The sequence below is a fragment of the Pseudothioclava arenosa genome (assembly GCF_002358085.1).
In the GTDB taxonomy this organism is placed as follows: Bacteria; Pseudomonadota; Alphaproteobacteria; order Rhodobacterales; family Rhodobacteraceae; genus Pseudothioclava; species Pseudothioclava arenosa.
Genome location: NZ_NTJD01000002.1, coordinates 222,365 through 279,637, shown reverse-complemented (window position 1 = coordinate 279,637; position 57,273 = coordinate 222,365). Strand labels below are relative to the sequence as shown.

Sequence of the window (57,273 nt, the reverse complement as noted above, 5' to 3'; positions counted from 1 at the left end):
TAGCGCGGGCTAGGGCAGCGGCCTCGGCCAGCACGCCCGCATCAAGCCCGGTGTCATATCCAAGTTCGGACAGCCGCCCGGCCACCGCCTCGGTCGCGACATTGCCCGCCGCGCCCGGCGCGTAGGGACAGCCGCCAAGGCCGCCCACCGCCGCATCGAACGCCCGCAGCCCCAGCGCTAGGCTCGCCTCGATATTTGCCAGCGCCCGGCCCGCCGTGTCGTGGTAATGGCCCGCCAGCCGCTCGGGCGGCAGCTCGTTCAGCACCGCCTCCAGCATCGCCGAGATCGTCTCGGGGCGGCCCTGCCCGATCGTGTCGCCGAGGCTGACCTCGTAGCAGCCCATGTCGCGCAGCGCCGCCGCCACGCGCGCCACATTGGCGGGCGGCGTCGGTCCGTCGAACGGGCAATCCGTCACCACCGAGACATAACCGCGAACCTTCAGATTATCGGCCCGCGCGGCCTCCATGATCGGGGCGAACCGCTCAAGACTTTCCGAAATCGAACAATTGAGATTCGCCCGCGAGAACCCCTCGGAGGCCGAGGCAAAGATCGCGACCTCGTCGGCGCGCGCGGCGCGGGCGGCCTCGTAGCCCTTCAGGTTGGGCGTGAGCGCGGCATAGGAGACGCCCGGCACGCGCGTGATACCCGCGAAAACCTCGGCCGAATCCGCCATCTGCGGCACCCATTTCGGGCTGACGAACGACCCCACCTCGATCCGGCGAAAGCCCGCGCGGCTCAGGCAGTCGACCAGAGCAATCTTGGCGGCGGTCGGGATCTGGCGCTTTTCGTTCTGCAGCCCGTCGCGGGGCGCCATCTCAAAGATTTCAACGCGCTCAGACATCGGGCACCTCGTAGAAGTCCTTGGCATAGATTGCGTCGCCGCCTGCGCGGGCCAGCGCGCGCTGATAGGCGGGGCGCGCCTGCGCACGCGCGCGATAGGCCATGATCGCAGGGAAGCCTTCGGCGCGGACAAAGCGGAACATCGCATCGAGGTTGAAGCCCAGCATGCAATCGGCCGCCGAGAACTCGGACAAAAGCCACTCGCGCCCCGCCAGATGCCGCTCCAGCGCCTTCATCGTCACCGCGAGCCGCTTGGTATCGAGCTGCATCAAGGGCACCGAGCGCGCGGTTTCGGGGCGCAGGAAGATGTGATGGATATTCAGCGCCTGCAGGATATTCGCCTGGGTTTCCGCGAAATGGACCCAGGACAGGAAGGCCGCGCGCTCGGGCGTGCGCGGCGCGGGCGCAAACTGGCCGGTTAACTCGGTCAGGTATTCGACGATCGCCCCCGATTCAAAGATGACCTCGCCCTCAATCTCCAGCGCGGGGATGCGCCCCGCGGGGCTGAGCGCGAGGAATTCGGGCGTGCGCAGGCTGCCGTCGGTCAGGCTGTAGCTGTGGATCTGGCACTCAAGGCCCATCTCCTCGATCAGCCACAGGATCCGCAGCGAGCGCGAGCCGGGCGTGTGATGCAGGCGGATCATGCGGCTTCCTCCTCTTCGAGCCGGATCAGCGCGGCGCCGGCCTCGACCTGCCCCCCTGCCTCCACCAGCACTTCGGCGACGCGGCCCGCGCGCGCGGCCAGCATCGTGTGTTCCATCTTCATCGCCTCGAGAATGGCAAGCCGCGCGCCGGCCTCGACCATATCGCCAGGGCGCACGAAGACCGCCTTCACCTGCCCCGGCATCGGCGCCAGCGTGAGGTCCGACGCCTCCTGATGCGCCGCGCGGTCGAGCGGGTCGGGAATGTCAAAGCGATGCGCGCCGCACATGAATACGGTCACCACGCCACCCGCCTTGTGGAAGCGCGCGCCTGTCTTTGCACCGTCAACCCACCAGCCATCGGGACGCAGGATACACTCATGCGCGCCGCCGCCCACCTCGACCGACACATGGCCGGGGCCAAGCACGCGGATCGCCGCCTCTTCGGTAAAGGCCACCGGGCGGCGCAAGGGCGCCCAGAGCGCAAACCCCGCCCCTGCCCCGTCTTCCAGCCCCGCCGCCGCGATCACCGCCAGCGCGCGCGCGGCCAGAGGCGGCGCGGCTTGCGCGGTCAGCGCGTCAAGGTCGCGCGCGATCAGCCCGGTATCGACATCACCCGCCGCAAAGCCCTTGTGACGCGCGAGCGCCGCGAGGAAGGCGAGGTTCGTCACCGTGCCCGCAACCTGCGTGTCATCGAGCGCGCGCGCCAGCTGCGCCAGCGCCGCCGCCCGGGTCGGCCCGTGCACGATCACCTTGGCGATCATCGGGTCATACCAGGGGCTGATCGTGTCGCCCGGGCGCACGCCGGTATCGGCGCGGCAGCTCTCGGAAAAGACCAGATGTTCCAGCCGCCCGGTCGCAGGCAGGAAACCCGCCGGCACGTCCTCGGCGTAAAGGCGCGCTTCAAAGGAATGGCCGCGGATCGTCAGGTCATCTTGCTGCGCGGGCAAAGCCTCGCCCGAGGCCACGCGCAACTGCCATTCGACCAGATCGACTCCGGTGATCGCCTCGGTCACCGGGTGTTCGACCTGCAGGCGGGTGTTCATCTCCATGAACCAGAAGCGGTCGGGGCGCAGCCCGTCGGAGCCATCGACGATGAACTCGACCGTGCCCGCGCCCTTGTAGCCGATGGCCTCGGCCGCGCGCACCGCAGCCATGCCCATCGCCTCGCGCATCTCGGGGGTCATCCCGGGCGCAGGGGCCTCTTCGATCACCTTCTGGTGGCGGCGCTGGAGCGAGCAGTCACGCTCGAACAGATGCACCGCATGAGTGCCGTCGCCAAAGACCTGCACCTCGATATGGCGCGGTTTTTCGACATATTTCTCGATCAGCACGGCGGGATTGCCGAAGGCGGTCTGCGCCTCGCCCTGCGCCGAAGCCAGCGCGGCGGTGAAATCGCCCGCGCGCTCGACCAGCCGCATGCCCTTGCCGCCGCCGCCCGCGACCGCCTTGATCAGCACCGGATAGCCGATCTGCTCGGCCGCGCCCGCCAGATGCTCCGGGTCCTGATTGGCGCCGTGATAACCCGGCACGACCGGCACGCCCGCCTTGTCCATCAGCGCCTTCGCCGCATCCTTCAGCCCCATCGCGCGGATCGCATCCGCCGAAGGACCGATGAAAACCAGCCCGGCCGCCTCGACCGCATCGACGAACCCGGGGTTTTCCGAGAGGAACCCGTAGCCCGGATGGATCGCCTCGGCGCCCGTGGCCAGCGCCGCCGCGATGATCGCATCGCCGCGCAGGTAACTGTCTTTCGGCGCGGGGCCGCCGATTGCAACCGCCTCATCGGCGAGCGCGACATGGCGCGCACCGGCATCTGCCTCCGAGTAAACGGCCACCGTGGCCACGCCGAGGCGGCGGGCGCTGTCGATGACGCGGCAGGCGATCTCGCCCCGGTTGGCGATCAGGATCTTGCGGAACATCTCGGTCTCCCTTTGATTGCGGCGGGGGCTCTGCCCCCGTGCCCCCGGAGTATATTTCGGCTCAGTGAAAGGGCTTTCAACGAGCCTTAAATACTCCCGCCGGAGGCAAGCTATTACATCCGGAACACGCCGAAGCGCGTCGGTTCGATCGGTGCGCAGAGGCTGGCGGACAGGCTCAGCGCGAGGGTTTCGCGGGTCTTGCGCGGGTCGATGATGCCATCGTCCCAGAGCCGCGCCGAGGCATAGAGCGGGTGGCTCTGGCGCTCGAACATCTCGATCGTGGGGCGCTTGAACTCGGCCTCTTCCTCGGGTGACCAGCTGCCGCCCTTGCGTTCGATCCCGTCGCGGCGCACCGTGGCGAGCACGCCCGCCGCCTGTTCGCCGCCCATCACCGAAATCCGCGAGTTCGGCCAGGTCCAGAGGAAATTCGGGCTGTAGGCGCGCCCGGCCATGCCGTAGTTGCCCGCGCCGAACGAGCCGCCCACCAGCATGGTGATTTTCGGCACATTGGTGGTGGCCACCGCCGTCACCATCTTGGCGCCATGGCGCGCGATGCCTTCGTTCTCGTATTTGCGCCCGACCATGAAGCCGGTGATGTTTTGCAGGAACACCAGCGGGATCCCGCGCTGCGAGCACAATTCGATGAAATGCGCGGCTTTTTGCGCGGCCTCGGAGAACAGCACGCCGTTGTTGGCGACGATCCCGACCGGGCAACCCATGACATGGGCGAAGCCGGTGACGATGGTTTCGCCGAAGCGCGGCTTGAACTCGTCGAAGCGCGAGCCGTCGACGGTGCGGGCGATCACCTCGCGGATGTCGTAGGGTGTGCGCAGGTCGGCGGGCACGACGCCGAACAGCTCATCGGGATCATAGGCCGGGTCTTCGGGCGTCTGCCATTGCACCGTCGCGGGCTTGGCGCGGTTCAGGTGGCTGACGGCGCGGCGCGCAAGGGCCAGCGCATGGGCGTCATCTTCGGCCAGATAATCGGCCACGCCCGAAAGCCGCGTATGCACGTCGCCTCCGCCGAGGTCTTCGGCCGAGACGACCTCGCCGGTCGCGGCCTTCACCAGCGGCGGGCCGGCCAGAAAGATCGTGCCCTGTTCCTTCACGATGATCGTCACATCCGACATCGCCGGCACATAGGCGCCGCCCGCCGTGCAGGACCCCATCACCACCGCGATCTGCGGGATGCCTTTGGCCGACATCCGCGCCTGATTGTAGAAGATGCGGCCGAAATGGTCGCGGTCGGGGAAAACCTCGTCCTGGTTCGGCAGGTTGGCGCCGCCGCTATCGACCAGATAGACGCAGGGCAGATGGCATTCCTCGGCGATTTCCTGCGCGCGGAGGTGCTTTTTCACCGTCATCGGGTAATAGGTGCCGCCTTTCACGGTGGCGTCGTTGCAGACCACCATGACCTCTTGCCCGTGCACGCGGCCGATCCCGGCCACGACACCGGCGCAGGGCGCGGCATTGTCATACATGTCATGCGCCGCCGTCGCGCCGATTTCGAGGAAGGGCGAGCCCGGGTCCAGGAGCCCGGCGACACGTTCGCGCGGGGCCATCTTGCCGCGCGACAGGTGACGTTCGAGCGCCGCGGCCCCGCCGCCTGCCGCCGCCATATCGGCCGCTGCGCGCACGGTCTCAAGCATCGCCAGATGCGCGGCGCGGTTGGCCCGGAAACCCTCGGACGAGGGCAGAGCTGAAGATGTGAGTTTCATGATCCGTCCTTCTTGTCACGCAGCTCGATCGCCCGCGCGGCAGTCATTTCCAACAGGCAACTGGCGCCGGAGATCTGGCTGATCGAGCCATCGCCCCAACGGGCATAGTCGAATGCGCAGTCGGCATCGCGAAAGGCGATCCAGGCGCGCTGCGCCTCAAGCAGCTTGTCGTTAAGCGCTTCGCTCCGCACGCTCATCTGCACGCCAAGCGCCTTGTATTCGGCATTCATCAGGTCTTCCCAGACGGCCCTCTCGACGCCGAGACATTGGGTGATGCCGATGGTCGTCATCCCCTCGGGCATCTCGAAGCAGGCCTTGGCGCCCGCCCCGATACAGTCATGCGCAACCTCGCCCGGGCCGACCTCGGCAAAGCAGGACCGCACCGTGGTCTCGATCCCCGCGAGGACCCCGGCCGGCAGATCCTGCGCCGTGGCGGCCACAGGTCCGAGCAGGACCAAGGCGGCCAGCAGCGCGCGCATCAGGCCTTGTCCATGATTTCGCGGCCGATCAGCATGCGGCGGATTTCCGAGGTGCCGGCGCCGATCTCCATCAGCTTGGCATCGCGGAACAGCCGCGAGACGACCGAGTCGCTCAGGAAGCCCGCGCCACCCAGCGCCTGCACCGCCTGATGCGCCTGCACCATCGCCTGCTCGGAGGCGTAAAGCACGGTCGCGGCCGCATCCTGCCGCGTCACCTGCCCGCGATCGCAGGCCTTGGCGACCTCGTAGGTATAGGCGCGCGCGGTGTTGGTCGCGACATACATGTCGGCGATCTTGGCCTGCATCAGCTGGAAATTCCCGATCGGCTGGCCGAACTGGTGGCGTTCCTTGGAATAGGGCACGACTTCGTCCAGACAGGCCATCATGATGCCGGTGCCGATGCCCGAGAGCACCACGCGTTCGTAATCGAGCCCCGACATCAGCACGCGCACGCCCTTGCCTTCGGTGCCCAGCACGTTCTCCTCGGGCACTTCGCAATTGTCGAAGAACAGTTGCGCCGTGTTCGAGCCGCGCATGCCGAGCTTGTCGAAATGCTGCGAGGTCGAGAAGCCCTTGAAGCCTTTTTCGATGATGAAGGCGGTGATGCCTTTCGAGCCCGCCTCGGGGTCGGTTTTCGCGTAAACCACCAGCGTGTCGGCGTCGGGGCCGTTGGTGATCCAGTATTTATGGCCGTTCAGGACATAGTAGCCGTCTTTCTTCTCGGCGCGCAGCTTCATGCCGACCACATCCGAGCCCGCGCCCGATTCCGACATCGCCAGCGCGCCGATTTTCGCGCCCGACACGAGGTCCGGCAGGTATTTGCGCTTCTGCGCCTCGTTCGCGTTGATCTTGAGCTGGTTCACGCAGAGGTTCGAATGCGCCCCGTAAGAGAGCGCGATCGAGGCCGAGGCCCGCGCGATCTCTTCGGTCGCGACCACATGCGCCAGATACCCCATGGCCGAGCCGCCGTATTCCTCGGCGACGGTGATGCCCAGAAGGCCCAGCTCGCCCATCTCGGCCCAAAGCTCGTTGGGGAATTCATTGTCGAGATCGGTTTTCGCGGCGATCGGGGCAATGCGGTCGCGCGCCCAGCCTTGCACCATCTCGCGCAGCGCATTCACATCCTCGCCGAGGTCGTAATTCATCGAACCGCTGAACATCTTTCCTCCTTCGCCCGCCTCCGTCCCGCGGGCTTTATTGAACGCTTGTTCATTTCTTGCCGGGAAAAGCGAGTCGCGTCAAGCGTCACGTAACGTCTTGGCGCGCGCCCGCCGCATCCCCATCTTGGGGCCAGTCCCCTCAGGAGGTTCCAATGACCCGTATTCTTCCCCTCGCCCTCTCCCTCGCGGTGCTGGCCGGTGCGGCCCAGGCCGAGCCTGTCGGCAAGGTCGGCGTCGACTGGGTCGGCAATGACATCCTGATCGAGGCGATCGAAGACCCGAAGGTCGAGGGCGTCACCTGCCACATCGCCTATTTCGACCGCTCGCTGTTCGACCGGCTCACGCAGGGCAACTGGTTCGAAGACCCGTCCAACGCCTCGATCGCCTGCCGCCAGACTGGCCCGATCACCATCGGCGATATTGAGCGCGGAGCCAAAGGCGAAAACGTGTTTTCCGAAAGCCGCTCGCTGGTGTTCAAAAAGCTCAAGGTCACGCGGATCTGGGACGAGGCGCATCAGAGCCTGATCTACCTAACACACGCGACGGAGGTGACCGAGGGCTCGGCCAAGATGTCGATCTCGACGGTGCCGCTTTACGGCTCCGGGGCCAAGGGCCAGTAACCTAGCCCAGAAGCCGCACGGCCAGACCCGGCAGATCGGCGTAACGGTCCAGCAGCGCCTCGGGCGCGAGCCGCTCGATCGCGCGGCCTTCAGGGCCGAAGGTCACCAGAACCGAGGGCACGCCGACGGCGGCGGCGGTCTTGCGGTCGGTCTCGGTGTCACCGATCAGGCACGACGCCGCGACCTGCCCCGCCACCGCCGCAACCGCGGCGCGATAGGGGGCGGGGTCGGGCTTGCGCGTGGGCAAGGTATCCGCCCCGATCAGCGCGCCGAACAGATCCGCAATGCCCAGCCGCGCCACCAGATCGCGCGCGAGACCCTCGGGCTTGTTGGTGCAGATCGCGGTGGCGATACCCGCCCCGCGCAGCGCCTCGACCGCCTCGGCGGCACCCGGATAGAGCACCGTTTCCACACAGATATTCTCGGCGTAATGGGTCAGAAGGCGCGGGTAATCCGCCTCGATCATTGCCTCGGCCTGCGGGTCGGCCAGACGCTCGTACCCAGCCTTCAGCATCGCGCGCCCGCCATGAAACGCGATCAGCGCATCCGCGACCGGGTCCAGCGGCGCCCCCAGCCCCCGCGCGGCAAAACAGGCATTCGCCGCAGCAATCAGGTCGGCCGAAGTATCGGCCAGCGTGCCGTCCAGATCGAAAACCACCGTGCGCATTGCCACCCTGCCCCTTTTGCAGCCCTATGTTACGGGCACGAAAGACAGCGTGAACGCAGCGCCCTTGCGGCCAGATATGGTATGGGTAAAACGGGAGCGAGCAGAAGAAAAGGCACCCTCATGGCGATTGCGCTGATTGTTTTGGCGGCGGGGCAAGGCACCCGCATGAATTCCGACCTGCCGAAAGTGCTGCACCGCCTGGGCGGCGCGCCGCTGTTTGCGCATGCGCTGGCGGCGGGGCGCGGGCTGGAGCCCGAGCGCGTGATCGTGGTCGCGGGCCATGGCGCCGAAGCGGTGACGAAGGCCGTCGCCAAGGCCGATCCCGAGGCGCAGATCGTGCTGCAAACCGAACAGCTCGGCACCGGCCATGCGGTGGCGCAGGCGCTGCCCGCGCTCGCCGGGTTCGAAGGCCGCGTGCTGGTGCTTTACGGCGACACGCCCTTCATCCGCCCCGAGACGCTCGAGGCGCTGGCGGCATCCTCTGCCGATGTCACGGTGCTGGGCTTCGAGGCCACCGATCCGGGCCGCTACGGGCGCCTGATCGCCGAGGGCGAGGCGCTGGAGCGGATCGTCGAATTCAAGGATGCAACGGATCAAGAACGCGCGATAACCCTCTGCAATTCCGGCGTTATTGCCTGCGACGCAGGCCTTCTGTCCGAGCTTGTCGCGGGGCTCGGCAATGACAATGCGGCGGGCGAATATTACCTGACCGACATCGTGGCCGCCGCACGCGCGCGGGGCCTTTCGGCCGAGGTCGCCACCTGCCCCGAGGCCGAGACGCTCGGCATCAACACCCGCGCCGAGCTGGCCCGCGCCGAGGCGCTGTTCCAGGCCCGGATGCGCGATGAGGCGCTGGAAAACGGCGTGACGATGGTCGATCCGGGCACGGTCTGGTTCGCGCTCGACACCTATCTGGGGCGCGACGTGGTGCTGGGCCCGCATGTGGTCTTTGGCCCCGGCGTGACGGTGGAAAGCGGCGCGCAGATCGAGGCCTTCTGCCATCTTGAGGGCTGCCATATCTCGCGCGGGGCAACGGTGGGCCCGTTTGCCCGGCTGCGCCCCGGCGCGGAACTGGCCGAAGAGGTCCATATCGGCAATTTCGTCGAGGTGAAGAATGCGATCCTCGGCGAAGGCGTGAAGGTCGGCCACCTGACCTATCTGGGCGATGCCGAGGTCGGCGAAGGCACGAATATCGGCGCGGGCACGATCACCTGCAATTATGACGGCGTGTTCAAGCATCGCACCACGATTGGCGCGAATGCCTTCATCGGGTCCGACACGATGCTGGTGGCGCCGGTCACGGTGGGCGCGGGCGCGATGACGGGCTCGGGCTCGACCATCACCGAAGACGTGCCGCCCGGCGCCGTGGCCCTTGGCCGCGCCAAGCAGGTGACCAAGCCGGGCTTGGCCACGAAACTCTTCGAGATGCTGCGCGCCCGCAAGGCCGCCCTTAAGAAAGGCTCGTAAATGTGTGGGATCATTGGCGTTCTTGGCAGCCATGAAGTCGCGCCGCTGCTCGTTGAAAGCCTGAAGCGGCTGGAATATCGCGGCTATGACTCGGCGGGCATCGCCACGGTGAACGACGGGCGGCTGGATCGTCGCCGCGCGGTTGGCAAGCTGGTGAACCTCTCGGACCTGTTGGTGCATGAACCGCTTCTGGGCAAGTCGGGCATCGGTCACACCCGCTGGGCGACCCATGGTGCGGCGACGACGCATAACGCGCATCCGCATCGCTCGGGGCCGGTCGCGGTGGTCCATAACGGCATCATCGAGAACTTCCGCGAGCTGCGCGCCGAGCTGGCCGAGGCGGGCATTCACCCCGAGACCGACACCGATACCGAGACCGTCGCGCTGCTGACGCGGCTTCACATGGATCGCGGCCTGCCGCCCCGCGAGGCGGCCGTCGCCGCGCTGCGCCAGCTCGAGGGCGCCTTTGCGCTGTTGTGGCTATTCGACGGCGAGCCCGATCTGATGGTCGCCGCGCGCCGTGGCAGCCCGCTTGCGATCGGCTATGGCGCGGGCGAGATGTATGTCGGCTCGGACGCGATCGCGCTGGCGCCGATGACCGACCAGATCACCTATCTCGACGAGGGCGACTATGCCTTCATCACCCGCGCGGGCGCCGAGATTTTCGACGCCGAGGGCCGCCGCGCCAATCGCGACCGCCAGCAGATCGACACCGGCGCGGTGACCGTCGAAAAGGCTGGCTACAAGCATTTCATGGCCAAGGAAATCGCCGAGCAGCCCGCCGTTCTGGGCGATGCGCTGCGCCATTACCTGCGCCCGGACGGCTCGCTCAACCTGCCTGAAGAGCTGGATTTCTCGGGGCTCGACCGGCTCACGCTGGTGGCCTGCGGCACCGCCTATTACGCCTGCGCGGTGGCGAAATACTGGTTCGAGAGCCTCGCACGGCTGCCTGTCGAGATCGACGTGGCCTCGGAGTTCCGCTACCGCGAGCCGCCCCTGCCCGCGAAAAGCTGGGCGCTCTTTGTCAGCCAGTCGGGCGAGACCGCCGACACGCTCGCCGCGCTGCGCTACTGCGCCGAGCGGGTCGAAAAGACCGTGGCCGTGATCAACGTGCCCAGCTCGACCATGGCGCGCGAGGCGGATCTGGCGCTGCCGATCCATGCGGGCGTCGAAGTGGGCGTGGCCTCGACCAAGGCTTTCACCTGCCAGCTGCTGACGCTGGCGGTGCTGGCGTTGAAGGCCGGGCGTGACCGGGGCGTTCTGTCCGAGGCCGATCTTGCCGCCCATGCCGATGCGCTGCGCGCCCTGCCCGGGCTGATGAACACGGCGCTGGGGCTCTCTGATGATATCGCGCGCCTCGCCGAAAGCCTCGCCGAGGCGCAGGATGTGCTGTTCCTCGGGCGCGGGCCGCTCTATCCGCTGGCGTTGGAAGGCGCGCTGAAGCTCAAGGAAATCAGCTACATCCACGCCGAAGGCTACGCCTCTGGCGAGCTCAAACACGGGCCCATCGCGCTGATCGAACGCTCGGTTCCGGTGATCGTCTTTGCACCGCACGACCGGCTCTTCGACAAGACCGTCTCGAACATGCAAGAGGTGATGGCGCGCCATGGCCAGGTGCTGCTGGTGTCGGATGCCAAGGGGCTGCAGGCCGCCGAACAGGGCACCTGGGCGCGGCTGAAACTGCCCGAGGTGGCCGAGCCCTTCGCGCCGATCCTCTACGCCCTGCCCGCGCAGCTGATCGCCTATCACACCGCCTGCGCCAAGGGCACCGATGTCGACCAGCCGCGCAATCTCGCGAAATCCGTGACGGTGGAGTGATGGCCCGGAAACGCGGCAAACGGCGCCCGGCCGGCCCGAAACCCTCGGATTTCGAGGCCTTGCCCCCCGAGGAAGAGGCGCGCCTCGCCGCCGAGGCCGTGGCCTATGCCGCCTCGGATGCGGAATATTCCAGCTATCACGAGTTCGAGGATGTGGCTGAAGACCTCGGGCCGCCGCCCACGCTCGAAGACGCGCTCTATGCGCTCGACAGCTGGGCCGATGCCGGGAAGGCCGCCGAGATGGCCACCTATCACAAGGCCGAGCGGCGCTATCTGGGCGTGCCGGTCCCGGCGATCGACGACATGGTGGGCATGTGGCGCGAGCGGCTCGATGTGCCGGGCCGCGTGGCGCTGGCGCGCGATCTGTGGGCAAGCGACATCCACGAGGCCCGCATCGCCGCTGCCAAGCTGCTGACGCAGGCGCGGCTGCGCCCCGATAGCGAGGCCTGGGAGCTGATCGTCAGCTGGGTGCCGCAATTCGACGCTTGGGCGATCGCCGATCACGTGGCCAAAGCCGGAGGCAAACGCCTGCAAGCCGATCCCGCGCGGCTCGAAACCGTCGCCGATTGGGCGCGTTCCGAGCATCTCTGGACGCGCCGCGCGGCCTTTGTCTTCACCCTGCCCTGGACGAAACTGACCCATCCGAAACCCGAAGACCTCGCGACCCGCGAGCAGGTGCTGGGATGGGCGGCCGATCTCGCCGAAGACCCCGAGTGGTTCATTCAGAAAGCCATCGGCTGGTGGCTGCGGGATCTCTCGAAACACGATCCGGCGCGGGTGCGCGACTGGCTCGACGCGCATGGCGCGCGGCTCAAGCCCTTCGCCCGCAAGGAAGCCGCCAAATACCTGAAATAGCCGCTTCTTCTTGGCAAAAATACGCAAAATCCGGGGGCATTGCCCCCGACGTCAGACTGTCTTGCGCGCCGCCCAGGCGCGCACCGCATCGCCAAAAGCCTCGAACAGCGGGCGCGAGACCGGGTCCTGATCGGCCTGCCATTCGGGATGCCATTGCACCGAAAGCGTAAAGCCCGGCGCATCCTGCACATAGATCGCCTCGGGCGTGCCATCCTCGGCGCGGCCCTCGATCACGATGCGCGGCCCCGGCTTGCAGATCCCCTGCCCGTGCAGCGAATTGGTCACCACCGCATCCCCGCCCAGAAGCCGGGCAAACTTGCCGCCCGGCTCCAGATGCACGATGTGGCGGTTGGTAAACGCCTCTTCCAGCGAGCCTTCGGGCGGCATCCGGTGGTTCATCCGGCCCGGCAGCTCGCGGATCTCGGGGTAGAGCGTGCCCCCCATCGCCACGTTCACCTCCTGAAAACCACGGCAGATGCCGAAAAACGGCTGCCCGCTTTCGACGCAGGCCCGCACCAGCGGCAGGGTGATCGCATCGCGCGCACGGTCAAACGTGCCGTGCTTGTCGGTCTCGGGCTCGCCATATTCCTCGGGATGCACATTCGGCCGCCCGCCGGTCAGCAGAAAGCCGTCGCAGGTCGCGCAAAGCTCCTCGACCGAGACCAGCTCGGGATCGGCGGGGATCAGCAGCGGGATGCAGTCCGCGACCTTCGAGATCGCCTCCGAGTTCATCTGCCCGCCCTCGTGGACGGGATAACGCTCGTTGATCAGGCCGCGATTGCCGATGATGCCGACGACAGGTCTTGTCATGAGGGGCTCCTTTCGCCCTCAAGCTAAGTCACTGTCGCCCGTAACGAAAGCCCCAGAAATGCGCAGACCCCTGTGCAGGAGGGCGCGGGAGGGCGGGACTCAGGCCTCGCCCGTCATCCCCGCCGCCGCGATCCCGGCCAGCGCGGCTTCGGCGTCATTGTCCGAAGTGTCGCCGGTCACGCCCACGGCGCCGATCACGCGCCCCGCGCCGTCACGCACCAGAACGCCGCCCGGCACCGGCAGGACCTGCCCGCCGAAAGCGCCGTTGACCGCGCCGATGAAATAGGGCTGCGCTTCGGCCCGCGCCATCTGCGCGCGCCCCGCCATACCCAGCATCACCGCGCCGTAAGCCTTGGCGCGGGCGATTTCAAAGCGGCCCGGGCTCGCGCCATCGGGGCGCGCGAAGGCGATCGGATGGCCGCCCGCATCCAGCACCACCACCGACAGCGGGTTCCAGCCCGCCGTGCGTCCATGCGCCTGCGCGACCGCGATGATTTCCTGCGCCTGTTCCAGCGAGATGCTCATGCCTGATGTTCCTTTTCCTGAAGACGGCGGTGATGCAGCACCGGCTCGGTATAGCCCGAGGGCTGCACCCGCCCCATGAAGACAAGATCGCAGGCCGCCTGGAAGGCCAGCCCGTCATAGCCCGGCGCCATCGGCTGATAGGCCGGGTCGCCCGCGTTCTGCCGGTCGACCACCTGCGCCATCTTGCGCAAGGCACCCATAACCTGCGCCTCGGAAACAACGCCGTGATGCAGCCAGTTCGACAGCGCCTGCGAGCTGATCCGGCAGGTCGCGCGGTCTTCCATCAGGCCGACATCATGAATGTCCGGCACTTTCGAGCAGCCCACGCCCTGATCGACCCAGCGCACGACATAGCCAAGGATGCCCTGCGCGTTGTTCTCGATCTCGGCGGTGATTTCCTCGGCCGAATAGTTGCGCCCGAGCGCGAGCGGAATGGTCAGCAGGTCATCAAGCCGCGCGGGCCGCGCCATCGCGGCGATCTCGGCCTGGCGGGCCTTGACGTCGACCTTGTGATAATGCGTCGCGTGCAGCACCGCCGCCGTCGGGCTCGGCACCCAGGCGCAATTCGCGCCCGCCATCGGATGACCGATCTTGGCGTCGAGCATCTCGGCCATGCGGTCGGGCATCGCCCACATCCCCTTGCCGATCTGCGCCTTGCCCGCCAGCCCGCAGCGCAGCCCGATATCGACGTTGCGATCTTCGTAGGCCGAGATCCACGGTTGGGTCTTCATCTCGCCCTTGGCGACCATCGGCCCCGCCTCCATCGAGGAGTGGATCTCATCGCCAGTGCGGTCGAGGAAGCCAGTGTTGATGAAGGCCACGCGGTTCTTGGCGGCGCGGATGCATTCCTTGAGGTTGGCCGAGGTACGGCGCTCCTCGTCCATGATGCCGAGCTTGACGGTGTAGCGCGGCAGGCCCAGCGCCGCCTCGACCTGATCGAAGATCTCGCTGGCGAAGGCGACCTCGTCGGGGCCGTGCATCTTCGGCTTCACCACATAGACCGAGCCGGTGACCGAGTTGCGCGCGCCATCCGACTTCTGCAGGTCATGGATCGCGCAAAGCGTGGTGATCATCGCATCCATCAGCCCCTCGAAGACCTCGTGGCCGTCGCGGTCAAGGATCGCGGGGTTGGTCATCAGGTGGCCGACATTGCGCACCAGCATCAGCGCGCGGCCCTTCAGCACATAGGGCGCGCCATCGGTGCCTGTGAAGGCCAGGTCGGGCGCGAGCGCGCGAGTGAACACCTTGCCGCCCTTCGAGACCTGTTCCGAAAGATCGCCCTTCATCAGCCCAAGCCAGTTCGAATAGGCCTGCACCTTGTCCGCCGCATCGACGCAGGCGACCGAATCCTCGCAATCCATGATCGAGGAAAGCGCCGCCTCAAGACGCAGATCGCAGATGCCCGCAGGGTCGGTCGCGCCGATCGGATGCGCCAGGCTGACCACGACAACCACATGCAACCCGTTGTTTTTCAGAACGATTTCCGAAGGCGCCTCGGACGCGCCAGCATAGGCCACGCATTGCGCGGGGTTCGCCAGCCCGGTCTCTTCCGAGGTCTCGGCAAACAGCCCGCCGTTATGAATGCGCAGCGCCCGCGCATCGGCCCAGGAGCCCGCGACCAGCGGGAAATGCGCGTCCAGAAACGCCTTGGCCCGCGCGATCACCCGCGCGCCGCGCTCGGCGTCATAGCCGCCGCCCGCCGGCAGGTCACCCAGCGCATCGGTGCCGTAAAGCGCGTCGTAAAAGCTGCCCCAACGCGCATTCGCCGCGTTCAGCGCATAGCGCGCATTGGTGATCGGCACCACCAGTTGCGGGCCGCATTGGGTGGCGAATTCCGGGTCGGTCGCGGTGGTCTCGATGGTGAAATCCGGGCCTTCCGGCACCAGATAGCCGATCTCTTCCAGAAAGGCGCGATAGGCCGGCATATTCTGCGCCTGGCCGCGATGATGCAGATGCCAGTCGTCCAGATGCGCCTGAATTTCCTCACGTTTTTCCAGAAGTGCGCGGTTCTTCGGCCCCTTCTCATGGATCAGCGCCGAAAGCCCTTTCCAGAACGCCCCCGCCTCAATCCCCGTCCCCGGCAGAGCCTGCGTCTCGACAAAAGCCGCCAGCTCGCTGGCCACTTGCAACCCTTCGCGTTCGACACGTTCACTCATTCGGACCTCCCTGATTTTGCGCCAGAATTGACGGCTCACCGGCGCAGAGTCCAGAAAAAATACGCCCAAAATTCTCATTTTGGTATACAAAAATTACCAATAATGGCAAAGTTGGGCGAATTTGCCGCATTCACGAGCAGGTTATGCCCCGGAACGTGGCCTTGAACCCCTTCGGGCCGCGCCCTAACGTCCGCTTTCCAATGACCGACAGGAGAGCATGATGGACGGCACGATCCGCCTCGCCGATTACCGCCCCTACCCGTTCGAGGTGACGCAGGTCGCGCTCCTGTTCCGGCTGGCGCCGGGGGCGACGCGGGTACGCGCGCGGCTCGATCTGGTGCCGCGCCAGCCCGGCGCGCCCCTGCGACTTGACGGCGAGGAGCTGCGGCTGATCTCGGCGGCGATCGACGGCGAGGCCTTGGGCGGCAATGACTATCTGCTGACCGAGACCGGGCTGACCATCCACGCCGCCGCCCTGCCCGAGGCGCCTTTCACGCTGGAAACCGAGGTCGAGATCGCGCCCGAGGCGAATACCGCGCTCGAAGGGCTTTATATGTCCAAGGGGATGTATTGCACGCAATGCGAGGCCGAGGGCTTCCGCAAGATCACCTTCTACCCCGACCGCCCCGACGTGATGGCACCCTTCCAGGTGCGGATCGAGGGCGATCTGCCGGTGCTCTTGTCAAACGGCAACCCGGTGGCGCAGGGCCCCGGCTGGGCCGAATGGCACGACCCCTGGCCCAAGCCCGCCTATCTCTTCGCGCTGGTCGCGGGCGATCTGGTGGCGCATCCGGGGTCGTTCACCACCGCCTCCGGGCGCGAGGTCACGCTCAATATCTGGGTGCGTCCGGGCGACGAGGACCGCTGCGGCTTCGCGATGGAGGCGCTGAAGCGCTCGATGCGCTGGGACGAGACCGCCTATGGCCGCGAATATGACCTCGATATCTTCAACATCGTCGCGGTCGACGATTTCAACATGGGCGCGATGGAGAACAAGGGGTTGAACATTTTCAACTCGAAATGGGTTCTGGCCTCGCCCGAAACTGCCACGGATTCCGATTTCGAGCGGATCGAGGCGATCATCGCGCATGAGTATTTTCACAACTGGACGGGCAACCGCATCACCTGCCGTGACTGGTTCCAGCTCTGCCTGAAAGAGGGGCTGACGGTGTTCCGCGACCAGAGCTTTACCGCCGAGATGCGGCTGGGCCCGGTCAAGCGGATCGAGGATGTGATCTTGCTGCGCGCGCGCCAGTTCCGCGAGGATCAAGGCCCGCTGGCCCATCCGCCGCGCCCCGACCATTACAAGGAAATCAACAACTTCTACACCGTGACCGTTTATGAGAAAGGCGCCGAGATCGTCGGCATGCTGAAACGGCTGGTGGGGGACGCGGGCTATCGCGCGGCGCTGGACCTCTATTTCGACCGCCATGACGGGCAGGCCTGCACGATCGAGGACTGGCTCAAGGTCTTCGAGGACGCCAGCGGGCGCGATCTTGCACAATTCAAACATTGGTATGTCGAGGCCGGCACCCCGCGCCTGCGCGTGAGCGAGGACTGGGCCGAGGAGCGGCTGACATTGACTTTCGAACAATCGACCCCGCCCAGCCCCGGCCAGATGGAGAAGGCCCCGCGCCATATCCCGATCGCGGTGGGGCTCCTGTCGCCCAATGGCGACGAGGTGGTGCCGACGACGGTGCTCGAGATGACCGAGGCTCGCCAGAGCTTCTGCTTCGAGGGGCTGGCCACGCGCCCCGTCGCCTCGATCCTGCGCGATTTCTCGGCCCCGGTGATCCTTGAACGCGCGCAAAACGGGGCCGAGCGGGCGTTTCTGTTGGCCCATGACACCGATCCGTTCAACCGCTGGGAGGCGGGCAATGCCCTTGCGCGCGCCTGCCTGATGGAGATGGCCGAGGGCGCGGGGCCGGATGGCGCCTATCTGGACGCACTCGGGCCGGTTCTGGCCGATGCGGCACTTGACCCGGCGTTCCGCGCGCTCTGCCTGCGCCTGCCGAGCGAAGACGAGTTGGCCCAGGCTCTGCATGCGGCTGGCAAGATCCCCGACCCCGATGCGATCCATGCCGCGCGCGCGGCCTTGATGCGGGCGATCGCGCAACGCCACGAGGCCGCCCTCTCCGAGATCTACGCGGCGATGGCGGTGCCCGGCCCCTATCAGCCCGACGCGGAGCCGGCGGGTCGGCGCGCGCTGCGACTGGCGGCGCTGGCGCTGCTGTCCAAGCTGGATGGCGGCGCGCGGGCGCGGGCGCTTTTCGCCGAGGCGCAGAACATGACCGAGTCTTTCGGCGCCCTTTCCGCGTTGATCGCGCTTGGCGCGGCCGAAGCCGAGACCGCCGCCTTCCGCACACGCTGGCAGGGCGACCGGCTGGTGATGGACAAGTGGTTCATGGCGCAATTGGCCTATTGCCCGCCCGGACTGGCGGCGGGTCTGGCGCGCGATCTGGCCGAAGACCCGCTCTTTGACTGGAAGAACCCGAACCGCTTCCGCGCACTGATGGGGGGCCTCTCGGCCAATCACGCGGGCTTCCACGATCGGTCGGGCGCGGGCTACCAGTTCTATGCGGACTGGCTGATCCGGCTCGATCCGGTGAACCCGCAGACCGCCGCGCGCATGTCCACCGCCTTCGAGACCTGGCGGCGCTTCGATCCGGGCCGGCAGGCGCTGGTGCGCGATGAACTGGACCGGATCGCGGCCACGACGGGCCTGTCGCGCGACCTTTCCGAGATGGTGCAGCGCCTGCGCGGGTGACGATTCGTCGCGGCGAATCACGCGTCCCCGCATCGGGACGCCAATATTGCCGCGAAATCTGACGTTCAGGTCACCTGCGCGGCGGCCCTTTCCCGGGCAACAATCGCCGCCGCTTCGCAAGATCGTTGCCGAAGGCCTGATCAATGGCCAATTCGTGCCATATTGCGGTCGAAACTCGTTAACGAGCCACGACCTATAGTCGTTGGCATGATGGTACAAACGTTCGAATATCGATTTCAGGCCCGTCGGCCACTCAACTACATGGCCTTCGGTCTTGGCGTTCTCACCGCGTGCATGCTGATCGCAACGCACGCCAAATCCTGGACCTGGGCACCTGTCCTGATCTACCTGGGTATCGTGTTCACACAACTCTGCCGCAACCATTCCCGCGGGTTGCGGCTCACGCTCTGGCATCTCGAATGGTATGTCGACGACACACTGCAAGAGACGATCCCCCTGCAGCAGATCCGCCGCGCGAAGGTGCGCACGGGGTTGTTCGCACCGAACGAGTGCACGCTGGAGCTGCTGGACGGACGGCGCTTCGTGCTGCCCTTCGACACGCCGCCCCGTGCCTATCGCCTGCGTGAGCAGCTGGCTGCGCGGGGGGTTCGCCTCGCCTGAGGCTTGCCCCCGCGCCGCCCCTGTCCTAGAAGCGTCGCAAGCCGTTTCAAACAGGATCAGGACATGCTCGACCATCTCGCATTTGAGCCCCCCAAACCCAAGGTCATCGCCGGCGCGAAAGCCGACTGGGAACTGGTGATCGGGCTTGAGGTGCATGCGCAGGTCAGCTCGAACGCCAAGCTGTTCTCGGGCGCCTCGACCACTTTCGGCGCGGAGCCGAACTCCAACGTGGCCTTCGTGGACGCGGCGATGCCGGGCATGCTGCCGGTGATCAACGAATATTGCGTGGCGCAGGCGGTGCGCACGGGCCTTGGCCTGAAGGCCGAGATCAACCTGCGCTCGGCTTTCGATCGCAAGAACTATTTCTACCCGGACCTGCCGCAGGGCTATCAGATTTCGCAACTCTACCACCCGATCGTGGGCGAGGGCGAGATTATCGTCGACATGGGCCCGGGCGTTGCGCGCCGCGTCCGCATCGAGCGCATCCACCTTGAACAGGACGCGGGCAAGTCGATCCACGACATGGACCCGCATATGTCCTTCGTCGACCTGAACCGCACCGGCGTCGCGCTGATGGAGATTGTCTCGCGCCCCGACATCCGTGGCCCCGAAGAGGCCGCCGCCTATGTCGGCAAGCTGCGCCAGATCCTGCGCTACCTCGGCACCTGCGACGGCAACATGCAAAACGGCAACCTGCGCGCCGATGTGAACGTCTCGATCTGCAAGCCCGGCGCCTATGAGAAATATCAGGAAACCGGTGATTTCAGCCACCTGGGCACGCGCTGCGAGATCAAGAACATGAACTCGATGCGCTTCATTCAGGCCGCGATCGAATACGAGGCGCGCCGCCAGATCGCCATCGTCGAGGATGGTGGCGAAGTGGTGCAGGAAACCCGCCTCTACGATCCCGACAAGAACGAGACGCGCTCGATGCGCTCGAAGGAAGAGGCGCATGATTACCGCTACTTCCCCTGCCCCGACCTCCTGCCGCTGGAGATCGAGCAGGCCTGGGTCGATGACATCGCGGCCACGATGCCAGAGCTGCCCGACGAGAAGAAGGCCCGCTTCGTCGGCGACTTCGGCCTGTCGGAATATGACGCCTCGGTGCTGACCGCCGAGGTCGAGAACGCCGATTACTTCGAAGGCGTGGTTGCGGTTTGCGCCGATGGCAAGGGCGCGGCGAACTGGGTCATCAACGAGCTCTTCGGCCGGCTCAAGAAAGAGGGCCACGAGATCGGTGAAAGCCCGGTCAGCCCCGAGCAGCTCGGCGGCATCGTCAAGCTGATCAAGTCGGGCGACATCTCGGGCAAGATCGCCAAGGACCTCTTCGAGATCGTCTATACCGAAGGCGGCGACCCGGCCGAGATCGTCGAGGCGCGCGGCATGAAACAGGTCACCGACACCGGCGCGATTGAAAAAGCCGTCGACGAGGTGATCGCGGGCAACCCCGCGCAGGTGGAAAAAGCCAAGCAGAACCCCAAGCTCGCGGGCTGGTTCGTCGGTCAGGTGATGAAAGCCACCGGCGGCAAGGCCAACCCCTCGGCCGTCGATGCGCTGGTCAAGGAAAAACTGGGCCTCTGAGGCACCCGAAGCTTACAAAAGGGCGCCCTGCGGCGCCCTTTTTCATTTGCGGGCGGGAAGTTGCCGCCTCACGGGGCTGTGGCTTGACCTGCCCTGACCATCGGGTAAACCCATGCGCAAAGCGGAGGCTCTGATGCGGTTTGAATACAAGGTCGTGGCTGCGCCGCAGCGCGCGGAAAAGGTGAAGGGGCTCAAGACCGGAGCCGATCGCTTCGCCCATACGCTGGCGGCGTTCCTGAATGATCTGGGCCGCGAGGGCTGGGAGTATCTGGGCACCGAAGTGCTGCCCGCCGAAGAGCGCACCGGGCTTGTCGGGCACAAGACGGTCGAACATCGCGTGATGCTGTTCCGCCGCCCGCTCGCCGAAGGCGCGGACGCCCCGGCCAGCGAGCCCGAGACCGAGCCCAAGCGCGCTCTGCGCCCCGAGGCCCCCGAAGGCACCGCCCCCAGCCTGCGCGCGAAACGCGACTGATCAGCCCTCGATCTCTAGCGCCAGCGCGTGGATGCGCCCGATCAGATCGGGGCCGATCGCCTCATGCACCGCGCGGTGACGCGCCAGCCGCGACAGGGGCGCCAGCCGCGCCGCCTTGATCCGCACACGGAAATGGCTCTCGCCCTCGGGGCGCGCACCTGCGTGCCCGGCATGGCGCGCGGAGTCGTCGATCACCTCCAGCACCTCCGGTTCAAATACTTGAAGTTTCTCGGCAATTTCCTGCGCAATCGGCATTTTTCCCCGCTTTCCCGCCGGGGCCCTTTCACCCGGCTCAATTTGGTCTAAACTGTGCGACCCGAGTCGGGAATGGTACGCGAACAGGCACCACAGGAAAGGCGAAGCATGAGCAGCTCCGATCCCTTTGGCTTCAACATTTCGGCCGCTGCCGACAAGAAGCGCCGCCAGAAAGGCCGGCGTGGCATGTCGGGCGCCTTCGAGACCTCGACGCGGGTCTGCGACCATCAGGGCTGCGAGGAGCCGGGCCAGTACCGCGCGCCAAAATCACCCAAGGTGCTCGACGACTATTACTGGTTCTGCAAGGACCACGTGCGCGAGTACAACCTGAACTGGAACTATTTCCAGGGCCAGTCCGAAGAGGAATTCCAGGCCTTCCTCGACAATGCCACCGTCTGGGAGCGGCCGACCCGCCCCTTCAACCGCGCCAATGACGAAAAACTTGGCTGGGCGCGCCACGGCATCACCGATCCGATGGAGCTTCTGGGCGAGAACGCCACGCGCAACCCCGGCCGCGTCGCCGTGGGCCGCAAGCTGCCGCCGACCGAGCGGCGCGCGCTCGAGATACTCGAGGCCAAGGAGCACATGACCAAGGCCGAGATCCGCAGCTGCTACAAGGCGCTGATCAAGGTGCTCCACCCCGACATGAACGGCGGCGACCGCAGCCAGGAAGAGATGCTGCAGGAAGTGGTCTGGGCCTGGGATCAGATCAAGGAAAGCCGCAACTTCAAATAAGGGGGCGCTGCCCCCCGCCCTCTGGGCTCGCCCCGGAGTATTTGGCCGGAGTATTTGGCGCTCGATGAAGGGCGCCTTTCATTTTGCCGGAAATATCCCGGGGGGGGACGAGGCGGATCAGCGGGGCTTCCGCCGGAAGCTCCGCCCGCCGAAGGTGGGGGCAGCGCCCCCTTCCGCCCTCCGGCTCAATGCGCGCCCTTGCCGCCGCGCAGAGCGGCCAGCACCGGGTCGATGACCTTCGCGACCACCGGGATCAGCACGAAGCCGAGCGCGAGGCCGAAGACCCCGTCGAAGAAAGCCGTCACGCTCCAGCTGACCACGCCTTCGAGGGCGGGCAGCGCGTGGGCGGCGGCCTCGGCCTGGTGGTGGATCCAGTCATAGGGCGCGTGCCAGCCCAGCGCGTCCAGCCCATGCAGGATGATCGACCCGCCGACCCAGATCATCGCGGCCGTCCCAACGATCATCAGCGCCTTCATGAACCCCGGCATCACCGCCACAATCCCGCGCCCCAGAGCGCGCGTCGGTCCGAATCGTCCCACGCGGGCGAGCCAGAGACCGACGTCATCAGCCTTCACGATCAAGGCGACACCGCCATAGACCGCGATCGTGATCCCCACCGCCACCAGCGCCAGCGCCAGCGCCTGCATCCAGACCGGCTGATCGGCAGGCAATGCGGAAAGCGCGATGGTCATGATCTCGGCGGAAAGGATGAAATCGGTCTTCACCGCGCCCGCGACCTTCTCGGCTTCGAGATGCGTAGGATCGGCTTCGGCCCCGCTATGGCCGTCGGCATAGGGCGCATGCGGCCGGAACACGTGATAGATCTTCTCGGCGCCCTCGAAGCACAGATAACTCCCGCCAAGCATCAGCAGAGGCATGATGACCCAGGGCGCGAAGGCCGAGAGCAACAGCGCGGCGGGCAACAGAAACAACAGCTTGTTGCGAATGGAGCCGAGCGCGATCTTGCCCACGATCGGCAATTCGCGCGCGGGGGCAAAGCCGTGCAGATATTTCGGCGTCACCGCCGCATCATCAATCACCGCGCCCGCGGCCTTGGCCCCGGCCTTGGCCGCCTGCCCGGCGATATCGTCCACGCTGGCCGCCGCCACCTTGGCGATACCGGCCACGTCGTCGAGAAGCGCCAACAAACCACTCATGATCCACTCCTGCTCGTTCCGCGCGACCCTAGCGGGCACGTGGCGCATTCACAACACCCGGCACCGGCGAATGCGGCCGATCACTTTCCCGTTTACTTCCCTTAACGCAGCGTTAACCATTTCTGCCGTTAGGGAAGCCAGCTTTCCTCGGCACCAGGGAGTGCCGAAAAGCTTGGACATTAGTCTGGAGAAAGACATGAGCAAATTTACGAAAATTGCCGGGATGACCGTCGCAGCGCTGCTGCTGGCCTCGGCGGCCTCGGCGCAGAACTTTGCCGGCGGCTATGGTGGCCTTGCCATCACCTCGACCAATGGCGACACCGAAGCGCCCTGGGGCTGGGACACCGACCTGACGGAAGGCGATGACAGCCACGACATCGACGGCAAGGGCTTCATGGGCATCCTGGGCTACAACTGGCAGGCGGGCTCGGTCGTCTACGGTATCGAAGGCGCGGTGGGCAACATGAACACCAAGGGCGACGACGCCTTCACCAGCGGCGCGCTGAACGGCACCAAGATCGGCACCAACGCCTATCTGGCCGGCCGCGTTGGCTTTGCCACCGGCAACATGCTGTTCTACGGCTCGCTCGGCGCCTCGGTCGCGCGCACCAAACTCCCGGAGTACCACGAAGTTGACGGCCCGCTGATCAACCAAGCCAACATCACCCACTCGGGCACGCGCGCCGCGCTCGGCATGGAATACGTGATGGGCCCGGGCATGCTGCGCGCCGAAGTCGCGCACACCCAGTACAACAAGAAAACCGTGAACTATGAATACTACATCCAGTCCAAGCCCGAGGTGACCACCGCGACCCTCGGCTACCTGGTCAAGTTCTGATCCGCGTAAGGCGATCGAACACTGTGCAAGGGCGCCCCTCGCGGGCGCCCTTTTGCATTGCAGCTGTCCCCCATACAATCCGCCCCCTTGCACCGCCCTCCCCCTTGCGCCACATATTCAGGGGAGTGAAGGAAAGGACGCGAGAATGCTCGATCAGAACGCCAAGCCCACCGAAGAGATCGATATCCGCGACGTGTTCGGGTTCGAGTGTGACATGAAGGTCAAAGGCTTTGCCGAAGCCTCCGACCGCGTCCCGGTGATCGACCCGACCTATAAATTCGACCCCGACACCACGATGGCGATCCTCGCGGGCTTTGCCTATAACCGCCGGGTGATGATCCAGGGCTATCACGGCACCGGCAAATCGACCCATATCGAGCAGGTCGCAGCCCGCCTCAACTGGCCCTGCGTGCGCGTCAATCTCGACAGCCATGTCAGCCGGATCGACCTGATCGGCAAGGACGCGATCAAGCTGCGCGACGGCAAGCAGGTCACCGAGTTCCACGAGGGCATCCTGCCCTGGGCGCTGCGCAACCCGACCGCGATCGTCTTCGACGAATACGATGCCGGCCGCGCGGACGTGATGTTCGTGATCCAGCGCGTGCTCGAAACCGACGGCAAGCTGACGCTGCTCGACCAGAACGAGATCATCACGCCGAACCCCTATTTCCGCCTGTTCGCGACCTCGAACACGGTCGGTCTGGGCGACACCACCGGGCTTTACCACGGCACGCAACAGATCAACCAGGCGCAGATGGACCGCTGGAACCTCGTGGCGACGCTGAACTACCTGTCGCATGATGCCGAGGCCGCGATCGTGCTGGCGAAATGCCCGCATTACAACACCGAGAAGGGCCGCAAGCAGATCAACCAGATGGTGACCGTGGCGGACCTCACCCGCACCGCCTTCATCAATGGCGACCTCTCGACGGTGATGAGCCCGCGCACGGTGATCAACTGGGCGCAGAACGCCGAGATCTTCCGCAACGTGGGCTATGCCTTCCGGCTCACCTTCCTCAACAAATGCGACGAGCTGGAACGTCAGGTCGTGGCCGAGTTCTACCAGCGCCTCTTCGACGAGGAGCTGCCCGAAAGCGCCGCTGCGCTGGCAGGCCAGTGATGGCGGGCCGGGTTTCGCTCCGCGTCGTGCTGATCGCTCTGGCCTGCGCCTCTGCCCTGCCCGCCCGGGCCGAGGAAGATGCCGCGCTGCGCCCGATCATGGGCTGTGTCGGCCTGCATGAAAGCGTGCATTTCGTGCGCAAGAAGCTTGAGGTCACACAAGACGAGGGCCATGACGCCCTGCGCGCGCATTGGCAGGACCATGTCGCCGCCCACAAGGGCGATGCCGACGATTACACCCTGACCGAGCTTTATTCCGCCGCGACGCGGGTCTATTGGCCGATGGTCCTCGAGGCCGAGGGTGACCGCAAGGCGGGCCGCTCGTCCGAGGCCGCGCCCAGCGAGGCCGACACCGCCTATCGCGCGGCGCTGGCCGATTGTGCCGCCCTCGACGCCCAGCTTTCGGAGGCCGCGCCCGCGCAATGATGAAGCCCAAGGACAACCCTGCAGACCCGTTCAAGAAGGCGCTGGCCGAGGCGACCAAGACGCTGGCCGACGCGCCCGAAATGAACGTGACCTACACGGTCGACCCTTCGGGCGTGTCGGGCGACGTGATGCGCCTGCCGCAGGTCAGCCGCCGGATGACCCGCGACGAGGTTCTTCTGGCGCGCGGCACGGGCGATGCGCTGGCGCTGCGCCACCGGTTCCACGACGATGCCACCTCGGCGCGCTACCTGCCGCAGGGCGAGATGGCCCGCGCGATCTATGACGCGATGGAGACCGCACGTTGCGAGGCGCTTGGCGCGCGCGACATGCCCGGCACGCTCTCGAATATCGACGCGAAGATCGCGCATGAGGCCGCACGCAAGGGCTATGGCCAGATCCGCAACCGCGAGGCCGCCCCGCTGGCCGCGGCTGCGGGCTATTTCCTGCGCGAGGCCGCGACCGGGCGCGCCCTGCCCGCCGACGCGGCCAATGTACTCGACCTCTGGCGCGGCTTCATCGAGCAATCCGCCGGTGGCGACATGGAGGATCTGCGCGCGGCGATTGCCGACCAAAGCGCCTTTGCGCGGCTCACCCGCAAGGTGATCGCGGATCTCGGCTTTGGCGACCAGCTTGGCGACGACCCCGATGCCGAGCTGAATGACGAAGCCGAGGAAAACGCCTCGGAACAGGACGAAGAGGCGGGCGACAATCAGGCGCGCGACGAGTCGCAGGAGGATGACCAGGAGGTCACCTCCGAGTCGACGCAGGAGCAGCAGCAGGATCAGACCGAGACCCGCGTGTCTTCGGCCGAGGCCTCGGAAGACGAGATGGGCGAAGAGGTCGAGCTGCCCGAGGCCGACGCCCCGCAAGAGCCGCCGCCGCCCGCCTTCTCGGATGCGGACCCGAATTACAAGGTCTTCACCACCGAGTTCGACGAGGAGATCGCCGCCGAAGAGCTAGCCGAACCGGCTGAACTGGAACGCCTGCGCGCCTATCTCGACCAGCAGCTCGAACCGCTGAAGGGCGCGGTGGCGCGGCTTGCGAACAAGCTGCAACGCCGCTTGCAGGCGCAGCAGAACCGGTCCTGGGAATTCGACCGCGAAGAGGGCACGCTCGATGCCGGGCGGCTTGCCCGCGTGGTCGCGAACCCGACCACGCCGCTGTCGTTCAAGGTCGAGAAAGACACCGAGTTTCGTGACACGGTGGTGACGCTTTTGCTCGACAACTCGGGCTCGATGCGGGGCCGGCCGATTTCCATCGCCGCGATCTGCGCCGATGTGCTGGCGCGCACGCTCGAACGCTGCTCGGTCAAGGTCGAGGTGCTGGGCTTTACCACACGCGCCTGGAAGGGCGGGCAATCGCGGGAGAAATGGCTGGCCGAGGGGCGCCCGCAGCAGCCGGGCCGCCTCAACGACCTGCGCCACATCATCTACAAGCGCGCCGACGCGCCGATGCGCCGCACGCGGGCCAATCTGGGCCTGATGATGAAAGAGGGGCTCCTGAAGGAGAACATCGACGGCGAGGCGCTGGAATGGGCCTATCGGCGCACGCTGGCGCGGCCCGAGGCGCGCAAGATCCTGATGGTGATCTCGGACGGGGCGCCGGTGGATGACTCGACGCTGTCGGTGAACCCGGCGATCTTCCTCGAAAAGCACCTACGCGACGTGATCGCGATGATCGAAAAGCGCCGCGGCGTCGAGCTGATCGCGATCGGCATCGGCCATGACGTGACGCGCTATTACCAGCACGCGGTGACGATCACCGATGCCGAGCAGCTTGCCGGCGCGATGACCGAGCAGCTTGCGGGGCTCTTCGATTCTGACCCGCGCGCCCGCGCACGGGTCCTCGGGATGAAAAAGGCACTTTGATGTTTCAGGATTTCGAACAGAAATCGTCCCCCGAGGCGGGCCCGCCCCGGCTGGCGGCGCTGCGCGCGGTGATGGCCAAGACGGGTCTGCAGGGTTTTTTCGTGCCCCGCGCCGATGCCCATCAGGGTGAATATGTCGCCGAGTGCGACGCACGGCTTGCATGGCTCACGGGTTTCACCGGCTCAGCCGGGTTCTGCATCGCGCTCGAGGGCTGCGCGGGCGTCTTCGTCGATGGCCGCTACCGGTTGCAGGTCCGCGCCGAAACCGACCCCGCCGCCTTCACCCCCGTCGACTGGCCCGAAGTGCAACCCGCCGACTGGCTGCGCGCGGCGCTGCCGCAGGGCGGGCGCCTGGGCTTCGACCCCTGGCTGCATACCCGCGACGAGATCGCGCGGATCGAGGCCGGGCTAACTGGGTCGGGGATCGAGCTTGTGCCTTCCGCAAACCTGGTCGACGCGATCTGGGCCGACCGCCCGGCCCCGCCCGTGGCCCCCGCGCGCATCCATCCGATCGCGATCGCAGGCGAAGACGGCGCCGCGAAACGCGCACGCATGGCCGAGGCGCTGCGCGGCGCAGGCCTGCGCGCCGCCGTGCTGACGCTGCCGGACTCGATCTGCTGGCTCACGAATATTCGCGGCGCCGACCTGCCCCGCAACCCTCTGGTGCAGGCCTTCGCGGTGCTTCATGACAACGCGCGCCTGACGATCTATTCCGATCCCGCCAAGTTCGGCCCCGCCCTGCGCAACCACCTCGGCGCCGAGGTCACGCTGCGCCCAGTCTCGGGGTTCGCGCCAGGGCTGCGCAGCCTGATCGGCCCGGTTCTGGTCGACCCGGCCACCGCGCCCCTGCAAGTCGCGCGCGAGCTGACAGAGGAAGGCGTCGAGATCCGCTGGGCGCCCGATCCCTGCCTCCTGCCAAAGGCGCGCAAAAACGCCGCCGAAGTGGCCGGCATGGTCGAGGCGCATCTGCGCGACGGCGCGGCCATGGCCGAGTTTCTGTGCTGGCTCGACGCCGAGGCGCCGAAAGGCGGGCTTGATGAAATCACGGTGGTCGAGCGGCTCGAGGCCTTCCGCGCCGCGACCGGCTGCCTGAGCGACATTTCCTTCGACACGATCTGTGGCGCCGGCCCGAATGGCGCGATCATCCATTACCGCGTCAGCCGCGCGAGCAATCGCAAGGTCCGCCCCGGAGAGCTGTTGCTGGTCGATTCCGGCGCACAATATCCCGATGGCACGACCGACATCACCCGCACGCTCGCGGTGGGCGAGGTGCCGACTGAGGCGCGCGCGCCCTTCACCCGCGTGCTGCAAGGGATGATCGCGATCTCGCGCATCCGCTGGCCGCGCGGGCTGGCCGGGCGCGACCTCGACCCGCTTGCACGCGCAGCACTTTGGCGCGCGGGGCTCGATTTCGACCACGGCACCGGCCACGGTGTCGGCGCGGCACTTTGTGTGCACGAAGGGCCTGCGCGCCTTTCACGCATCTCGGAAATCCCGCTGGAACCCGGCATGATCCTGTCGAACGAACCGGGCTATTACCGGGCGGGCGAATTCGGGATCCGGCTGGAGAACCTCGTGCTGGTGGAAGCGGCCGAAAAGATCGGCGACGGGCGCGATCAGCTGTGCTTCCGCACCCTCACCTTCGCCCCGATCGACCGCCGGCTGATCGACATTGGCTTGCTCAGCCCCGGCGAACGCGCCTGGCTCGACGCCTATCACGCCGAGGTTCTGGCCAAGATCGGCCCGCGCGTGAGCGCGCCGACCCGCGCCTGGCTGGAGGCCGCCTGCGCCCCGCTCTGAGCGCGCAGGTTTCTTGCCTCCGGCGGGCGTATTTTCACCAAGAAGAAACAGGCGCGCCCTGCCTTTCTTCTTGGCTAAAATACGCATTCCACGGGCGCCGCCCGCGCGCGATCAGGCAGTCAGGAGCGCCTGCGCCGCGAGTGCGATAACGATTTCCTCGTTGGTCGGGATGGTCAGCACCCGCACCGGGCCATGGGCGATCTCGCGCGCATTGGCGGCGTTCGCCTCGGCGTCAAGCGTGATGCCGATCCACTCCATCCCCTCGCAGACGCGGGCGCGCACGAGGGCCGAGTTCTCACCGATACCGCCGCAGAAGACGAGCGCGTCGATCCCGCCCATCGAGGCCGCGAGCCCCCCCAGTTCGCGCCGGATGCGGAAGGTGAAATAGTCGATTGCGTCCTTTGCATGCGGATCGTCCGAGCCTTCCAGCTCGCGCATGTCGTTGGAAATTCCCGACAGCCCCTTAAGCCCGCTGTCTTTGTACAGAAGGTCCGAGATCTGGGCGCTGGTCATGCCTTCCTGATCCATCAGGTAGAGCAGGACGCCGGGGTCGATCTGCCCCGAGCGCGTGCCCATCGGCAGCCCGTCGAGCGCCGAGAACCCCATCGTCGAGGCGACCGAGCGACCGCCTTGAATCGCGCACATCGAGGCGCCCGAGCCCAGATGCGCAACCACCACGCGGCCCGCATGCAGCGCGGGCTCGGTCCGCGCCAGCTCGCCCGTGATGTAGTCATAGCTCAGCCCGTGGAAGCCGTAGCGGCGGACGCCCTTGTCGTAATAGCTCCGCGGTAGCGCGAAGGTGTCGTTCACGAAGGGATGGTTGCGGTGAAAAGCGGTGTCGAAACAGGCGATCTGCGGCGCCTCGGCAAAGGCCTCGAGGGCGGCACGCACGCCGGCCAGGTTATGCGGCTGGTGGAGCGGCGCGAAGGGCGCGAGTGCTGCCAGTTCCTGCATCAGCGCCTCGGTGATCCGCTCGGGCGCGCCGTGGCGGGTGCCGCCATGGACGACGCGATGGCCCACCGCGACGATTTCGAGCGCGGGAAAATCAACCCGGAACACCTCGAGCGCCGTGGCCAGCGCCGCACCATGGCGGGCGAAGGCCTCGGGGCCGAGCGCGGGCACGGGCAGCGGCTGCCCCTGCCCGTCGAGCACCTTGAGCCGCCCCTCGCCGCCGATCCGGTCCACATGGCCCGTGCCGAGCGTCTCGAGCGCCTCGGAAAACAGCCCCAGTTTCAGCGAGGAGGACCCCGCGTTCAGCGTCAGGATCGCGCGCATGGGTTATTGCCCCTTCAGCCGGTTCGCGTGGATCGCCGCAACCGCTGCCGAAGCCAGCCGCGCCATCGCGCTGTCGGAACGCGAGTTCAGGATCACCGGCACCCGCGCGCCCAACACCAGCCCCGCGCCTTCGGCGTGGCTGATATAGGCGAGCTGCTTGGCGAGCATGTTGGCCGCGTCGATGCCGGGCGCCACCAGCACCTCGGCATGGCCCGCGACATCGCCGCGCAGCCCCTTGGTGCGCGCCGCCCCGATATCGACCGCGTTATCCATCGCCAGCGGCCCATCGACCACGCCCCCCTTGATCTGGCCGCGCTCGGCCATTTTCGACAAGAGCGCCGCATCCATCGACGAGGGGATCGCCGGGCTCACCGTTTCCACCGCCGAGAGCACGCCGACCTTGGGCAGCTCGATCCCGAGCGAGATCGCCACGTCGATCGCGTTCTGCACGATATGCATCTTGGTCTCGAGATCGGGGGCGATGTTGATCGCTGCGTCGGTCACGATCAGCGGATGCGGCACGCCTGGCACATCCATCACGAAGACATGGGTGAAGCGGCGCCCGATGCGCAGGCCGGTTTCCTTGTCGAGCATCGGCTTGAGCAGGTCATCGGTGTGCAGATGGCCCTTCATGATGCAATCGGCGCGGCCTTCATTCACCAGCTTCACGGCCATTCGCGCGGCATCGCGCTGGGTCATCGCGGGCAGGATCTCATAGCCCTTGAGGCTCTTGCCCAGTTCCTTCGCGGCGGCCTCGATCTTGGCCGGATCGCCGATCAGCAAGGGCGCAATCAGCCCGTGTTCGGCCGAGATCAGCGCGCCTTGCAGCGCATGGTCCTTCTCGGGGCAGACAACGGCGGTCGACAGCGCGGGCAGCTTTTCAGCCTTGGCCAACAGCGCCTCGAAATGGCGGTGGCGCTGCGTGATCAGCCCGGGCACCTCGAGCGCGTCGAAGCGCATGTGTTTCGTCGGCGCGATCACCTCGGCCTCGCCGACAACAATCGGCGTCTCATCCGAGCAGCGCACCACCTCGGTCTTGAGCCGCACGATGCCACCGGGCAGCTTCTCCAGCACCTCGACCCGGGCGCAAAGTTGCATCCCCGCCTCGGCGCGGCCCACGAAATCAAGCGTCTGGTTGCGATAGAGCGTGCCCGGCCCCGGCAGCATGTTGCCCAGCACCGCCGTAATCAGCGAAGCCACGAACATGCCCGGCGCCAGCGCCTCTTTCTTGCCGTCCCCGTCGCCATCCTCTCCTTCAAGATGGACCGGGTTATAATTGCCCGAAGCCGCCGCGAAGACATAGAAGTCATCCGCCGTGCACAGGCGTTTCAGCTCGGCCTTCATTCCCGGCTGCAGCTCCTCCCACATCCGGTTCTCGAGAATCATCACATACTCCTTGCTTGCCTGACGCCGGTTCCCGGCATTTTCTGCACCTGCAGTATTACCGAAACATGAAGGTGACCTTGATCCGCGACAAGAGGTTGCGGTTTTTCTCAGCCCCTTTCGCAACGTAACACAGAGGCGTAGGAAGGATGCGCAAGAAGGAGGCCGCCATGACCCATGAACAGGCATTTACCGAACTCGAAACGCTTCTGGGCCCGCGATTTTCCCGCGCCATGGCCGAGCGCGACCTGCATGGCCGCAACGAGACCTGGTTTCCCCTGACCCTGCCCGATGCGGTGGCCTTCCCGGAAACCACCGAAGAAGTCTCGGCGATCCTGCGGATCTGCCATGCCCATGACGTCCCGGTCACGCCCTGGGGCGCGGCCAGCTCGCTTGAGGGCCACGCGCTGGCGATCAAGGGCGGCGTGAGCCTCGACATGACGCGGATGGACCAGATCGTCGAGGTCCGCCCCGAGGACATGCTGGTGGTGGTGCAGCCCGGCGTCACCCGCGAGGCGCTCAATACCGATCTGCGCGCGACGGGGCTGTTCTTTCCGGTCGATCCGGGCGCGAACGCGAGCCTTGGCGGCATGGCGGCCACGCGCGCCTCGGGCACGACCACGGTGCGCTACGGCTCGATGCGCGACAACGTTCTGGCGCTCGAGGTGGTGCTGGCCGATGGCGCGGTGATCCGCACCGGCTCGCGCGCGGCGAAATCGGCGGCGGGCTATGACCTGACGGCGCTGATGCTCGGCTCCGAGGGCACGCTGGGCATCATCACCGAACTGACGCTGCGCCTGCACGGCCAGCCCGAGGCGATCTCGGCCGCGGTCTGCGCGTTTGACAGCCTCGAAGCGGCGGTGGAAGCGGTGCAGATGACGATCCAGATGGGCATCCCGATGGCGCGGATCGAATTTGTCGACGAACAGGTCGCGCGGGTGTTCAACGCCGCGAATGGCACCGAGCTGCCGGAGAAGCCGCATCTGATGGTCGAGTTTCACGGTTCTGATGCCTCTACCGCCGAGGATGCCGAGCGTTTCGGCGCGGTGGTCGAGGAGATGGGCGGCGCGGGCTTCGCCTGGGCCAAAACCCCGGAAGAGCGGAACCGCCTCTGGAAAATGCGTCACGGCGCCTACCCGGCCTGCCTTGCCTCGCGCCCGGGCTGCATGGGGCTGGTCACCGACATCTGCGTGCCGATCTCGCGCCTCGCCGAAGCGGTCGCGGAAACCCGCGCCGATATCGTCGCCGAAGGGCTCGTCGGCCCGATCCTCGGCCATGTCGGGGACGGCAATTTCCACGCGATCCTCGTGCTCGACCGCGACACCCCGCAAGAGCTCGACCGCGCGAAATGGGTGGCAAGCCGACTTGCCGAGCGCGCGCTGCGCATGGGCGGCACGGTGACCGGCGAGCATGGCGTGGGCATGGGCAAGCGCAAATACATGGAAGCCGAACACGGGCCCGGCTGGCAGGTGATGGGCGCGATCAAATCGGCACTCGACCCCAAAGGCATCCTTAACCCCGGCAAGCTCGTGCCCTGAACCAGCGCAAGGGGAGCGCCCCCCCCCCCGTCCTTCGGACTCCCCCCGGAGTATTTCTCGCTCGATGAAAGGGGCTTTCATTTTGCCGGAAATATCCCGGGGGTGAATGGCCGCAAGGCCAGAGGGGGCGGCGCCCCCTGCCCCGGTCAGCCCTTCAGCAGGTCTTCTGCGGCGGCGCGGGCGGCTTCGGTCACCTCGGCGCCAGAGATCATGCGGGCGATCTCGTCGCGCCGCTCGTTCGGCGCGAGCGCCACAACATCCGAGGTGGTCATCCCGTCCGAGACGGATTTCTGTACGCGGAAATGATGTGCGCCACGGGCCGCGACCTGCGGCGAATGGGTGACGACCAGAACCTGCGCGCCCTCAGCCAGACGCGCAAGGCGACGGCCAACGGCATCGGCGGTGGCGCCGCCCACGCCGCGGTCGATCTCGTCGAAGATCAGGACCAGCGCGTCGGCGCCGCGCGCCAGAACCACCTTGAGCGCCAGCAGAAAGCGCGACAGCTCGCCCCCGGAGGCGATCTTGTTCAGGGGGCCTGCCGGCGCGCCGGGGTTGGTCGCGACGGTGAAGGCCACGGCGTCCACACCCTCGGCACCAGCATCGCCCCGCGCCAGCCGGGTCTCGAACACCGCGCGCTCGAGCTTCAGGGGCGCCAGCTCATGCGCCATCGCGGCATCGAGCCGGGTGGCGGCCTCGGCGCGCGCAGTGGACAGCGCCTCGGCCGCGCGGGCAAAGGCGGTTTCGGCGTCGCGCAGCTCCAGCTGCAATTCCGCGATCCGGCCCTCGCCCGCATCGAGGGCCGCGAGGCGCGCGCGCAGGTCTTCTGCCAGGCGGCCCAGATCGTCGGGCAGCACGGCATGTTTGCGCGCAAGCCCGCGGATCGCGAAGAGCCGCTCTTCGCAGGCCTCAAGCGCGCGCGGGTCGAAAGCGAAAGCCTCAAGCGCCTCTTCGACGCCCTGCTGCGCCTCGCCCAACTCGATCAGCGCGCGATCAAGCGCCGTGAGCGCCGCATCGAGCCGCCCTTCGGCACGATCCGCAGCACCTTGCAGCCAGCGATCGGCGTCGCGCAACAGGCCCTCGGCCGCCTCGGGACCAAGCGCCTGCGCTGCGCGGGCGACATCGGCACGGATCTTTTCGCCAGCCTGCATCAGGCGGCGTTCGGCATCGAGCTTCGCCTCTTCGCCGGGTTCGGGCGCGAGCTTGTCCAGCTCTGCCACGGCGTGGCGCAGGAAATCCTCTTCGCCCTTGACCTCGGCCAGCTGCGCCTCGGCCTGCGACAGCGCCCGCGCGGCTTTGGCGCGCGCGGCCCAAGCGGCACGGGTCGCGGCCAAAAGATCGTCATGCCCCGCGAAGGCATCAAGCAGCGCGCGGTGGCCGCGTTCGTTCAGGAGCCCGCCATCGTCTTGCTGGCCATGCAGCTCGACCAGCGTGGCCGAGAGCGCGCGCAGCACCTCGCCCGAGGCGCGGCGGTCATTGATGAAGGCGGTCTTGCGGCCATCGGTCGCGTTCACCCGGCGCAGGATCAATTCAGGCCCGCCGGGCAGGCCCGCCTCGGCCAGAACCGCATGAGCGGGGTGGCCATCGGGCAGGTCGAAAACCGCGCTCACCTCGCCTTGCTGGGCACCTTTGCGCACCAGCTCGGCCCGGCCCCGCCAGCCCAGCACGAAGCCCAGGCAATCGAGCAGGATCGACTTGCCCGCGCCGGTCTCGCCGGTCAGCACGTTCAGCCCGGGGTGGAACTCCAACCCGAGCCGCTCGATCAGCAGCATATCGTGAATGTCGAGGGCGCGCAGCATCTGCGAGGGCCGATCAGATCAGAGCCAGTCGCCGCGCACCACCTGACGATAGATCTTGCGCAGCCACGACTCGCCCTTGGCCTCTTCGCTCAGGCCACGCTTGAGCAGCAGGTTGTGCGCATCTTCGTAGAAGGGCGAAGCCTGATAGTTGTGGCCCAGAATCGCCGCCGCCGTCTGCGCCTCGTCGGTGAGGCCAAGCGCGAGGTAAGCCTCGGTCAGGCGCAGCAGCGCCTCGGGCGTCTGCGTGGTGGTCTGGAAATCCTCGACCACGACGCGGAAGCGGTTGATCGCCGCCGTGTAATGGCCCTTTTTCAGGTAGTAGCGACCGATTTCCATCTCTTTCGCGGCGAGATGGTCGAAGGCGAGGTCGAATTTCAGCACCGAGGAGCGCGCATAGTCGCTGTCGGGATATTCCTCGATCACCGCGCGCAGCGCCTGCAGCGCCTGATAGGTCAGGCCTTGGTCGCGGCCAACCTCGTCGATCTGGTCGTAATAGCTGAGCGCGAGCAGGTATTTCGCATAGGCCGCGTCTTCATCGCCCGGATAGGTGTCGATGAAACGCTGCGCCGAGGCGCGGGCCTCTTCGTACTTGCGGGCGCGATGCTCGGCGAAGGCCTGCATGATCAGCGCGCGCTTGGCCCATTCGGAATAGGGATAAAGACGCTCGACCTCGGAGAAATAGCGCATCGCGGTGTCGGGGCGGCGTGGGTTGCCGACCTCAAGCTCGTACTCGCCGCGCTTGTAGATTTCCTCGGCCGTGAAATTGTCGAGCGGCACCTGCTTTTCGCTGGCGCCGGCACAGCCCATCAGCACCGACACAATGAGAAGGCTTCCCAGCCGAGTCGTCAGAGATCTGCCGCGCGTCATGCCTGCCCTATCCCGTTTCTTTTACCGGGCCAGAACACTCCCGGCCCTCCCTCAAGCCGCGTTATTCACGCGGCGCACGGCTTCGTCCTAGCACAGAAAAATCCGACAGGCAAAACGCCTTTCGCCGGGAATCCGTGTTTGGAAAGCAAGTTCCGGCTCAGCAGGCCGCGACGTTCGCCGGGCGGCAAACACCGGCCCCCGGAAGGCTGTAGGCAGCGGCTGCCGAGCAGGTCTCCCAGGTCCAGGCCTCGGGGTCGGCAAAGAGCGCGCGCAGCAGCTTGTTGGTCATCGCGTGACCGGCGCGGTTACCGGTGTAGCGGCCCAGAATCGGCGCGCCCGCCAGCGCCAGATCGCCAAGCGCATCAAGCATCTTGTGGCGCACCGGCTCGTCGGCATGACGCAGACCGCCGGGCGAAAGCACGCGGTCGCCATCGAAGACGACAGCGTTTTCATAAGTGCCACCCAGCGCAAGCCCATTGGCGCGCATCGCATCGACATCGGCCTGACGGCAGAAGGTGCGGCTGTCCATCAGCTCGCGCACGAAGGCGCCATTGGCCATGTTCAGGCGTTTTTCCTGACGGCCGATCGCGGCATCGGCAAAGTCGATCTTGAAGTCGATCACCAGCGCCGCACCCGGTTCGAGCCGCGCCGATGCCTCGCCCTCGGTCACTTCCACCGGCTTGAGCACGCGGATCGCGCGCAGCGGGGCGGGCAGCTCGCGCTGACCGGCCGCGACGAGCGCCGCGACGAATTCCGCCGAGGACCCGTCAAGGATCGGCACTTCCGGCCCGTCGATCTCGATCAGCGCGTTATGCACGCCACAGCCCGCCAGCGCGGCCATGATATGTTCGATCGTCGAGACCGAGACGCCATCGTCGTTGCGGATCAGGGTGCAGAGCTTCGAGGGGATCACGTGATCCCAGTTCGCCGGGATGCGGCCATTGCCCACGACGGCGTCGGTGCGCTGGAAGACGATGCCATGATTGGCGGACGCGGGCTTCACAACCATGCGCACGGGCGCGCCCGAATGCAGGCCGACCCCTTCAAAAACCACCGGATGAGCAACGCAAGTCTGCACAGGTAACCGCCTCGGGCTGTTGTTCTTTTGCGCTCCTTACGCGCAGGTCAACACCTGTGCCGGAGCTCGCATCTTCACTTAGGCAGAGCGCACCTGCAGCACAATTCACCTTTTGTAACGGATTGAAACAATCGAAAGGTTAACAAGCGGAACCCTGCGCGGATCGCATGAACCCTTTGCTTTCAAATACAAAAAGGCCGGCTTGCGCCGGCCTCTCTGGTTAATTTCGTGATGGCTTAATTTGCCTGGCGACGCAGGAAAGCCGGGATTTCGATGCGGTCATCGGTGGCCTCGGCCTCGTCATCGTAAACGCCATGCTGCGACACCGGCGGCTGCTGGCGCGGCGCGGCGGCGGGCGCCTGCTCGGTGCCATGGCCGGTCATCCGGTTGATCAGCGAGTTGATGCCGAAGCGCGGACGCTCACCCTGCGGGGCGGCGGGTTGCGGTGCGGGCGCGGCCGGGCGCTGCGGCGCCATCGGGCGTTGCGCGGCGGGCGACGGAACCTTGTTCACCGCGGCCTGCAGGCGCGCCAGCGCTTCAGGCGAGGGCGTCCCCGGGGCACGCGGACGCGGCGCCACATAGGCCGAGGGGTCGTCATCGACATGCAGGTCGGCCGGCTCGTGGCGCGGCTGATAGGCCGGCGGCGGCAGGTCTTCCGCCTGCGGCTGATAGGCCGCCGGGCGCGGCGCGGGCTGCGGGGCAACCGCCTGCGGGGCGGGTTGCGGCGCAGGCTGCGGAGCCGGTTGCGGCGCGGGGGCCTCGGCGACCGGGGTATCGAACAGCGCGGCCTGCTGCGGCACCGGCGCGGCCTGGGCAGCGGCGGGTTGCGCCATCGGCTGCGGTGCCGGTTGCGGCGCGGGCGCGGCCTCGGCGGCGGGTTTCAGCGGCTCGGCCAGCGAGCGGCGCGGCACCGGGATCTCGCCCACCGAGAGCGAGGCGTCGATGCCGGTCGCCACGACCGAAACGCGCATCATGTTTTCCATCTCGGGGTCGAGGGTCGAGCCGACGATGATATTCGCATCCGGGTCGACCTCTTCGCGGATCCGGTTCGCGGCTTCGTCCAGCTCGAACAGGGTCAGATCGTAGCCGCCGGTGATGTTGATCAGCACGCCCTTGGCGCCTTTCAGGCTGATCTCGTCCAGAAGCGGGTTGGCGATCGCCTTCTCGGCAGCCTGCACGGCGCGCTCGTCGCCCGAGGCCTCGCCCGTGCCCATCATCGCCTTGCCCATCTCGTCCATCACCGCGCGGACGTCGGCGAAGTCGAGGTTGATCAGGCCCGGACGGACCATCAGGTCGGTCACGCCCTTCACGCCCTGATAGAGCACGTCATCGGCCATCGCGAAGGCTTCGGTGAAGGTGGTCTTTTCGTTGGCAAGACGGAACAGGTTCTGGTTCGGGATGATGATCAGCGTGTCGACGACCTTTTGCAGCGCCTCGATGCCCTCTTCGGCCTGACGCATCCGCTTGGAGCCTTCGAACTGGAACGGCTTGGTCACGACGCCGACAGTCAGCACGCCCAGCTCACGCGCGGCCTGCGCGATGATCGGCGCAGCGCCGGTGCCGGTGCCGCCGCCCATGCCGGCGGTGATGAAGCACATATGCGCGCCCGCGAGGTGATCGACGATCTGCTCAATCGACTCTTCGGCGGCAGCGGCGCCAACGGCCGGACGCGCACCCGCGCCGAGCCCTTCGGTCACCTGCACGCCCATTTGAACGCGCGCCTGCGATTTCGACTGTTGCAGCGCCTGCGCGTCAGTATTGGCCACCACGAATTCGACGCCTTCCAGCGCCTTCTCGATCATGTTGTTTACGGCATTGCCGCCCGCACCGCCCACGCCAAACACGGTAATCCGCGGCTTGAGGTCGTGCTGCTCCGACATCATCAGATTCAAAGTCATAGGGTCCGCCTGTCGTTTGTTGTGTAATCGGCCCGTCCCCGGCCGAAATCCCCGATAAATTAGACCGATTTTAGCAGATTCATCTTTCGCGTCACTCAAAAAACGCGAAAGCCCCACAAAATATGGCGCTACAATCTGTTCCTGTAAGCGGTATTTCGCGCAGACCACCAGAGTTAGCGCGATGTGCGCTTTGACCCGGCAGAGCTAGCACCGAACCTCTTACCAGTTATCCCGGAACCAGCGGATCGCGCGCTTGAACGAACGCCCCCCAAGCCGGTCCTGCGGCACCTCGAAATCCCACCATTCGTCTTGCGGCTGCGCGGCAAACAGCGCGAGACCGACGACGCTGGCAAAGCCCGCACCGGTCGCGGCCTGCGGCAGGCCTTGCACCCGCAGCGGCCGACCAAGGCGCACGTTCTGGCCCAGCACCCGCGCCGCCAGCCCGTCGAGGCCGGGGATCTGGCTCGCGCCACCGGTCAGCACGATCTGCTGGCTCGGCAGATGTTCGAACCCGGCCGCGTCCAGCAGCGCGCGCACGTCTTCGAGGATCTCTTCGACGCGCGGGCGCATGATGCCGATCAGCTCGGTGCGGCTGACCTGGCGACGGTCCTTTTCCCAATCGCCCGAGTTGCCCGAAAGCTCGATCATCTCGCGGTCGTCCATGCCGGTGGCGTGCACGCCGCCGTGGAAGGTCTTGATCCGCTCGGCCACGGCCATCGGCACCTGCAGCCCCGCCGCGATGTCGCGGGTAACATGGTCGCCCCCGAGCCGCACCGCATCGGCGAAAATCATGTGTTTCTTCATGAAGATCGACACGCCCGTCGCACCGCCGCCCATGTCGATACAGGCCGAGCCCAGCTCCTGCTCATCCTCGACAAGGCTGGAAATCCCCGAGACATAGGCCGCCGAGGCGATGCCCGCGAGTTCAAGATCGCAGCGCCGGATGCAATAGGCGAGGTTGTGGATCGCCGCCGCATCGACGGTCAGCATATGCATGTCGGTCGCCAGCCGCCGCCCGCTATGGCCGCGCGGGTCCGACAGGCCGGTGCGGTGATCGAGCGCGAAATTCACCGGCTGCGCGTGGAGCACCTCGCGGCCCTGCCCGATGTCGGGCATGTCGCAGGCGGCCAGCACCCGGCCGACGTCCAGTTCGGTGACCTGCTCGCCACCGATCTCGACCTCGCCCGCCAGCCCGTAAGAGCGCGGCTGCGCCCCCGAGAAACAGGCGATCACGTGGTCGACGCGGGTCTGCGCCATCTTTTGTGCGGCCTGCACCGCGGTGCGAATGGCGCGCTCGGTCTCGGCCATGGCGTCGATTTCGCCGAAACGTACCCCGCGCGAGCGGGTCGTCGCGGCACCGATCACCCGCACCGCCGCCTGCCCGGCCAGCGGGCCGCCGCTTTCGGGTTCGCCGATATCCTGCGGCGCGTCAAAGCGCAGCACGAGGCAGGCAATCTTGGAGCTGCCGACATCGAGCAGCGCGATCACGCCCCGCTGCATCGCCGCCTTGCGCATGTTCCGCATCGCTCGCTGGGTCTCGTAAAGGTCGCTCATGGCTTGGTCTCACTGGCTGCCGAAGAGATCAGGCGGAACTGCGCAAGCGCATGTTCGGAAAGCCGGATCGTCGGTCGGTCTGTGTTGCGCAGGTCAAGATGGGTGAAGTCGCGCGCCAAGAGGTCTTCGGCGGCGTCCAGCGCGAGCACGCGGTCAAGCGCGCGCACGGCATCGGTTTCGGGCAGCATCAGGCGCTGCTCGCGATCGAGCACGATATCCCAGCGCCGCTCGCCCATGCGCTGCAGCCCGCGGATGCGCGGCAGCAAGGGCCCCGCCGCCTTGAGCAGCGACAGCGCCTCGGGGACGGCGCGATCCGCGCCCTCGCCCGCGATCAGCGGCAGATCCGCGCGCACATCGCGCGACACCACCGAGGCGACACGATGCCCGGTTGCGTCCAGCATCTCGATCCCGGCGTGCGTGCGCCACAAGATCACCGGCTCGCGTTCGGTCACGGCGATTTCCAGCGTGCCGCCCGAACGGATCACCAGGCGTGCATCGGCCACCGCGTCGAGGCGGGTGATCTGATGGCGATAGGCGGCAAGGTCGATGTCAAAGGACGAGGCCGGCAGGTCGACGGGCGCCAGCGCGCGGATCGCGGCATCGACCTCGGGGCTCGCGCCCTCGATCTTGAGCAGCGAAACCATGAAGGCAGGCTGATGCTCGATCCGCTCGCGGATCTGGTCGTATTTGCCGACGATGGCGGCGCGGCGATCGGCGTCACCGAGCCAGGCGCCAAGCCCGAGCACCACCAGGAACACCGGCACGCCGATGCGGGTGGTGACGCGCACGGCCGGACGCAGCCAGAGGCGGTTGAGCTTGTAGGCAAGGCGCGAAGGTGCCGGGTCACGGCGCGGCACCGCCACATGACGGGGCGCCGGGTCGGCATGCAGCGGCATCTGCCGGCGCGCAGACAGGCGCGGTGCGGCAGGTTCGGGCTGCGGGCGCGGATGGGCCTGTGCCTCGAGCTGGTCGTGCAGATGCAGGTGCGGATGCGCCTCGGCCCCGGCCTCGGCTCCCGCATGCGGGGCGAGCGGCGCGAAGGGCTGCGGGCGATGACCCTGCGGATGATCGGTCGAGCGGTGGATCACCGGTTCGGCCAGGGGGCGGTTCTTGGTCTGCGGATGCGCCGGGTGACCATGGGCAAAGCGCAGCTTCTGCCCCTCAAGGCGTGGCTCGGCGGCGTCACGAACCGGGTCACGGCCCGGCGGCACATAGGGCGGGTTCACCTGTTGCATGAGGCGTCCTCCACCATCCAGGCGACCAGTTCCGGGAAGGAAATCCCGACATGCGCGGCCTGTTCGGGCGCAAGCGAGGTCGGCGTCATGCCGGGCTGGGTGTTGGTTTCCAGCAGCACGAGCCCCTCAAGCCCGCGCGCCTCGTTCCAGCGGAAATCGGTGCGGCTCATGCCCCGGCAGCCAAGCGCCTCATGGGCGCGCAGCGCGTAGTCAAGGCAAGCCTCGGTGACTGCGGGCGGCAGCTCGGCGGGCAGCACGTGGCGCGAGCCGCCCTCTTTGTATTTCGCGTCGTAATCATACCAGCCCGTCGTGATGATCTCGGTCACGCAAAGCGCGCGATCGCCCATCACGGCGACGGTCATCTCGCGGCCGGGCACATAGGCTTCCACCATCACCATCTCGGGCATCTCGTCAGAGAGGCGCGGCGGGCTGTTGGCGCCCTCCATCACCAGATAGACGCCGACGGAAGACCCTTCGTTATTCGGCTTCACGACATAGGGCGCGGGCATCACATGACGCGCCATCGCCTCGGCTTTCGGGACGATCACGCTCTCGACGATGGGCAGACCGGCGACGCGGTAGGCCTCTTTGGCGCGCGCCTTGTCCATCGCCAGCGCCGAGGCCAGAACGCCCGAATGGGTATAGGGAATGCGCAGCCACTCCAGAAGCCCCTGGACGCAGCCATCCTCGCCCCAGCGGCCATGCAAGGCATTGAAAACACAATCAGGCTTAAGATCGGCAAGCACATTGGCAAGGTCGGGGCCCGCATCGACCTCGATCACCTGATACCCTGCCACCCGCAGCGCCTTGGCGCATTCGCGCCCAGAGGACAAAGACACTTCGCGCTCAGCCGAAGGTCCGCCCAAAAGTACCGCCACACGGTGGGTTGCCCTGCTCGACATACCCGCCACTTTATCGCCTCTTGCGGGGTTATCCCCGTCAATCTTGTTGCTTGATACGCGCCGCGATCACCGCTTGTGGTCGCCGACCCGCATGATTTCCCACTCTAGCGAAATTCCCTGCGTCTGCAAAACCTTTTTGCGGACTTCCTCGCCCAGGGTTTCCAGATCTTCGGCCGTGGCCCCGCCCGCGTTGATCATGAAATTGGAATGCATTTCAGACATTTGCGCACCGCCCACGCGGGCACCGCGCATCCCGGCCTCGTCGATGACCTTCCAGGCCTTGAGGTCATGCACATCATCCGCCCGCCCGGTCGATGAATAGCCCGCCGGGTTGCGGAAGGTCGAGCCGGCCGAGCGTTCCTTGGTGGGCTGCGAGGCATCGCGCTTGGCAAGCTGATCCTCCATCCGCGCCTCAAGCTGCGCCGGATCGCCGGCCTTGGCGGCAAAGACGCCGCCGGTCAGCACCCAGCCTTCGGGCAGGGTCGAGGACCGATAGGCCAGATGCAGATCGGCCGCCGGGATCACCACCTTCTCACCCGCTCGGGTGATCGCATGCGCCTCGATCAGGTGATCGGCGACATAAGAGCCATAGCAACCCGCGTTCATCCGGATCGCGCCACCGATGGCGCCGGGAATGGTGCGCAAGAAGGTCAGGTCTCGGCCCTCGGCAGCGGCGCGGCGCGCGACATGAGCATCGAGCGCGGCGGCCCCCGCGATCACGCGTTCGCCCTGCACCTCGATGCCGTTAAAGCCCCGTCCGAGCCGGATCACCACCGCGCGGATACCGCCATCGCGCACGATCAGGTTCGAGCCGACACCCATCGGAAACACCGCGACCTCGGGCGGAAGCCCCGCCAGAAAGGCACAGAGATCCTCGGTATCGGCAGGCTGAAACAGCCAGTCCGCCGGCCCGCCCACGCGCAGCCAGGTCAGTTCGGCGAGCGAACGATCGGGCGTCAGCACGCCACGCGGAACATAGGAAGAAGGGCACTCGGTCATGGCGTTCTCGTAGCGGCGCGGGCCCTGCGAGGCAAGCCCGATCGCGGTTTAGCGGCGGCCCATTGCCATCGCGATCATCAGCCCCAAGGCGACCGGCGCGACCAGCAGCACCCCTGCCCCCGCGACCAGCATCGCGGCCAAATGGCGCGTCATCATCAGCGGCGCGACCATCGCCAGCGTTGCCGCCGTGCAGCCCAGCGTCACCCATTGCACCATGCGCCGATGACCCGCGCGCCACAGCTCACGTCCGCCCCAGATCGCCAGAAGCAGCGTCGGCCCGGCCAGGATCAGCGCCTGGATATATTCAACCTTCATGGTATCCCACCTTGTTCTTCCAATTGTGCTCCGGCTTACGCCCCACGCAGCCTGCGCCACAGATAGATCAGCGGCCAGCGCAAGACGCTCATGCCCCCGGCCATCACCAATAGCCCGACGAGCACGCCGTTTTCATAGGTGACCCAGCCAAGGAGCGGCACGCCCAGCCCTATCAGGCCCCAGGCCGCGCGCCAATGGAAACGCCGCGGCCCCAGCGCGATCAGCGTGGCAATCAGCGCCCAGAGGCAGGCAGCGATCAGCGACGGCGTCATCCGAGCATCCCCCAAACGGCAAATCCAAGCGCCACCGCCGAAGCGAGCGCGGCGAACAGCGGCACGATCATCGGCACGCGGAACGGTGCCTCGGGCACGCGGCGCTTGAGGAAAATCAGCGAAACATTGACCAGCACGAAGACGCTGAGCAGAACCATCGAGGTGGCCTCGGCCAGCGCCGAAACCGGCAGCGCCAGCGCCGCGACGAGCATCGCGCCCCCGGCCAGAAGCGTGGCCAGGATCGGCGTGCCAAGGCGCGGATGGGCGTTGTGAAACAGCGCCAACGCCGGAGCCCGTCCGCCCAGGCCAAACAGCACCCGCGCGGCCATCACCACCTGCGCCAGCACCCCGTTCAGCGCCGCCGCCACCGCGATCGCGGGCAGGACCAGAGGCGAGAGCCCCGAGGTCTCCCACACAAGCGCCAAGGGCCGCTCGGAGCCCGCCAAAGCCGCTTGCGGCACGGCGCGCACGGCGGCGGTCGAGACGGTCAGGTACAAAAGCGTCGTGATCGCCAGCGCGGCCAGGATCGCGCGCGGCATGGTCCGGGTCGGGTCGCGCACCTCCTCGGCCATGTTGACGATATCCTCAAAACCGATGAAGGCGAAGAACGCCAGCGCCGCCGCCGAGGCAATGCCCACCCAGGGCACTGCGAGCGGCGCGGTATAATCCGGCACCGGCGGCGCGGAAAACCCCGCCCAGATCACCAGAACAAGCCCGACCACCTCGATCAGCGTCAGGATCGCGGCAAAGCTGATGGATTCCAGCACCCCCACGCAGGCAATCACCACCAACGCCACGCCCAGCCCGAGGATCAGCCAGCGTTGCTCGATCGGGACCAGCGCGCCCAGATAGCCCGCGCCTCCGCGCAGCACCGCCGCCGCCGAAATCACCCCCGCCAGAACGATCGCAAGCCCGACCACCACCGCCAGACGGTGCAGCCCCAGCCCCTCTTCGACATAGGCGACCTCGCCCGCCGCTTCGGGCAGGCGCACGGACAGCTCGGCATAGGACAGGGCCGTGGGCGCGGCGATCAATCCGGCCGCGACAAAGGCCAGCGGCGCCCAGACGCCCGCATCCGCCACCATCGCGCCGACCAGCACATAGATGCCCGCACCGACCATGACGCCGACCCCGTAGGCGGTCAGCAGCGCGGGGCCGAGGCGTCTCTGGAGCCCGCCCCCCGCCATCTCAGTTCCCCAGCTTCGCTGGCAACCCGTTCGCCCAGACCGAGATCGTCCCCGCGCCGAGGCAGACCACCATATCGCCCGGGCGTGCCTGTTCGCGCACGAGGCGGCCCAAGTCTTCCTCGGTCAGCAAAGCGCGCGCCTGACGATGGCCATGGGCGATCAGCCCGGCGACCAGATCGTCGCGGGTCGCGCCCGGAATCGGCTCTTCGCCCGCGGCATAGACCTCGGCGATGGCGACGACATCGGCCTCGTTGAAACAGGTGCAGAAATCTTCGAACAGCGACTGCAGGCGCGAATAGCGATGCGGCTGGTGCACCGCGATCACGCGCGCGCCGGGGGTGCCGGCCACGGCCTGACGCGCGGCGCGCAGAACAGCCGCGATCTCAACCGGGTGATGGCCGTAATCGTCGATGATGGTGACCCCGCCCAGAACCTCGCCAACCTTGGTAAAGCGGCGGTTGACGCCGCCGAAAGCGGCCAGCGCCTCGCGGATTTCCTCGCGCTTCATGCCGAGATGACGCGCCACCGCAATCGCAGCCAAGGCGTTGGAAACGTTATGGTCTCCGGGCATCGGAAGCGTGCAGCCCTCGATCACCGAGGGCTCGGCCTCGCCTTGCAGGGCAACGTCGAAATGGGCGATCCCCGCCTCGTAGCGCAGGTTGATCGCGCGCACGTCCGCCTGCGCGTTGAAGCCGAAGGTCACCACGCGGCGGTCGGTGATCCGGGCGACAAGCGACTGCACCTCGGGGTGGTCGGTGCAGCACACCGCCAGCCCGTAGAACGGGATATTCGAGACGAAATTGTAGAAACCTTCGCGCAGCTTGTCGAAATCGCCCCAATGCTCCATGTGCTCGGGGTCGATATTGGTGACGATGGCGATGGTGGCGGGCAGGCGGTTGAACGAGCCGTCCGATTCATCGGCCTCGACCACCATCCATTCGCCCGCGCCAGCCCGCGCGTTCGAGCCATAGGCGTGGATGATACCGCCGTTGATCACGGTCGGGTCGAAATGGCCCTTATCCAGAAGCGTCGCCACCATCGTGGTGGTGGTGGTCTTGCCGTGCGTCCCGGCGATCGCGATGTTCGAGCGCAACCGCATCAGCTCGGCCAGCATCTCGGCGCGGCGCACGACGGGCAGGCCCCGCTTGCGCGCCTCTTCCAGCTCGGGATTGCCCTTTTTGATCGCCGAGGAAATCACGACGACGGCGGCATCTCCGATATTCTCGGCGCGCTGCCCCTCAAAGAAGGTCGCGCCCAGCGATTGCAGACGGTCGGTGATTTTCGAGGCCTTCGCATCCGAGCCCTGCACCGCAAAGCCCTGCGTCATCAGCACTTCCGCGATCCCCGACATGCCGATACCGCCGATACCGACGAAATGGATGGGTCCGAGTTCACCGGGAAGTTTCGTGGCGTTCATGCGTTCTGTCCTGCAAGATCTTCGACAAGGGCGACCAGCCGCTCGGTGGCATCGGGAAGCCCCGTCGCCAGCGCGGCCCGAGCCATTTGCGACGCCCCGGCGGGATTGTCCAGCACCCGGAGGATCTCACGGGCGAGGATCTGCGCATTGAGCCGGCTTTCGGGGATCACGGTTGCGGCACCGGCCTCGGAGAGCCCGCGCGCGTTGGCGGTCTGGTGGTCTCCCGCGGCGGCGGCATAGGGGATAAGGATCGAGGGCCGCCCGATCACGGAAATATCGGCCACCGACGAGGCGCCCGAGCGCGAGATCACCAGCTGGCATTCCGACAGCCGGCGCGGCACATCGGTAAAGAAGGGCTGCACATCGGCGGCAATCCCGATGCGGGCATAGGCCTCGGTCACGCGCTCCATGTCCTCGCCGCGCGCCTGATGGGCGACACGCAGGTTGGCAAGCGTCGCACCCGGCAGTTCGGCAATCGCGGCGGGCACCATGTCGGACAGAATTCGCGCGCCCTGCGAGCCGCCGATCACCAGCACCGACATTGGGTAATCGCCGGGCGGAATATAGGGGGCGGCGGCGCGGTCCAGCACGGCGCCCCGCACCGGGTTGCCGACATGATAGGCCTCGACGCCCTCGGGCACATCGGTCGGCCAGGTGCCGCAGGCCAGACGGTCGACGCGGCGCGCGAACACGCGGTTCACCCGCCCCATCACGCCGTTCTGTTCATGGATCGCGCGCGGAATGCGCAAGGCCCAGGCCGAAGCCATCGCCGGGATCGTCGGATAGCCGCCAAACCCCACGACCACCTGCGGGCGATCCATCGCGTTGCGCAGCAGCGCGCTGGCAACACCGCCCGCGATGCGGAACGGCACCAGGAGCTTGGCCAGAGGGCCGCCGCGCGCGAAGGTCGCCGAAGGAACCTGCTCGATCTTCACCTCTTGCGGGAAGGCGCCCGCATAGCGCGCGCCGCGCGCATCGGTCGAGAGCTTGACGCGCCAGCCGCGCGCCACCATCGCCTCGGCCAGTGCCTGCGCCGGAAACATATGGCCGCCGGTGCCTCCGGCGGCGATCAGGAGAAGGGGGGATTGGTGGGTCATCTCAACGCCCTCGCCGTGCCAGAAGATCCGAGATCTGCCCCTGCGGGCGAGTCCGCGTCAGCGCCAGGAGCATCCCCAGCGCGATCCCCGAGGCGATCACCGACGAACCGCCATAACTGACGAAAGGCAGCGTCATGCCTTTGGCCGGCAGGATGCGCACCGCCACGCCCATATTGATGAAGGCCTGAACCCCAAAGGCACAGGCCAGCCCCGTGCCCGCCAGCCGCGTGAACGGGTCGCGCTCTTGCGTCAGGCGCAGCAGCGACAGCACCACCACCGCCGCATAGAGCAGGATGATAAGCAACACGAGGATCAGCCCGTATTCCTCGGCCGCGACCGCGATGATGAAATCGGTATGCGCGTCAGGCAGCGACCATTTCACGCTGCCTTCGCCCACGCCCACACCGAAAAAGCCCCCCTCCTGGATCGCGTTCGTCGCATAGCCGATCTGCGTGCGCGGGTCGATTTCGGGCGAGAGGAAGCCATTGATCCGGCGGGCGAAATGCTCCGAGGTGTTATAGGCAAAGACGCCGCCCATCGCGGTCAGCCCGCCGATCACCATCAGCAGAATAATCGGCGCGCCGCCGACGAAATACATCACGCCCCAGCTGAACAGCACCAGCGCCGCCTGCCCGAAATCGGGTTGCAGCGCGAGCAAGAGCACGATGATCACAGTCAGGAAAAACGAATACAGCCGACCCGGCGGGCCAGCCACCTCATGCGCCGCCGCCATGAACCAGGCCGCGACGATCACGAAACCCGGCTTGAGGAACTCCGAGGGCTGCACCGAGGCAAAGCCGAAAGACAGCCAGCGCACCGCGCCCTTGCCGAAATCCGTGCCGATGAAGGGCAGCGCGAGGATCGCAAGGAACGCGCCCGCGAATCCGATCACCCCGAGCCTGCGCACATCGCGCGGCGACAGCATCGAGATCCCGAGCATCGCGATCAGCGCAACACCCCCGAAAAGCATCTGCCGCTTCACGTAATAAAAGGATTCAAGGCCGTTCTTTTCGGCCAGCGGCACCGAGGCCGCCAGCCCCAGCAACAGCCCGATGCCAAACAGCGCAAGCACCGCCGCCAGCGCCCAGCGATCAATCGTGCGCCACCACTTCGGAAGAACAGGTTCACCTGCCCGAACGGGCACGGTGCCGTAAGCCATTTCTGTCATTGGCTGATACCGCCGTTACTGCCTCAAATCGCCCGTTTTCCGGGTCTGATCGCAGGGTAGCGGAAAATCCTTGGGCTGCCTAGAGGGCGTGACGCGACGAACCACAAGCTCTTGCGCCATTTCCTTCATCGAGCCCGAAATACTCCGGGGGTGAGGGCGCAAGCCCGAGGGGGCAGCGCCCCCTCAGCCCGCGAGGGCCTCGACCAACTCGATGAAATGCGCGCCGCGCTTCTCGAAATTCGGATATTGGTCAAAGCTCGCCGCCGCCGGCGCCAGCAGCACGGTATCGCCCGCCTCGGCCTCGGCCGCGGCCAGTTCCACCGCGCGCTCCATCGTCTCGCAGATCTCATGCTCAACGCCCAGTTCCAGCGCGAAATCCCGCGCCGAATGGCCAATGAAATAGGCCTTGCGGACATGGGCGAGGTGCTCTTTCAGCGCACCGACACCGCCTTCCTTGCCTAGACCGCCCGCGATCCAGCGGATGTTGCGAAACGCGTCGAGCGCCTTGGCCGCGCTGTCGACATTGGTCGCCTTCGAGTCGTTCACATAGCGCACGCCGCCCTTCTCCGCGATCGTCTGCGAGCGGTGCGGCAGCCCCGCGAAGGACTGGAACGCCGCCTCGATCTGACGCGGCGCGAGCCCCAGCGCGCGCGTGGCCGCATAGGCCGCGCAGGCGTTCTGATGATTATGCGCGCCGGGCAGGCCGGTGACGTCGCGCAGGTCGATCGAGGCGACCTGACGCCCCTTGCGCCATTCAGAGAGGAACCCCTTGCGGGCAAAGACCGACCAGCCCCAGTCGCCCAGCTTGCGACTGACCGAGACGCGGATCAGCCGGTCGTCCTCGGGGGCGGTGGCGATCTGGTTGGCGAGGAAGGCACCCTCGGGCTCGTCGACGCCGATCACCGCGCGATCCGGGCCGCCCTCGGAAAACAGCCGCCGCTTGGCCGCGAAATAGCCGCCCAGGCCGCCGTGGCGGTCGAGATGGTCGGGCGAAAGATTGGTGAAGACCGCGATATCGGGGGTCAGCGCGCGCGCGAGTTCGGTCTGGTAGGAGGAAAGCTCCAGCACCACCACCTCGCCATCGCAGGCCGGGTCGATATCGAGCACGCCGCGCCCGATATTGCCCGCCATCTGCGTCGGCCGCCCGACCGATTGCAGGATGTGGTGGATCAGCGCCGTGGTCGTGGATTTCCCGTTCGAGCCGGTCACCGCGACCACCCGCGGCATGGTGTCGAAATCGTCCCACTCGGGGCTCGCCCATGACCGGAAAAACAGCCCGATGTCATTATCGACCGGTACACCCGCCGCCATCGCGGCTGCGATGGCCTTGTTGGGCGTGGGGTAAAGATGCGGAATGCCCGGCGAGGTAATCAGCGCGGCCACGCCCTCGAATGCGCCGGGCTTGGTCAGGTCATGGCAGGCAAAGCCCGCCTCTTCGGCGCGCGCGCGACCCTCGGGGCTGTCATCCCAGCACAAGGGCTCTGCACCGCCCGCCCGCAGCGCCGCCGCCGTCGCCAGCCCCGAACGCCCCAGCCCCAGAACGGCGACCTTCTGCCCTTCATAGCCCTGAACCGGAATCATGCCTGCCCCCTTGCTGCGCGGGGCGCGCGCCCGGCCCCTGCCCTTTGGGATATTTGAAGCGCGCGGAAAGGAAAAGCGAAAGAAGCGCTACCGCCGCCGACGCCAGAGCAGATGCGCGCCCAGCCCGACCAGCAGGACGATCCCCAACGCAATGCCCAGATGCTTATGCAGCTCCAGCTCACCCCAGAGCCGGTGAATTGCGCCGCTCGCGGCAAATCCAAGCGCCACGAACAGATGCGCCCACACCAGACAGGCCGGCGCATCCAGCACGGCAAACCTCGGCCATCGGATCGCGAGGTCGTGCCGATCAGCACCGCCCCCGTCGTCTTGAGCCCGTAGACAAAGCGAAACCCGAGGATCGCCAGCACGCCATGTCGCTCAAGCGCACGCGCTAACCTCTGCACCGGCCCATGCGCGAGCGCCTTCTGAGCCAGTCTGCTCTGTCCACCGAAGCGCCCGAGCACAAAAACAAGGTTGTCGGCGATGATCGCGCCGAGGGTGGCGGCCAACACCGCAAGCTCGAACGGAAAGAAATGGCGATGCGCCAGCACCCCGGCCAGAAACGCCATCGCCTCGCCCTCGATCAGCGTGCCGAGCACGACCCCCGGAAGGCCCGCGCTTTCGACAATCGCCTCGAGGGACATCAGGCCACCCTAGCGGATCTTCAGCGTAGCAAGCCCGATCAGCGCGAGGATCAGCGAGATGATCCAGAACCGGATCACGATCTGCGGCTCGGACCAGCCCTTCTTTTCGAAATGGTGATGGATCGGCGCCATCAGGAACACCCGCTTGCCGGTGAGCTTGAAATAGGCGACCTGAATGATCACCGAGAGCGCCTCGACGACGAAGAGCCCGCCGACGATCGCCAGCACGATTTCATGCTTGGTGCAGACCGCAATCGCGCCCAGCGCGCCGCCCAGCGCGAGGCTGCCGGTATCGCCCATGAACACCGCCGCGGGCGGGGCGTTATACCACAGAAAGCCAAGCCCGCCCCCGATCAGCGCGGCAGTCAGGATGAACAGCTCGCCCGTGCCGGGCACGTAATGCACGCCCAGATAATCGGTAAAGTCGACACGGCCCACGATATAGGCGATCGCGCCCAGCGTGCCTGCCGCGATCATCACCGGCATGATCGCCAGCCCGTCGAGCCCGTCGGTCAGGTTGACCGCATTGGCCGAGCCCACGATCACCACCATCGCGAAGGGCACGAAGAGGAACGAGAGGTTGATCAGCGTATCCTTGAACACCGGCAACGCGAGCTGGTTCGAGAGGCTGTCGGGATGCAGCCACGAGGCCGCCACCGCCGCCACCGCCGCGAGGATCAGCCCCAGCGACATGCGCACCCGTCCGCTCACGCCCTTGACGTTCTGCTTGGACACTTTGGCGTAATCGTCCCAGAAGCCGATCGCCGCATAGCCATAGGTCACGAAGAGCACGATCCAGACATAGCCGTTATCAAGCCGCGCCCAGAGCAGGGTCGAGAACAGCATCGCCGAAAGGATCAGCAAGCCCCCCATCGTCGGTGTGCCGGCCTTGGCCAGATGCGCCTCGGGGCCGTCGGAGCGGATCGGCTGGCCCTTGCCCTGTTTGCGGCGCAACACGTTGATCAGCGGGCGACCAAAGAGAAAGCCGAAGATCAGCGCGGTGAAGAACGCCGCCCCCGCCCGGAAGGTGATGTAGCGAAACAGGTTGAAGAAATCGCCCCCGTCCGAGAGCTCGGTCAGCCAATACAACATTACTCTTTCCCCTTGTGCGCCTCGGCGGCGCCCGCCTGTCCCAGTTTCTTCAGCGCCTCGACCACGAGGCTCACCTTCGAGCCCTTCGAGCCCTTGATCAAGACCACATCCCCCGCATCTGCCAGATGCGAGGCGCGCTCCACCAGCCCCTTGGCGCTGTCATGCCATTCGCCACGCTTGGCCTGCGGCAGCGCCTCGTAGAGCGCGCGCATCCGCGGCCCGGCCAGATGCACGAGGTCCACCGATGTCATCGCCGGCAGGCGTGCGATCGCGGCATGAAGCGCGGTCTCATCGGGGCCTAGCTCCAGCATGTCGCCCAGAATGGCGATGCGGCGCCCGCGCTTGACCCGACCGATGCCATCGCGCGGCTGGCTCGCGGCCAGCACCTCAAGCGCGGCTTCCATCGAGGCGGGATTGGCGTTGAACGCATCATCAAAAATGTCGAAGCTCTGCCGCTCGTCGACCATGTCCATATAGACCCGCTCGCGCGCACCGCGCCCGGCGGGCGGTTGCCAAAGCCCCATATCAAGCGCGACCACCGCCGGATCGCAGCCCACGGCCTCGGCCAGTGCCAGCACCCCCAGCGCGTTCTGCGCGAAATGTGCACCCGGCGTCATCACCTTGAACAGCAGCGGCTGCGCGCCGTGATGGGCCTGCACGACCGTCGCATCGCCCACCACGCGCGCGCGGTCCAGCCGGTAATCCGAGCCCTCATCGGGGCCGAAGGTGACGATCTTGCCGGCCAGCGCCGCGAAATCCATCAGGATCGGCGTGACCGGCAGGCCGGTCGGCACAACTGCCGTCCCGCCCGGCTCAAGGCCTTCGAAAATCGTGCCTTTTTCGCGCGCGATGCCCTCGATATTCTCGAAGGCCTCAAGATGCGCGGGGGCGACGGTGGTAATCATCGCGGCATGCGGGCGCGCCATGCGCGCGAGCGGCGCGATCTCGCCGGGGTGGTTCATGCCGATTTCGATCACCGCGAAATCGCAATCGCGCGGCATCCGCGCCAGCGTAATCGGCACGCCCCAGTGGTTGTTGAAGCTCGCCTCGGCGGCATGCACCTGACCCTGCGCCGAGAGCACCGCGCGCAGCATTTCCTTGGTCGAGGTCTTGCCGACCGAACCGGTCACCGCGATCACGCGGGCGCGGGTGCGCGCACGCCCCGCCCGGCCCAGATCCTCCAGCGCGGCCAGAACATCCGCGACCAGGAGGAGCGGATCGGCCTCGGAGCAGCCCTCGGGAATGCGGCTGACCAGCGCGGCAGCCGCCCCCTTGTCGAGCGCGTCGCGCACGAAATCATGACCGTCGCGCGCGGCCTTCAGCGCAACGAACAGGTCACCCGGCCGGATCGAGCGGGTGTCGATCGACAGCCCCGTCACCGCGAAGGCGCGCGTCGCGCGGCCCTCGGTGGCAGCGGCGGCATCGTCAGAGGTCCAGAGCACAGCCATCAGATCTTCCCGTCCAGAGCAGCCACCGCGACCGAGGCCTGCTCGGCATCGTCGAAGGGGTAAACATCGGTGCCGATGATCTGGCCGCTTTCATGGCCCTTGCCCGCCACCAGCAGCGCGTCGCCCGGCCCCAGCGCATCGACGCCGCGCAGGATCGCCTCGGCGCGGTCGCCCACTTCGGTGACCTTGGTCGGATCGACGGCGCGCGCGCCTTCCAGCACCGCGGCGCGGATCGTGGCGGGGTCTTCGGTGCGCGGATTGTCGTCGGTCACGATGACCACATCGGCATGTTCGGCGGCGGCGCGCCCCATCAGCGGGCGTTTCGTCGTGTCTCGGTCGCCGCCTGCGCCGACAATCGCCACCAGCCGCCCCATCACATGCGGGCGCATCGCGCGCAGCGCAGTCTCGACCGCGTCGGGCGTATGGGCGTAATCGACGAACACCGCCGCGCCGTTCTCGCGCGTGGCCGCCAGCTGCATCCGCCCGCGCACCGTTTCCAGACGCGGCAAGGAGGCAAAGACCTCGCCCGCCTCGGCGCCACAGGCAATCGCCAGCGCCGCCGCCGTCAGCACGTTCATCGCCTGGAACCCGCCGATCAGCTGCAGCCGCGTCAGATGCACCTGCCCGCCCCATTCAAAGCGCAGATCCTGCCCGGTCGCGTCGAACCGCTGGTTGAGAAGCCGCATGTCGGCCGCCGCGCCCTGCCCCAGCCCGATCACGCGCTGGCCGCGCGCCCGCGCAATCGCGGCCATCTCGGGGCCCTTCGCATCGTCGAGATTGATCACCGCCGTGCCCTCCTCGGGCAGCACGCGGGCAAACAGACCGGCCTTGGCGGAGAAATACTCGTCAAAGCTCGCGTGATAATCGAGGTGGTCCTGCGTGAAATTGGTGAACGCCGCCGCCTGCAGCCGCACCCCGTCGAGCCGACGCTGCGCGAGCCCATGCGAGCTCGCCTCCATCGCGGCATGGGTGACACCCGCCGCGGCCATGTCAGCCAACAGCCGGTGCAGGGTGATCGGCTCGGGCGTGGTATGCGACGAGGGCGCGGTAAAGGCCCCCTCGACCCCGGTCGTGCCAATATTCGCGGCCTCGAACCCCAGCTGCTGCCAGATCTGGCGGGTGAAGGTGGCAACGCTGGTCTTGCCATTGGTGCCGGTCACGGCCACGACATGCTCGGGCTGGCGGCCGAACCAGAGCGCGGCCGCATAGGCCAGCGCCTGACGCGGGTCTTCGGCGATCACCAGCGCGGCGTGCGAGCCCGCCAGCGCGTCCCGCGCGATCTCGGCGCCCTCGCGGTCGGTCAGGATCGCCGCGGCGCCCATGCGCAGTGCATATTGGATGAATTCAGCGCCATGGGCGCGGGTGCCGGGCAGCGCCGCGAACAGATGGCCGGGCTTGGTCAGTCGACTGTCGACCGAAAGCCCGGTCACGCGGGCCTCCGCGCCGTGCTGCGCCCGCAGGCCCAGCTCGCTCAAGGCTTTCTCCGCCGCAGCCATTTTTCTGCCCCCATTGAACCTGCGCCCGTTTATCTTGGGCCGCCCGTTGGCGTCAACGCGAATGCTGGTGGCCCGGCAACGCCCTGCCGGACCGGCTCAGTTGCGAACCAGCGTGATCCCTTCCAGCTCGGTCGGACCGGGTTCAGGGCGCAGGCCCAGAAGCGGCGCAACGCGGCGGATCACCTCGGCGGCGACCGGCACGGCGGTCCAGCCGGCGGTGCGGCGCGGCTCGCCGCCCGAGGTCTCGACCGGCTCGTCCAGCGACAGCACCAGCACATATTTCGGATCGGTCACCGGGAAGGCGGCGGCGAAGGTAGCGATCACCTTGTCGTCGTAATAGCCGCCGGTCGGCTTGGCCTTGTCGGCGGTGCCGGTCTTGCCCGCGACCTGATAGCCCGGCACTTCGCCAAAGCTTGCCGTGCCGCGCGTCACCACGGCGCGCATCATCGCCAGTGCCCGGCGCGCGGCGGCGGGGCTCATGACCTGCTGGCCGCCCTGTTTCGGGCCGCCATGGATCAGCGTCGGGATCACCCGCTTGCCGCCATTCGCGATCGTGGCATAAGCCGCGGCCAGATGCATGGGCGAGGCCGAAAGCCCGTGGCCGTAGCCGATGGTCATCGCCGAGATCTCGGACCATTTCTGCGGCAAGATCGGCTTGCCCGCCCCCGCCTCGACCAGTTCCAGCCCGGTCGGCTCAAGGAAGCCAAGCGTTTCAAGGAAGTCTTTCTGCCGCTCGGGGCCGATCATCTGAACGATCCGCGCAGTCCCCACGTTCGAGGATTTCACGATCACGTCTGTCAAAGACAACTGCTTGCCGTAATTATGAAAATCGCGAATGCGGTGCTTGCCGTAGCGCATCGGGGACGCCGAGTCGATCATCGTCTCGGGATTGGCAAGACCCAGTTCCATCGCCTGAATCGCGGCAAAAATCTTGAAGGTCGAGCCCAGTTCATAGACGCCCTGAACCGCGCGGTTGAACAGCGGGCTGTCGGACTGGTCGCCCTTGGTCAGCGGCGCGGGGCGGTCGTTGGGGTCGAAATCGGGCAGGCTGGCCATGGCCAGAACCTCGCCGGTCTCGACCTCAAGCAAGATCGCCGATGCGCCCTTGGCATTCATCAGCTTCATGCCGCCCGCCAGAACCTCTTCGACAGCCGATTGCAGCGTCAGATCCAGCGAAAGCTGTAGCGGCGCGCCCTGATTGGCGGGATCGGCAAGCCATTGGTCGCGCTGTTTCTCGATGCCCGCGACGCCGACGATCTCGGCCGAGCTGACACCTTCTTGCCCAAACCGCGCGCCGCCCAGAACATGCGCAGCCAGCGCGCCATTGGGATAAAGGCGCATCTCGCGCGGGCCGAACAACAGCCCCGGATCGCCGATGTCATGCACTGCCTGCATCTGCTCGGGGCTGATCTTTTTCTTGAGCCAGACGAACTTGCGCCCGCCCGAGAAGTCACGGATCAGCCGCTCGCGGTCGAGATCAGGGAAGATCTGCACGAGTTTCTCGGCGGTGGTGACCGGATCGACCATGATCGGCGGCTGCGCGTAAAGCGCGTGGGTCACGAGGTTGGTGGCCAGCACCCGACCCTTGCGATCGACGATATCGGCGCGCTGCGCGAGGATCTGCGTCTCGGCGCCATTCAGGCTCGGCTCGGCGGGTTCTGCCGCGGCCAGCATCGCCATGCGCACACCGACCGTGGAAAACGCGAGCCCGAAGGC

At 66.8% G+C, this 57,273-nt stretch carries 49 protein-coding genes (2 of these 49 only partly in view); 15 read left to right on the top strand and 34 right to left on the bottom strand.

What is annotated here, in order from left to right; translation table 11 throughout:
* The 6 genes from CLN94_RS03630 to CLN94_RS03605 all read right to left on the bottom strand — a co-directional run.
* Positions 1-841, bottom strand: partial view of a hydroxymethylglutaryl-CoA lyase gene (locus CLN94_RS03630; RefSeq protein ID WP_096431218.1) — the 5' portion only. 23 nt of this gene lie to the left of the window's left edge; only the first 841 of its 864 coding nucleotides appear in the window; its start codon is at positions 839-841; its stop codon lies off the left edge, out of view.
* Complete coding sequence (locus tag CLN94_RS03625; RefSeq protein ID WP_179300219.1) at positions 834-1,484, bottom strand: glutathione S-transferase family protein; 651 nt, start codon at positions 1,482-1,484, stop codon at positions 834-836. Before CLN94_RS03625 ends, CLN94_RS03630 begins: the two co-directional genes overlap by 8 nt.
* Positions 1,481-3,403, bottom strand: a complete 1,923-nt coding sequence (locus CLN94_RS03620) for an acetyl/propionyl/methylcrotonyl-CoA carboxylase subunit alpha (RefSeq protein ID WP_096431216.1) — start codon at positions 3,401-3,403, stop codon at positions 1,481-1,483. Before CLN94_RS03620 ends, CLN94_RS03625 begins: the two co-directional genes overlap by 4 nt.
* Before the next feature lie 113 nt (positions 3,404-3,516).
* Positions 3,517-5,121 (bottom strand): carboxyl transferase domain-containing protein, encoded by a 1,605-nt coding sequence (locus CLN94_RS03615; RefSeq protein WP_096431214.1) that lies wholly within the window; start codon positions 5,119-5,121, stop codon positions 3,517-3,519.
* Positions 5,118-5,600 (bottom strand): lysozyme inhibitor LprI family protein, encoded by a 483-nt coding sequence (locus CLN94_RS03610; protein ID WP_096431212.1) that lies wholly within the window; start codon positions 5,598-5,600, stop codon positions 5,118-5,120. The genes CLN94_RS03615 and CLN94_RS03610 overlap by 4 nt, the downstream gene beginning before the upstream one ends.
* Entirely contained in the window at positions 5,600-6,760 is a 1,161-nt protein-coding gene (locus tag CLN94_RS03605; RefSeq protein WP_096431210.1) for an acyl-CoA dehydrogenase family protein, read from the bottom strand. Before CLN94_RS03605 ends, CLN94_RS03610 begins: the two co-directional genes overlap by 1 nt.
* Positions 6,761-6,912: 152 nt before the next feature.
* On the opposite strand from CLN94_RS03605, the gene CLN94_RS03600 reads away from it, so the two are divergent.
* Positions 6,913-7,380 carry a CreA family protein gene (locus CLN94_RS03600; RefSeq protein ID WP_096431208.1) on the top strand — a complete coding sequence of 156 codons (468 nt, stop codon included), beginning with the start codon at positions 6,913-6,915 and terminating at the stop codon, positions 7,378-7,380.
* 1 nt (position 7,381) lies between these two features.
* Here the strand turns inward: CLN94_RS03600 and CLN94_RS03595 are convergent, their stop codons facing one another.
* On the bottom strand, positions 7,382-8,047 hold the full coding sequence (locus CLN94_RS03595; RefSeq protein ID WP_096431206.1) for an HAD family hydrolase: 666 nt from the start codon (positions 8,045-8,047) through the stop codon (positions 7,382-7,384).
* Between the two features lie 120 nt (positions 8,048-8,167).
* On the opposite strand from CLN94_RS03595, the gene glmU reads away from it, so the two are divergent.
* Genes glmU through CLN94_RS03580 form a run of 3 tightly spaced genes read left to right on the top strand, consistent with a single transcriptional unit; the run spans position 8,168 to position 12,186 of the window.
* Positions 8,168-9,514, top strand: a complete 1,347-nt coding sequence (glmU, locus tag CLN94_RS03590) for a bifunctional UDP-N-acetylglucosamine diphosphorylase/glucosamine-1-phosphate N-acetyltransferase GlmU (protein WP_096431204.1) — start codon at positions 8,168-8,170, stop codon at positions 9,512-9,514.
* Complete coding sequence (gene glmS / locus CLN94_RS03585; RefSeq protein ID WP_096431202.1) at positions 9,515-11,332, top strand: glutamine--fructose-6-phosphate transaminase (isomerizing); 1,818 nt, start codon at positions 9,515-9,517, stop codon at positions 11,330-11,332. It abuts the gene before it with no gap.
* Positions 11,332-12,186 carry a DNA alkylation repair protein gene (locus CLN94_RS03580; protein WP_096431200.1) on the top strand — a complete coding sequence of 285 codons (855 nt, stop codon included), beginning with the start codon at positions 11,332-11,334 and terminating at the stop codon, positions 12,184-12,186. Before glmS ends, CLN94_RS03580 begins: the two co-directional genes overlap by 1 nt.
* A gap of 51 nt (positions 12,187-12,237) precedes the next feature.
* On the opposite strand, the gene CLN94_RS03575 is transcribed toward CLN94_RS03580, so the two are convergent.
* The 3 genes from CLN94_RS03575 to CLN94_RS03565 form a co-directional block, all read right to left on the bottom strand.
* Positions 12,238-12,996 (bottom strand): gamma-glutamyl-gamma-aminobutyrate hydrolase family protein, encoded by a 759-nt coding sequence (locus CLN94_RS03575; RefSeq protein WP_096431198.1) that lies wholly within the window; start codon positions 12,994-12,996, stop codon positions 12,238-12,240.
* A 99-nt stretch (positions 12,997-13,095) separates the two neighbouring features.
* Positions 13,096-13,521, bottom strand: coding sequence for a GlcG/HbpS family heme-binding protein (locus CLN94_RS03570; protein ID WP_096431196.1), 426 nt, complete (start codon positions 13,519-13,521; stop codon positions 13,096-13,098).
* Positions 13,518-15,677: a malate synthase G gene (locus CLN94_RS03565; RefSeq protein ID WP_096431194.1), complete on the bottom strand. Its 2,160-nt coding sequence runs from the start codon at positions 15,675-15,677 to the stop codon at positions 13,518-13,520. The genes CLN94_RS03570 and CLN94_RS03565 overlap by 4 nt, the downstream gene beginning before the upstream one ends.
* Before the next feature lie 217 nt (positions 15,678-15,894).
* Here CLN94_RS03565 and pepN point away from each other — a divergent pair, with 217 nt between their 5' ends.
* From pepN to CLN94_RS03545, 4 genes are all read left to right on the top strand, one after another.
* Positions 15,895-18,444 (top strand): aminopeptidase N, encoded by a 2,550-nt coding sequence (gene pepN / locus CLN94_RS03560; protein WP_096431192.1) that lies wholly within the window; start codon positions 15,895-15,897, stop codon positions 18,442-18,444.
* Between the two features lie 207 nt (positions 18,445-18,651).
* A complete protein-coding gene (locus CLN94_RS03555; protein WP_143598873.1) occupies positions 18,652-19,065 on the top strand; it encodes a hypothetical protein in 414 nt (137 codons plus the stop codon).
* A gap of 63 nt (positions 19,066-19,128) precedes the next feature.
* Positions 19,129-20,646 (top strand): Asp-tRNA(Asn)/Glu-tRNA(Gln) amidotransferase subunit GatB, encoded by a 1,518-nt coding sequence (gene gatB, locus CLN94_RS03550; RefSeq protein WP_096431188.1) that lies wholly within the window; start codon positions 19,129-19,131, stop codon positions 20,644-20,646.
* Between the two features lie 133 nt (positions 20,647-20,779).
* The gene (locus tag CLN94_RS03545; protein ID WP_245845065.1) at positions 20,780-21,118 is read left to right on the top strand and encodes a DUF4177 domain-containing protein; all 339 of its coding nucleotides are present in this window, start codon (positions 20,780-20,782) and stop codon (positions 21,116-21,118) included.
* Here the strand turns inward: CLN94_RS03545 and CLN94_RS03540 are convergent, their stop codons facing one another.
* Positions 21,119-21,373: a BolA family protein gene (locus tag CLN94_RS03540; protein WP_096431186.1), complete on the bottom strand. Its 255-nt coding sequence runs from the start codon at positions 21,371-21,373 to the stop codon at positions 21,119-21,121. It abuts the gene before it with no gap.
* 108 nt (positions 21,374-21,481) lie between these two features.
* Between CLN94_RS03540 and CLN94_RS03535 the strand changes: the two genes are divergently transcribed.
* On the top strand, positions 21,482-22,108 hold the full coding sequence (locus CLN94_RS03535) for a DnaJ domain-containing protein (RefSeq protein WP_096431184.1): 627 nt from the start codon (positions 21,482-21,484) through the stop codon (positions 22,106-22,108).
* A 185-nt stretch (positions 22,109-22,293) separates the two neighbouring features.
* Here the strand turns inward: CLN94_RS03535 and CLN94_RS03530 are convergent, their stop codons facing one another.
* Complete coding sequence (locus CLN94_RS03530) at positions 22,294-23,265, bottom strand: DUF808 domain-containing protein (protein ID WP_096431182.1); 972 nt, start codon at positions 23,263-23,265, stop codon at positions 22,294-22,296.
* A 196-nt stretch (positions 23,266-23,461) separates the two neighbouring features.
* Here CLN94_RS03530 and CLN94_RS03525 point away from each other — a divergent pair, with 196 nt between their 5' ends.
* The 5 genes from CLN94_RS03525 (at position 23,462) to CLN94_RS03505 (ending at position 29,315) form a co-directional block, all read left to right on the top strand.
* Complete coding sequence (locus tag CLN94_RS03525) at positions 23,462-24,103, top strand: outer membrane protein (RefSeq protein ID WP_096431180.1); 642 nt, start codon at positions 23,462-23,464, stop codon at positions 24,101-24,103.
* Between the two features lie 145 nt (positions 24,104-24,248).
* Positions 24,249-25,223, top strand: coding sequence for a cobaltochelatase subunit CobS (gene cobS / locus CLN94_RS03520; RefSeq protein ID WP_096431178.1), 975 nt, complete (start codon positions 24,249-24,251; stop codon positions 25,221-25,223).
* Complete coding sequence (locus CLN94_RS03515; protein ID WP_096431176.1) at positions 25,223-25,648, top strand: hypothetical protein; 426 nt, start codon at positions 25,223-25,225, stop codon at positions 25,646-25,648. The genes cobS and CLN94_RS03515 overlap by 1 nt, the downstream gene beginning before the upstream one ends.
* Positions 25,645-27,516, top strand: a complete 1,872-nt coding sequence (cobT, locus tag CLN94_RS03510; RefSeq protein WP_096431174.1) for a cobaltochelatase subunit CobT — start codon at positions 25,645-25,647, stop codon at positions 27,514-27,516. The genes CLN94_RS03515 and cobT overlap by 4 nt, the downstream gene beginning before the upstream one ends.
* Positions 27,516-29,315 carry an aminopeptidase P family protein gene (locus CLN94_RS03505; RefSeq protein ID WP_096431172.1) on the top strand — a complete coding sequence of 600 codons (1,800 nt, stop codon included), beginning with the start codon at positions 27,516-27,518 and terminating at the stop codon, positions 29,313-29,315. Before cobT ends, CLN94_RS03505 begins: the two co-directional genes overlap by 1 nt.
* A 111-nt stretch (positions 29,316-29,426) precedes the next feature.
* Here CLN94_RS03505 and CLN94_RS03500 read toward each other — a convergent pair whose 3' ends face one another.
* Together CLN94_RS03500 and CLN94_RS03495 are read right to left on the bottom strand one after the other, a co-directional pair.
* On the bottom strand, positions 29,427-30,590 hold the full coding sequence (locus CLN94_RS03500) for an acetate/propionate family kinase (protein ID WP_096431170.1): 1,164 nt from the start codon (positions 30,588-30,590) through the stop codon (positions 29,427-29,429).
* A gap of 3 nt (positions 30,591-30,593) precedes the next feature.
* Positions 30,594-31,976: a bifunctional enoyl-CoA hydratase/phosphate acetyltransferase gene (locus CLN94_RS03495; RefSeq protein WP_096431168.1), complete on the bottom strand. Its 1,383-nt coding sequence runs from the start codon at positions 31,974-31,976 to the stop codon at positions 30,594-30,596.
* A gap of 167 nt (positions 31,977-32,143) precedes the next feature.
* Here CLN94_RS03495 and CLN94_RS03490 point away from each other — a divergent pair, with 167 nt between their 5' ends.
* A complete protein-coding gene (locus CLN94_RS03490) occupies positions 32,144-33,511 on the top strand; it encodes an FAD-binding oxidoreductase (protein ID WP_096431470.1) in 1,368 nt (455 codons plus the stop codon).
* Positions 33,512-33,657: 146 nt separating this feature from the next.
* On the opposite strand, the gene recN is transcribed toward CLN94_RS03490, so the two are convergent.
* The 20 genes from recN to CLN94_RS03390 form a co-directional block, all read right to left on the bottom strand.
* Positions 33,658-35,307 carry a DNA repair protein RecN gene (gene recN, locus CLN94_RS03485; protein ID WP_096431166.1) on the bottom strand — a complete coding sequence of 550 codons (1,650 nt, stop codon included), beginning with the start codon at positions 35,305-35,307 and terminating at the stop codon, positions 33,658-33,660.
* 18 nt (positions 35,308-35,325) lie between these two features.
* Complete coding sequence (locus CLN94_RS03480; RefSeq protein ID WP_096431164.1) at positions 35,326-36,174, bottom strand: outer membrane protein assembly factor BamD; 849 nt, start codon at positions 36,172-36,174, stop codon at positions 35,326-35,328.
* Between the two features lie 157 nt (positions 36,175-36,331).
* Complete coding sequence (gene lpxC / locus CLN94_RS03475) at positions 36,332-37,252, bottom strand: UDP-3-O-acyl-N-acetylglucosamine deacetylase (protein ID WP_096431162.1); 921 nt, start codon at positions 37,250-37,252, stop codon at positions 36,332-36,334.
* 236 nt (positions 37,253-37,488) lie between these two features.
* Positions 37,489-39,150: a cell division protein FtsZ gene (gene ftsZ, locus CLN94_RS03470; protein ID WP_096431160.1), complete on the bottom strand. Its 1,662-nt coding sequence runs from the start codon at positions 39,148-39,150 to the stop codon at positions 37,489-37,491.
* 219 nt (positions 39,151-39,369) lie between these two features.
* Positions 39,370-40,704, bottom strand: coding sequence for a cell division protein FtsA (gene ftsA / locus CLN94_RS03465; protein ID WP_096431158.1), 1,335 nt, complete (start codon positions 40,702-40,704; stop codon positions 39,370-39,372).
* Positions 40,701-41,939, bottom strand: coding sequence for a cell division protein FtsQ/DivIB (locus tag CLN94_RS03460; protein ID WP_245845063.1), 1,239 nt, complete (start codon positions 41,937-41,939; stop codon positions 40,701-40,703). Before CLN94_RS03460 ends, ftsA begins: the two co-directional genes overlap by 4 nt.
* The gene (locus CLN94_RS03455; protein WP_096431156.1) at positions 41,927-42,850 is read right to left on the bottom strand and encodes a D-alanine--D-alanine ligase; all 924 of its coding nucleotides are present in this window, start codon (positions 42,848-42,850) and stop codon (positions 41,927-41,929) included. Before CLN94_RS03455 ends, CLN94_RS03460 begins: the two co-directional genes overlap by 13 nt.
* A gap of 57 nt (positions 42,851-42,907) precedes the next feature.
* Positions 42,908-43,840 (bottom strand): UDP-N-acetylmuramate dehydrogenase, encoded by a 933-nt coding sequence (murB, locus tag CLN94_RS03450; protein WP_096431154.1) that lies wholly within the window; start codon positions 43,838-43,840, stop codon positions 42,908-42,910.
* A gap of 48 nt (positions 43,841-43,888) precedes the next feature.
* On the bottom strand, positions 43,889-44,155 hold the full coding sequence (locus tag CLN94_RS03445) for a hypothetical protein (protein WP_096431152.1): 267 nt from the start codon (positions 44,153-44,155) through the stop codon (positions 43,889-43,891).
* Between the two features lie 35 nt (positions 44,156-44,190).
* The gene (locus CLN94_RS03440; protein ID WP_096431150.1) at positions 44,191-44,427 is read right to left on the bottom strand and encodes a DUF2484 family protein; all 237 of its coding nucleotides are present in this window, start codon (positions 44,425-44,427) and stop codon (positions 44,191-44,193) included.
* Positions 44,424-45,614: an APC family permease gene (locus CLN94_RS03435; protein WP_096431148.1), complete on the bottom strand. Its 1,191-nt coding sequence runs from the start codon at positions 45,612-45,614 to the stop codon at positions 44,424-44,426. Before CLN94_RS03435 ends, CLN94_RS03440 begins: the two co-directional genes overlap by 4 nt.
* Position 45,615: 1 nt before the next feature.
* The gene (murC, locus tag CLN94_RS03430; protein ID WP_096431146.1) at positions 45,616-47,031 is read right to left on the bottom strand and encodes a UDP-N-acetylmuramate--L-alanine ligase; all 1,416 of its coding nucleotides are present in this window, start codon (positions 47,029-47,031) and stop codon (positions 45,616-45,618) included.
* Complete coding sequence (locus CLN94_RS03425; protein ID WP_096431144.1) at positions 47,028-48,128, bottom strand: UDP-N-acetylglucosamine--N-acetylmuramyl-(pentapeptide) pyrophosphoryl-undecaprenol N-acetylglucosamine transferase; 1,101 nt, start codon at positions 48,126-48,128, stop codon at positions 47,028-47,030. Before CLN94_RS03425 ends, murC begins: the two co-directional genes overlap by 4 nt.
* A 1-nt stretch (position 48,129) precedes the next feature.
* The gene (locus tag CLN94_RS03420) at positions 48,130-49,296 is read right to left on the bottom strand and encodes a peptidoglycan glycosyltransferase FtsW (protein ID WP_096431142.1); all 1,167 of its coding nucleotides are present in this window, start codon (positions 49,294-49,296) and stop codon (positions 48,130-48,132) included.
* A 183-nt stretch (positions 49,297-49,479) separates the two neighbouring features.
* Positions 49,480-50,877 carry a UDP-N-acetylmuramoyl-L-alanine--D-glutamate ligase gene (gene murD, locus CLN94_RS03415; protein ID WP_096431140.1) on the bottom strand — a complete coding sequence of 466 codons (1,398 nt, stop codon included), beginning with the start codon at positions 50,875-50,877 and terminating at the stop codon, positions 49,480-49,482.
* Positions 50,874-51,476, bottom strand: coding sequence for a DedA family protein (locus CLN94_RS03410; protein WP_179300218.1), 603 nt, complete (start codon positions 51,474-51,476; stop codon positions 50,874-50,876). The genes murD and CLN94_RS03410 overlap by 4 nt, the downstream gene beginning before the upstream one ends.
* A gap of 54 nt (positions 51,477-51,530) precedes the next feature.
* Positions 51,531-52,613 (bottom strand): phospho-N-acetylmuramoyl-pentapeptide-transferase, encoded by a 1,083-nt coding sequence (gene mraY / locus CLN94_RS03405; protein WP_096431136.1) that lies wholly within the window; start codon positions 52,611-52,613, stop codon positions 51,531-51,533.
* Entirely contained in the window at positions 52,613-54,061 is a 1,449-nt protein-coding gene (locus CLN94_RS03400; RefSeq protein WP_096431134.1) for a UDP-N-acetylmuramoyl-tripeptide--D-alanyl-D-alanine ligase, read from the bottom strand. The genes mraY and CLN94_RS03400 overlap by 1 nt, the downstream gene beginning before the upstream one ends.
* Complete coding sequence (locus CLN94_RS03395; protein WP_096431132.1) at positions 54,061-55,557, bottom strand: UDP-N-acetylmuramoyl-L-alanyl-D-glutamate--2,6-diaminopimelate ligase; 1,497 nt, start codon at positions 55,555-55,557, stop codon at positions 54,061-54,063. The genes CLN94_RS03400 and CLN94_RS03395 overlap by 1 nt, the downstream gene beginning before the upstream one ends.
* Before the next feature lie 96 nt (positions 55,558-55,653).
* Positions 55,654-57,273, bottom strand: the 3' portion of a protein-coding gene (locus CLN94_RS03390; RefSeq protein WP_096431130.1) for a peptidoglycan D,D-transpeptidase FtsI family protein. Its footprint extends 162 nt past the window's final position; only the last 1,620 of its 1,782 coding nucleotides appear in the window; its start codon lies off the right edge, out of view; the stop codon is at positions 55,654-55,656.

Coding starts and splice junctions, on each gene's coding strand:
- CLN94_RS03625 (WP_179300219.1), bottom strand. CDS start 1,484: ATGATCCGCCTGCATCACACGCCCGGCTCGCGCTCGCTGCGGATCCTG.
- CLN94_RS03620 (WP_096431216.1), bottom strand. CDS start 3,403: ATGTTCCGCAAGATCCTGATCGCCAACCGGGGCGAGATCGCCTGCCGC.
- CLN94_RS03615 (WP_096431214.1), bottom strand. CDS start 5,121: ATGAAACTCACATCTTCAGCTCTGCCCTCGTCCGAGGGTTTCCGGGCC.
- CLN94_RS03610 (WP_096431212.1), bottom strand. CDS start 5,600: ATGCGCGCGCTGCTGGCCGCCTTGGTCCTGCTCGGACCTGTGGCCGCC.
- CLN94_RS03605 (WP_096431210.1), bottom strand. CDS start 6,760: ATGTTCAGCGGTTCGATGAATTACGACCTCGGCGAGGATGTGAATGCG.
- CLN94_RS03600 (WP_096431208.1), top strand. CDS start 6,913: ATGACCCGTATTCTTCCCCTCGCCCTCTCCCTCGCGGTGCTGGCCGGT.
- CLN94_RS03595 (WP_096431206.1), bottom strand. CDS start 8,047: ATGCGCACGGTGGTTTTCGATCTGGACGGCACGCTGGCCGATACTTCG.
- glmU (WP_096431204.1), top strand. CDS start 8,168: ATGGCGATTGCGCTGATTGTTTTGGCGGCGGGGCAAGGCACCCGCATG.
- glmS (WP_096431202.1), top strand. CDS start 9,515: ATGTGTGGGATCATTGGCGTTCTTGGCAGCCATGAAGTCGCGCCGCTG.
- CLN94_RS03580 (WP_096431200.1), top strand. CDS start 11,332: ATGGCCCGGAAACGCGGCAAACGGCGCCCGGCCGGCCCGAAACCCTCG.
- CLN94_RS03575 (WP_096431198.1), bottom strand. CDS start 12,996: ATGACAAGACCTGTCGTCGGCATCATCGGCAATCGCGGCCTGATCAAC.
- CLN94_RS03570 (WP_096431196.1), bottom strand. CDS start 13,521: ATGAGCATCTCGCTGGAACAGGCGCAGGAAATCATCGCGGTCGCGCAG.
- CLN94_RS03565 (WP_096431194.1), bottom strand. CDS start 15,677: ATGAGTGAACGTGTCGAACGCGAAGGGTTGCAAGTGGCCAGCGAGCTG.
- pepN (WP_096431192.1), top strand. CDS start 15,895: ATGATGGACGGCACGATCCGCCTCGCCGATTACCGCCCCTACCCGTTC.
- CLN94_RS03555 (WP_143598873.1), top strand. CDS start 18,652: ATGATGGTACAAACGTTCGAATATCGATTTCAGGCCCGTCGGCCACTC.
- gatB (WP_096431188.1), top strand. CDS start 19,129: ATGCTCGACCATCTCGCATTTGAGCCCCCCAAACCCAAGGTCATCGCC.
- CLN94_RS03545 (WP_245845065.1), top strand. CDS start 20,780: ATGCGGTTTGAATACAAGGTCGTGGCTGCGCCGCAGCGCGCGGAAAAG.
- CLN94_RS03540 (WP_096431186.1), bottom strand. CDS start 21,373: ATGCCGATTGCGCAGGAAATTGCCGAGAAACTTCAAGTATTTGAACCG.
- CLN94_RS03535 (WP_096431184.1), top strand. CDS start 21,482: ATGAGCAGCTCCGATCCCTTTGGCTTCAACATTTCGGCCGCTGCCGAC.
- CLN94_RS03530 (WP_096431182.1), bottom strand. CDS start 23,265: ATGAGTGGTTTGTTGGCGCTTCTCGACGACGTGGCCGGTATCGCCAAG.
- CLN94_RS03525 (WP_096431180.1), top strand. CDS start 23,462: ATGAGCAAATTTACGAAAATTGCCGGGATGACCGTCGCAGCGCTGCTG.
- cobS (WP_096431178.1), top strand. CDS start 24,249: ATGCTCGATCAGAACGCCAAGCCCACCGAAGAGATCGATATCCGCGAC.
- CLN94_RS03515 (WP_096431176.1), top strand. CDS start 25,223: ATGGCGGGCCGGGTTTCGCTCCGCGTCGTGCTGATCGCTCTGGCCTGC.
- cobT (WP_096431174.1), top strand. CDS start 25,645: ATGATGAAGCCCAAGGACAACCCTGCAGACCCGTTCAAGAAGGCGCTG.
- CLN94_RS03505 (WP_096431172.1), top strand. CDS start 27,516: ATGTTTCAGGATTTCGAACAGAAATCGTCCCCCGAGGCGGGCCCGCCC.
- CLN94_RS03500 (WP_096431170.1), bottom strand. CDS start 30,590: ATGCGCGCGATCCTGACGCTGAACGCGGGGTCCTCCTCGCTGAAACTG.
- CLN94_RS03495 (WP_096431168.1), bottom strand. CDS start 31,976: ATGATTCTCGAGAACCGGATGTGGGAGGAGCTGCAGCCGGGAATGAAG.
- CLN94_RS03490 (WP_096431470.1), top strand. CDS start 32,144: ATGACCCATGAACAGGCATTTACCGAACTCGAAACGCTTCTGGGCCCG.
- recN (WP_096431166.1), bottom strand. CDS start 35,307: ATGCTGCGCGCCCTCGACATTCACGATATGCTGCTGATCGAGCGGCTC.
- CLN94_RS03480 (WP_096431164.1), bottom strand. CDS start 36,174: ATGACGCGCGGCAGATCTCTGACGACTCGGCTGGGAAGCCTTCTCATT.
- ftsZ (WP_096431160.1), bottom strand. CDS start 39,150: ATGACTTTGAATCTGATGATGTCGGAGCAGCACGACCTCAAGCCGCGG.
- ftsA (WP_096431158.1), bottom strand. CDS start 40,704: ATGAGCGACCTTTACGAGACCCAGCGAGCGATGCGGAACATGCGCAAG.
- CLN94_RS03460 (WP_245845063.1), bottom strand. CDS start 41,939: ATGCAACAGGTGAACCCGCCCTATGTGCCGCCGGGCCGTGACCCGGTT.
- murB (WP_096431154.1), bottom strand. CDS start 43,840: ATGACCGAGTGCCCTTCTTCCTATGTTCCGCGTGGCGTGCTGACGCCC.
- CLN94_RS03445 (WP_096431152.1), bottom strand. CDS start 44,155: ATGAAGGTTGAATATATCCAGGCGCTGATCCTGGCCGGGCCGACGCTG.
- CLN94_RS03440 (WP_096431150.1), bottom strand. CDS start 44,427: ATGACGCCGTCGCTGATCGCTGCCTGCCTCTGGGCGCTGATTGCCACG.
- CLN94_RS03435 (WP_096431148.1), bottom strand. CDS start 45,614: ATGGCGGGGGGCGGGCTCCAGAGACGCCTCGGCCCCGCGCTGCTGACC.
- murC (WP_096431146.1), bottom strand. CDS start 47,031: ATGAACGCCACGAAACTTCCCGGTGAACTCGGACCCATCCATTTCGTC.
- CLN94_RS03425 (WP_096431144.1), bottom strand. CDS start 48,128: ATGACCCACCAATCCCCCCTTCTCCTGATCGCCGCCGGAGGCACCGGC.
- CLN94_RS03420 (WP_096431142.1), bottom strand. CDS start 49,296: ATGACAGAAATGGCTTACGGCACCGTGCCCGTTCGGGCAGGTGAACCT.
- murD (WP_096431140.1), bottom strand. CDS start 50,877: ATGATTCCGGTTCAGGGCTATGAAGGGCAGAAGGTCGCCGTTCTGGGG.
- mraY (WP_096431136.1), bottom strand. CDS start 52,613: ATGTTGTATTGGCTGACCGAGCTCTCGGACGGGGGCGATTTCTTCAAC.
- CLN94_RS03400 (WP_096431134.1), bottom strand. CDS start 54,061: ATGGCTGTGCTCTGGACCTCTGACGATGCCGCCGCTGCCACCGAGGGC.
- CLN94_RS03395 (WP_096431132.1), bottom strand. CDS start 55,557: ATGGCTGCGGCGGAGAAAGCCTTGAGCGAGCTGGGCCTGCGGGCGCAG.